The organism is Streptomyces sp. B6B3 (genome assembly GCF_039871525.1).
Lineage (GTDB): Bacteria > Actinomycetota > Actinomycetes > Streptomycetales > Streptomycetaceae > Streptomyces.
In genome coordinates, this window is the sequence record NZ_JBDPLU010000005.1 from 1 (window position 1) to 57,671 (window position 57,671).

The window sequence follows — 57,671 nt, forward strand, 5'->3', positions numbered from 1 at the left end:
CCGGGGTGCCGCGGGGGGGCCCGGGGCCCGCCGGCGGCGTGGGGGTCAGCTCCGCTTCCAGCGGGGTTTGTCGGTGCGGCGGTGCTCGTCGCGGTGGTCGTCGCGGCGGAAGCCGCCGTCGCTGCGGTTGTGGCCGAACGGGCGGCGGTCGCGGTCCCGATCACGGTCCCGGTCGCGGTCGCGGTCGTCGCGGCGGAAGCCGCCGCGACGGTCGTCCCGGCGGCCTCGGTCCCGGTCCCGGTCGTCCCGGCGGAAGCCGCCGTCCCTGCGGTTGTTGTGGAACGGGCGACGGTCGCCGCGCTCCCGGTCCCGGTCGTCCCGGCGGCCGCGCTGTTCGGCGCGGGCCGCGGCGGCCGCGGCACGGGCGGCCTCGCGGGCCTCACGCTCCGCCTCACGGGCGGCCTCGCGCTCGGCCTCGGCCGCCGCCTCGGCGGCGGCGCGGGCGATCGCCTCGGCCGGGTCGTCGCCGCGCTCCCTGGCGGCGCGCCCGATGAGCCGCTCGGCGTCGCCGCGCAGCTCGGTGGCGCGCTCCCTGGCCCGCTCCAGCTCCCGGGAGAGCCGCGCGACCTCGCGTTCGGCGTGCCGGGCGGAACGCGACGAGGACTCGGCCTGGACCTCGCTCAGCGACCGGGCGCCGATGATGTCGGCGAGGTCGTCGTGGAACAGGTCACCCCGGCCGATGACGTGCCGGGCGGCGTCCACGCCGGCGTCCTCCATCAGCCGGAAGATGGTGCGCCGCTGGTGCGGCAGGGCCAGCGAGACGACGGTGCCGGAGCGCCCGGCCCGCGCCGTGCGCCCGGAACGGTGCAGGTAGTCCTTGTGGTCGCCGGCCGGGTCGACGTTCAGCACGACGTCGATGCCCTCGACGTGGATGCCGCGGGCGGCGACGTCGGTGGCCACCAGCACCCCGATCCGGCCGTCCTTGAAGTCGGCGAGGGTGCGGGTGCGGGCGCCCTGCGTCATGCCGCCGTGCAGCGCGTCGGCGCGCACGCCGGCGTCCCGCAGCTGCTCCGCGACCCGGTCCGCGCCGAGCTGGGTGCGGACGAAGACGATGGTGCGGCCGTCGCGCCCCGCGATGGCGGCGGTGAGCGGCGCCTTGTCCTGCGGCTTGACCACCAGTACGTGGTGGCTCATGGTCGCGACCGCGCCCTGGGCGGCGTCGACCTGGTGGCTGACCGGGTCGACGAGGTAGCGCTTGACCAGGGTGTCGATCTCGCGCTCCAGGGTGGCGGAGAACAGCATCCGCTGTCCGCCCGGCGGCACCATGTCGAGCAGCTCGGTGACCTCGGGCAGGAAGCCGAGGTCGGCCATCTGGTCGGCCTCGTCGAGCACGGCGACCTGGACGTCGTCCAGCGAGCACGCGCCGCGCTTGATCACGTCGCGCAGCCGGCCCGGGGTGGCGACCAGGATGTCGACGCCGCGCTCCAGGGCGTAGATCTGGTTGCCCATGGAGGTGCCGCCGCAGACGACCTTCATCCGCAGGCCGAGCAGCTCGCCGTACGGCTCCAGGGCGGCGGAGACCTGCATGGCCAGCTCGCGGGTGGGCGTCAGGATGACGGCCCGCGGGTGTCCTGGGCGGGTGCGCTCGCCGGCCAGCCGGGTCAGCACCGGCAGACCGAAGCTGAGGGTCTTGCCGGAGCCGGTGCGGCCCCGGCCGAGGACGTCGCGCCCGGCCATGGCGTCGGGGATGGTGGCGGCCTGGATGGGGAACGGGGTGGTGACACCGTTCTCGGCGAGCTTCCGCACGATCTGCTGCGGCAGGCCGAGGTCGGCGAAGGTGACCGTCGGCTCGTCCAGGGGTAGGACGGCTTCAGGCGTGGTGACGGACATGCGAGATGAGAACCTTCCGGAGTCGGGTCGGCACGCGCCTTTGCTCCGTAGGTGCTCATGACCGCCTAGATGCGGTCAGCCACGGCTTAACGAGGAACGCGCCACACGGCGCGCTATGTGGGGCGCCGGGCAAGTGGGATCAAACGATCTACAAGCATACGCAGGGCGCCGTCTGCCATGCAAACGGGATTCACCCCTCGTGCATCAGTTCCCCCCGTCGCCGCCTCCGCCACCCCCGTTTCCCTGGGTGTCACCGTCGCCGCCGGTCGGCGTCGGCGTGGGGGTCGGGTCCGGCTCCTCGGACGTGGGGCTGGGCTCGTCGCTCGGCTCGGGGGAGGGCGTCGGATCCGAGGAGGGCGCGGGCTTCTTCGTGGGCTCCGGCGCGTGGGTGGTGGTGGGCGTCGGCGTGCGCGCCGGGTCGCGGGAGTCGGGGGCGTCGGACCCCGCGTTCCCCTGGTCGTCCGCCGACGGGTCCCGCTCGGTGGTGGACCCCGGATCCGCGTCGCCCGACGTGCTGGCCGCCGTGGTCGGCCCGGGGCCGTCGGTCGCGCCGGCGGCGGCTCCCCCGCCGTCCGCCTCCGGCCGGTCCGAGCGCTCGCCACGCGGTTCGACGCTCACCTCGACGGAGTGTCCCGGATCGGGCGACGCGTTCCCCATCTCGGCGGGATCGTTCTGGTGCGCGTCGTCCGAGCCGGCGCTCACGCACCCCGCGAGCGCCCCCACGGCGACGGCGATGAGGGACACGGCGGCGGCGGGAACGAGACGGCGGGCGGATCGGCGCACGGCGGACTACCTCCGAGGGCGGGGACGGCGGCTGGGCAACGGACGGTGGGGCTCGGCCTGTCCGCTGCTCAACTCCCGTGCCCGGCGGAGGACACGCCCCGCACGGGGGCACGTTTGCGCGGGTCCGGGCGGGCCGGACGCCCGCGCCACGTCCGGCCGACGTCCGACCCGCGCGTCCGGCTCTACGCGTCCGGCTCGTCGAGCGTGGCTCCGTGGGCGAACGCGGCGGCGAACGCCTCCTCCCCCAGCGCGGCGCGCGCGGCGGCGGCGATCCGGTCCACGTCGGCGCGTTCCGCCGCGGGCAACGGGGCCCGCGCGGACTCGCGGGCCGCCGCGGCGGCGCCGAGCAGCGTGGCGGCCCGGCGGTGCCGCCCGGCCCCGGCCGCCGCGCCGGCCAGGCCCTCCCAGGCCAGGGCCACGGCCCGCGGGTCGCCCAGCAGCCGGGCCTGGGCGAGTCCCTCCGCGTGCCGGGACCGCGCGGTCTCCGGATCGCCGCGCAGCTCCGCCACGAAGCCGAGCTCGGCGAGGACCACGCCCAGCCCGGGTCCGTAGTCGGTGGCCCGGAACCAGTCCAGCAGGCGCCGCAGCCGGGACTCCGCCGCGTCGAGGTCGCCCGCGCGGCGGGCCCCGAGGGCGAGGCCGAGTTCCGCGCTGGCCTGGCCCCGCCGGAGGTTCTGCTCGGTGGCCAGCGCCAGCGCCCGGCCGTGCAGGGCGTCGGCCCCGGCGTGGTCCCCGGTCAGCAGCGCGATCCGGCCGAGACCGCACAGCCGGTTGACGACCTCGGCCCACAGGCCCAGTTCCTCGGCCATGCCGAGCCCGGTCCGGTGGAGGGCCGCGGCCCGCGGGTAGTCGCCGGCGATCTCGGCGAGGGTGGCCAGCGGGAAGACCGTGTGCGCCTGCCCCCAGCGGTCGCCGAGCGCGCGGAAGACACGGTCCGCGCGCTCCCCGTGGTCCCGGGCCGCCGCCAGCGCGCCGCGCGCCAGGGCGTGCCGGGCCAGCACGCTGAGCGCCGCGGCCTCGCCCCAGCGGTCGCCGAGTTCCCGGAAGTCCGCGACGGCCTGCCGGCTCAGGCGCTCCCCGCCGGCCACGGCGGCCGTCCCCAGCTGGGCGAACGCCAGAAACCACCGCGCGACGGCCAGCCCCGCCCGGTCACCGGCGGCGGCCAACCCGTCCAGCACGGGCCGCGGATCTGCACTCTCCTCCCGGGACACCAACAACACGACCCCGGCCCGCCAGGCAGCGGCCCTGCCGGCCGCAACCGAGGCCGGACCCGAGCCCGGCACGACCGCCGCGCCGGGCACCCGAGCCGCCCGGTCCGCCCGGTCCGCGGCGGCGGGGACCGGATTCGCCGAGGCCGGGTCGGCGGTTGCCCGGTCGGCTGGCGCCACGACGGTCAGATCAGCGGCCACGGCGGCCGGCGTCGGGTCGCCCACGACCGGGGCGGTGGAGCTCGTGGCGGCCGGCGCCGCGACGGCGGGCCTCGGCTCGGCTGCGACCGTGGCCGCGCCGGCGGGCGCCGGCAAGGTCGTGGTTCGGGTGAGGGCTCTGTGGGCCTCGCTCAGGCGGCCGCGAAGGACCCAGTACCAGGTCAGGGCGTTGACCAGGCGCAGCGCCGCCTCGGCGGCGCCCCGGGTGGCGGCCAGGTCGATCGCCCGGCGCAGGTTGCCGCTCTCCGCGTCGAGCCGGGCCAGCCAGCGCCGTTGTTCCGGCCCGCGAAGCAACGGTTCCGCCTCTTCGGCGAGTTCGGCGTAGTAGTGGACGTGCCGGCGCTCCGCCTCGTGGAACTCTCCGGCCTCCCGCAGCCGTTCGGCGCAGTACTCGCGGACGGACTCCAGCAGCCGGTAGCGCGGGTCGCCCGGCCGGTCGTCGAGCACCACCAGGGACCGGTCGACGAGCCGGGCCAGCGCGTCCAGGACCTCCGCCGGCCGCACTCCGCCCCCGGCGCACAGCTGCTCCGCCGCCTCCAGGGTGCAGCCGTCCACCTGCACGGCCAGCCGGCGCAGCACCGTGCGTTCGCCGGCGGTCAGCAGTTCCCAGCTCCAGTCGAGCACCGCGCGCAGGGTGCGCTGCCGGGGCGGCGCGTCCCGGTAGCCGCTGGTCAGCACGGAGAACCGGTCGTCCAGGCGGGCGTGCAGGCCGTGCAGGCCGAGCGTCCTGACCCGCGAGGCGGCCAGCTCCAGGGCGACCGGCAGACCGTCGAGCCGCCGGCAGATCGCCGCCACGGCCTCGGCGTCGGCCGGGTCGAGCTCCGCGTCCGGCGGGCGGCCGGCCCGGGACAGGAAGAGCCGGGTGGCGTCGGCGGGCGCCAGCGGCGGGACCCGCCACACGGTCTCGCCGCCGAGGCCCAGCGGCTCCCGGCTGGTGGCCAGGATCCGCAGGTCGGGCACGGCCCGCAGCAGCGCCTCGGCGAACCCGGCCACCGGCTCGACGACGTGCTCGCAGTTGTCCAGCACGAGCAGCAGCGGACGCCGGCCGCGCAGCGCGGCGGCCAGCCAGTCGATGCCGGAGGCGGGTGCGGCGTCCGGCCGGACGGCCAGGGCCTGCAGGACGGACTCGGCCAGCGCGCACACCACCTCCTCGGCGGGCGCGTCGGCGGCGAGCCCGGCCAGTTCGACCAGCCAGGCGCCCTCGGGGTACGCGTCGAGCAGGCCGCGTGCCGTCTCCACCGCCAGCCGGGACTTGCCGACCCCGCCGGGGCCGGTGAGCGTCACCAGGCGGGCGGTGCGCAGCAGGCCGCGCAGGTCGGCGACGGCGCCGGACCTGCCGACCAGATCGGTGAGCGGCGCGGGCAGGTTGGTCCGCGGCCGGGCGACCGGCGCGGAGTCCGGCGCGCAGTACGGGGCACGATCCGGCGCGGGGTTCAGCGCGGGGTCCTGGCGGAGGATCGCCTGGTGCAGGGCGGTCAGCTCGGGGCCCGGGTCCAGGCCGAGTTCGTCGGCCAGCCGGCGGCGGAACGCCTCGTATCCGGCCAGCGCCTCGCCCTGCCGGCCCGCGCGGTACAGGGCGCGCAGCTGGGCGGCGCGGAGGCGTTCGCGCAGCGGGTGCCGGGCCACCAGGTCGGCGAGCTCGCCGAGCACCAGCGCGTGTTCGCCGAGCGCCAGGCGGGCCTCGGCGAGCTGCTCCAGCGCGCCGAGCCGGTCCTCGGTGAGCCGGTCGATCGCCGCGCGGGCGAACGGTTCGTCGGCGTGGTCCGCGAAGGCCGGGCCGCGCCACAGGTCCAGGGCCTCGACGAGCAGGCCGGCGCGCCGCGCCGGGTCCGCGGTGGCCCCGGCCCGGGCGGCGAGCTCGGCGAACCGGCCGGCGTCCACGTCCCCGGGCGGGACGTCCAGCCGGTACCCGGCGGGTCCGGAGACCACCAGCCGCCGGCCGCCGGGCTCGGCCTCGTCCAGGGCGCGGCGCAGGTGCGCGATCTTGCCCTGGAGGGCGCCGGCGGGGTTCCTGGGCGGTCGGGTGCCCCACAGCTGGTCGGCCAGCCGGTCGGCGGACACCGGATGTCCTGGGCGGACCAGCAGCCGCGCGAGCACCGCGCGGACCTTGCGCTCCGGAACGCGCACGGGAGCGCCGTTGGCCGCCCACACCGCCAGCGGGCCCAGCACTCCGAATCGCACACCGCAACGATAGGTCGGGCGCGGCGGAGCACGGCGAGCCGCGGCGAACCGCGGCGGAGCACGGCGAACCGGCGGCGAACCCACAGTGGACCGGCAGTGGACCGCAAGGGCGGGCACCCACCCTGGGGCCAGTCGTTCGCATCGTTCGCACGGAGGAAGCAGATGAACAGCGCACCCGAGAGCACGCCGCCCCGCACCCCGGTCAGCGTCATCGGCCTGGGCAACCTGGGCCGGGCGCTGGCCGCGGCGCTCGTCGAGCGCGGCCACCCCACCACCGTGTGGAACCGCACGGCCGGCCGGGCCGACGACCTGGTCGCCCGGGGTGCGCGGCGCGCGGACACGGTCGGCGAGGCGCTGGAGGCCGGCGAGCTGGTGATCGTCTGCCTGCTGGACCAGGACGCCGCCCGCGCGGTACTGGCCCAGGGCGCCGGCGCACTCGCCGGTCGGGCGGTGGTCAACATCACCTCGGGCACGCCGGAGCCGGTGCGGGAGCTGGCGGACTGGGCGGCCGGGCACGGCGCGGACTACCTCGCGGGCGCGGTCTACGCCGTCCCGCAGACGATCGGCACGCCCGAGGCGTTCGTGCTCTACAGCGGGTCGCGGGCCGTGTTCGAGGCCCACCGCGACACGCTGGACGCGGTGCTCGGCGGCGGCACCTTCACCGGCGCGGACCCGGCCCTGGCGTCGGTGCACGACATGGCGGTGCTCAGCGGGATGTACGGGATGTTCGCCGGGTTCTTCCACGGCGTGGCGCTGGCCGGCACGGAGGGCATCAGCGCCGCGGACATCACCCGGCACATGACGCGGTGGCTGACGGAGGCGGCCGCGGCGCTGCCCGGGTTCGCGGCCGAGATCGACGCGGGCGACTACACCACGGAGACGTCCACCCTCGACATCAACGCGTGGGGCCTCGGCGCGATCCTCACCGCCAGCCGCGCCCGCGGGATCGGCGACGCGCTGCTGGCGCCGTTGCAGGAGCTCTTCCGGCGGGAGGTCGACGCCGGCCACGGCGCGGCCAGCCTGGCCCGAACCGTCGAATCCCTGCCGTCCCACGGCCGCGCGCCCGCCTGGGGGCACCCCCGGCCGAAGGCTGGGGGACGGTGACCCGGGCCCGCCGTTCGCCGGCGGGCGCGGGAGAATGGACGGGTGCTGAAGATGACGCGCGAGGAGTTCGAGGAACTGGTCAGCGAGGGGCTGGACCGGATCCCGCCCGAGCTGACACGGCTGATGGACAACGTCGCCATCTTCGTCGAGGACGAGCCGCCGCCGGAGGATCCCGAGCTGCTCGGGCTGTACGAGGGCACGCCGCTGACGGAACGCGGCGAGTGGTACGCCGGGGCGCTGCCCGACCGCATCACCATCTACATGGGCCCCACGCTGCGGCTGTGCGAGACGCGCGAGGAGGTCGTGGAGGAGGCCGCCACCACCGTGGTGCACGAGGTGGCGCACCACTTCGGCATCGACGACGCCCGGCTCCACGACCTGGGCTGGGCCTGAGCCACGGCCGCGGCGTGGCCCGGCGCCGGGCGGGGATACCGTTTTGCTGATCAGTCGCGAGATCCCCTATGCTTCTGGCGTCTCCGACGGCATCTCCCAGGTGCCCAGGCGGCCTCTCCAGCCCCCGTCGTCTAGTGGCCCAGGACGCCGCCCTTTCAAGGCGGTAGCGCGGGTTCGAATCCCGTCGGGGGTACTTCTCTGACCAGCGACAACACGGGGCCCCGTCTGTGGGGGCCCCGTTGGTGTTCGCGCTGCCGGGTCCGCTGGGCTGGCGGTCGCCGGCGGGCGAGGGTGGCCGCGGCCGCGCGCCCCGCTCGGCACGTCCGCTGAGGGGAACCGAGGGGATCGGAGGCGCGGAAGTTGCCGGAGGTCTGAACGGCGCCGGTGTGGCCCGGCGATGTTCGGCGGTGGCCGCGCGTCAGCGCTGGTCTTCGCCGGTGAGGGCCTGCCGCTCCTGCTGCAGGATCTCCTGGATCGGGATGCCGTCGTAGTTGCTGAGGACGACGCCGACCCAGCCGGTGTCCAGGTAGATGTTCCAGTTGGCGGCGATGCCGCCCCCGCCCCCGCCGCGCCCGAACACCCACTGGCTGCCGTTGACGAGGTGGAGCGGACCCGCGTACGTCGCGAACGACGTGGGCGTGCCGCCGGGCGCCTTGGCCCCGGTGAGCAGGTCGGCGTAGGGCCCTCCCAGCACCGTGCCGTCGAGCAGCGCCTGCCCGAAGCGGACCAGGTCAGGTGCGGTGGCGAAGCCCTCGCCCGAGGAGTAGCCGATGAAGCTGCGGCCCGGGTTCCTGTCGGGCGCCTGCCCCAGGCTGCCCTTGTCCAGGTTGCGGACGGCGTCCACCCGGCTGCCGTCGGACTGGAGCATGTACGGGTGCGCGATGTGCTCGTCCTCGAGCCACTGCGTCCTGGTGAAGTACGCCGAGCCGGTCATGCCGGACCGCCCGAGGATGTGCTCGTGCACGTAGTCCCAGAAGGTCAGGCCGGTCACGGTCTCGACGATCTGCGCGGCCATGGCGAGGCCGGCGCCGCCGCCGGGGAGGTGGGCGTCGGCCCCCGCGCCGGGGACGCCCACCAGCGTTGCCTGCCGGGCCCACTGCAGGTTGTGCTCGTGCACCTCCTCCTTGCTGGTGAAGACGCGTTGCCAGTCCGGCATCGGGGCGTCGATCCCGGAGGTGCTGGTGAGCAGGTGATGGATGGTCACCTGTTCGGCGATGTCCGTGGCGATGCCGTCGAGGTGGGTGCCCACCGTGTCCGACAGCGTCAGCTCGCCCCGCTGCAGCAGTTGCAGGACGGCGACCGCGAGGAACGGCTGACTCGCCGAGGCGAGGTTGAACGCGACGCCCTCGTGGTTCTCGATTCCCCGCTCCTCGTCGGCCATCCCGTAGCTGCGGGACAGCACCGTCCGACCCTGGTGCGCCAACAGCACCACGCCGGAGAACCTGTCCTCGGCGGCCAGCCGCTCTATGTACTGGTCGTAGGCGCCGCCGGGCAGGGCGTCCGGCGGGATGTCGGCGTCGCTGAGGGCGGGAGCGGCGTGGCCGGTTCGGGCGCCCACCAGCGGTGTGCCGGTCGCCACCACGCCGGCGGCCACCGCGCCAGTCGCCATCATGCCGGCCGCCGTTAGTCCGCCCCGCCGGAGCAGCCGCCGCCGGTCGATGCCGCCCCGTACCGAACCCGAGTCCATGGTCACGGTCCTCTCCTGATCGACAACCCGACCACCGCGTGTCGGTCAGCGACCGCTGTCGGCGGCCGATCACCCCCTGCGTGGTCCTTTGACGCCATCGAAGATCGAGGACCGTTGCGGTGACGTATGTGCTTCTCGATACGCCCGCGATACACGGGACCCGGAAGTCCGGGGTTCCGTCTCAGGGACCCCCGTTGGTGGCCCCGCTGGGTGCCGGGGCGGGGCTCGTCGAACCCGGGTCAGTTCGCCGTCGTCTCGACGTGCGACGCCAGGTTGGCCAGTGAGGAGGCGATGCCGGCCTCGTGGTCCGCCTGGTCGATGCCGGGTGGCACGTCCGTGGCGGTGACGGTCACCTCGGTCCCGTCACCGACGGCGGCGAGGTCCCAGGTCATCGTCATGGTGCCCGCGAACGACGGGTCGTCGGCCTCGAACACCGCTCGCTGCACCACGCGTTCCCGTGGCACCAGGGCGGCGAACGAGACGTCGACGACGTCCGTCGCGTCGGACGTCTTGCCGGGGCTGTCGGCGGCGTCGAGGTAGGTGAGGGCCATCCGGAACCCGCCACCGGGCCGGGGATCCCACCGCTCGACCCGTCCCCGCATGCCGTCCGGCGGCAGCCACGCCTCCAGGGACTCCCGGTCCAGGAGGGCGGCGTAGACGGTCGTCGGGGACGCGGCGATCACCCTGCTGGCGCGGTCGGTCCTGCTCATGGCCCGATCCTAGGACCCGCGCGGTTCCGCCGGGCCGGGACGGCCGGGCGTCAGACTCCTGCGGCATGATCGTCGGTGTGACTGAGGAGCTGAGCCTCCGGCCGGTGGCCGAGGATGATCTGACCGTGTTGGAAGCGCTGACCCAGGATCCGGAGACGGCCGGCGAGTTCGCGCGGTTCGGGTGGTTCGATCCGGGTCGGTGGCGGCGCAGGTGGGCGGAGAACGGGCTGCTCGGCCAGGACGGCGGGGCGCTGATGGTGGTCCGCGGGGGCGAGCAGCTCGGCTTCGTGACCTGGAACCGCCGGCAGACGACGCCGGCGTCCTACTGCTGGTCCATGGGGATAGCGATGTTGCCGCGGGCGCGCGGCCACGGGTACGGCACCGAGGCGCACCGGCTGCTGACGCGCTACCTGTTCGCGCACACCACGGTCCACCGGATCGAGGCGGACACCGAGGTGGAGAACGTCGCCGAGCGACGGGCCCTGGAGAAGGCCGGGGTCCGCCAGGAGGGCGTGCTGCGGGGCTGCGCCTGGCGGGACGGCGCGTGGCGGGACGGCGTGGTCTACGGCCTGCTGCGCACCGACACGCCCGCCTGACCCGCCACCGGGTCGGTCGGGGTGCGGCTCAGCAGGGCGTTGAACTGGGCGCCGAAGAGCAGCGCGAGGTTGCTGAACCACAGCCAGACGAGGAAGACGACGACGCCGGCGAGCGATCCGTACAGCCGGCTGTAGGTGCCCTCGGCGTACGACGCGTACAGCGTGAAACCGGCGGAGGACAGCAGCCACAGCCCGCCCGCGAGGACGCCGCCGGCCGTGGCCCTGGCCTTGCTGCGTGACTGGGGCGGTCCCGAGTGGAAGAGCAGCGCCACCAGCAGCGTGGCCAGGCAGGCCAGGAACGGCCAGCGCAGCACGCTCCAGGCCACGGCCGCGGGCTCCCCCAGGCCGACGCCGCGGCCGAGCGTGCGGGCCAGCGGGTCGGTGACGACCAGCGCCACCGCGGCGGAGACCAGCAGGGTCAACAGCAGCAGCGCGGTCGCCACCAGCACCGGCGCCCGACGCCGCGCGGAACGGGTGTCGGTGGCCCGGTGCATCGCGTACAGGGCGCGGCGGAAGACCGCCAGATAGCTGCACGCGGACCAGACGGCGCTGGCCGCGCCCACGACGGTCAACACCCAGGCTGCGGAGCCCTCCCGGCTGACGTCGTGCAGCGCCTGGTTCAGGGCGGAGCCCGACTCGGCCGGGGCGAGCCCGGCGACGTAGCGGATCAACTCCTCGGTGTCCGCGGGGTCGGCGAGCCCGAGGAGGGTGATGGTCACGAAGAGGGTGGGCAGCACGGTGAGGATGGCGTAGTAGGTCAGCGCCGCCGCCGAGTCGGCGACGTCGTCACGCCACATGGTGGCCGGGGTCCTGCGCAGCGCGTTCCGGTAGCGCGCCCAGCGCCGCCCGCGGCTCGCGGGGGGCCGCGGGCGCGCCGGCGTGGGGCGTCCGTTCGACAGCAGCCGCGACATGGTGTGAGCCCTTCCCGTCCCGGGGTGTGCTCAGGGGCGCGTCACGCGCGGCTGGGGAAGTGCCGCGCCCGCTGGCGGGGCAGCCTGGGCGAGGTGCCCTGGTCAGGGCCCGCGCCGCCGCGGCGGCCAGGGCCGTACGGCCGCTCGCTCACCAGCTGCTCGAAGATGCCCTCGGCGCCGGACAGCACCCCGCTCAGCTCGACCGTCCTCGCGTCCCGCGAACGCACCCGCCGCGCCGCCGCGCACAGCCGGCGGAAGCCGCCGACCTGCCGGGCGTGCCGCACGGACAGGGCGTCGCTCGTCTGCTCCGCGTCGCCGCTCGGATAGCCGCGGTCCGCCGCGAGCCGGCCGACCAGCTCCTCGGCCGCGACCACGGCCTCGGCGGGGGCGGTCAGCCACCGCACCTGGATCTCGGCCCACTGCCTCCGGTACCGCTCGCGCGCGGCCGGCTCCAGCGGCCGGGGCTGGAGGTCGCCGTAGCGGTACAGGCGCTCGCTCAACTCCTTGCGAGCCGCCTTCACATCTCCGCCGTGCCGTTCGACGACCCGGGAGAACTCGGGGCCGAACCGGCGCCGCAGCGCGCGGCTGCTCTGCAACACGGTGGGGGCGCAGGCGAGCGCCACGATGGCGATGACGACGGCACTGAGAATGATCGCTGTCCCGGTGGACATGGCGTGTCCTTCCCGCGGTGGCTCCCTCTCACGAGGCTGGCGTTATGGTTCCGTTACCCAACTCCGCCGGACATAACCACGCTAGGTGACGTCCCGTGAGGTTCACCCGGATCCCACGCGCGCCCGAGGCGGTCCGCCGCGGGCGGCCACCACCAGCGGAAACGGGCGGAACGGCACCGCCGCCCGGCCGTTGACCCGGTCGCCCTCCACACGCACCGTCACCACCGCGCCGCACCGGCCGTTTCGGGCACCAGGCGGCGGGCACTCGGGTGCTCCTCAACGTACAAGGTGTCGGAGCGGGTGGGGAGTGAACGGGGATGAAGGACCGCATCGGGTCGCGCTACCCCCTCAGCGCCGGGCGGGCGCGGGAGATCACGCGGGGCTTCCTGTCGGTGATGACGCCGCCGGCCACACGGGAGACCGCCGAGATGGTGGCGTTGGTCGTGTCGGAGCTGGTGACCAACGCCGTCCGGCACGCGGGCGGGGTGACCGAGTTCCGGCTGCGCGTGGTGCCGCCGGACGGCGTGGAGATCCTGGTCGGCGATGCCAGCCCGCGTCGGCCGCGCCGGCAGACCCGCAGACCGGCCGCCGCCGGCGGGTTCGGCCTGGAGCTCGTGGACCAGCTGGCCCGTTCGGTCAGCGTGCGGGCCACGCCGGAGGGCGGGAAGACGGTCCGGGCGGTCGTCCCCGTGGGCGCGGTCGGCGCCGCCGCCGAGGGCTCGAACGAGGACCGATTCGGGCGGGTGAAGGACGTTCGGCGAGAAACCTTCACTTCTTCCGCGCAACCGGAGCGTTTCTCTTCTCGATCGGGTTGATGGCGGACATGACGCTCATGGTCCACATTCTGACCGTTTGATCCCCCGTAGTGGCGGTGTGATGGTCGGGGCCGTTGCCTGATTACGCGAAAAAGTTGGCGCTAGTTGGGAAAAGAAGCTGCACGCCGGTCACCGCAGCGCCGCCGAGTGCGCTGGCCAGGCTCAACGACGCTGGCCACGGCCCACGTTCGCGTGTTTGTATCCCGGCGCCAGGCGACCCGCTCTTCGGGCCACTGGGATGAGAAGTACGCCGACCACATGTGAAGGGACCCTCGCCTTGCGTAACGACCTTGAGACCCGCGAGATCGCCGACTCCGAGCTGGACGCCGTTGCCGGTGGTGTCGCCGCCGCCGCCACGGGCCTGGTCGGTGCCGTGACCACCGACCTGACCAACGCCGTCAACTCGCTTGAGACGGTTGGCTACGTGCAGGGCCTGGCCGGCCAGGCGACCAGCCAGGTGGCCGGCCTGACCGGCGTCAACGTCACCCTCGACGGGGTGACCGGCCTGGCCGGTCTGTGATCAGCACCGACCCTCAGCTGAGCACTACCTGAGCACATTTCCGCCCACGGGCCCGACATCCCGCGGCATCCACATCTGACGGGTGCGCGGTCGCGCCGGTGAGGTGCCCCATGAACCCCGGATGCTCCCCAGTTCCGGGGTTCATGAGCGCCCGCCGGGCGGCCGGCCCCCGGTGAGGGACCAGCTCGTGCAGTTCCGTACCAAGGCGCTGGCCAAGCTCCAGTCGCCGGAAGAACTCGACCTGCCCGTGCGCTTCGCCCGCCCACAGGGCCGGCTCGTGCTGGCCGTCACGATCCTGGTCATGGCCGCCGCGAGCTTCTGGGCGTTCACCGGCTCGGTGTCCTCCACACTCACCGCGCCGGGCATCCTCACCCAGGTCGAGGGCAGCTACGTGCTGCAGAGCCCGGTCGCCGGGCAGGTCACCAGGCTGCTCGCCGACGAGGGCGAACTGCTCCCCCCCGGCGCCCCGTTGATGACCGTGCGCACCGAGGCGGGCGAGCAGGACGTCGAGGCCGTGGCCGGGGGGCGGGTCACGGCGCTCGTCGCCCGGGCCGGCACGGTGGTCACGGCCGGCTCCGACGTGGCGACCCTGGAGCACGTCGACGATCCGGACGAACCGCTGGTCGCGATGCTCTACCTGCCGGCGGCGAGCGGATCCACGGTCCGCGAGGGCGCGTCGGTGAACGTGACCGTCCAGTCCGTGCCGCAGGAGCAGTTCGGCGTGCTGCGCGGCCGGGTCGAGTCGGTCGGCCGCGCGCCGCAGACCCAGGCGCAGCTCGGCGGCTTCCTCGGGGACGCGCAACTGGCCGCGCAGTTCGCCCAGCAGGGCAACCCCGTCGCGGTGGTGGTGCGGCTGGAACGGTCCGCCGACACCGAGTCCGGCTACCTGTGGTCCTCGACGGACGGCCCGCCCTACCCGATCGCCTCCCGAACGCTGGTCTCCGGCTCCGTGGAGCTGTCCACCCAACGCCCCGTCGACTGGCTCCTCCCGTGACCGGGCCCGCCCAGGACCAGGGCCAGACCTGGACCGACGGCCGGGCACAGGCGCGCCCACACGACCAGAACCAGGCCGACGGCCGAGCGCAGGCACAGGCCCGGGCCCAGGCACACGGCCAGAACCACAACCAGGCCGACGGCCGAGCGCAGGCGCAGGCGCAGGCACAGGCACAGGGCCACAACCAGGCCGACGGCCGAGCGCAGGCCCGGGCACAGGGCCAGACGCTGGTCGGCGGCAATGCGCAGGCTCCGGGCCGGGGGTCGGTTCAGGGGTCGGCCCCCGGCCCGGCTCGGACCGGGGGCCGCGCGGCGGCGCGGGCCCAGGCGCCGGTGCCGCGCGCGGCCGAGGCCGGGAAGACGGCCGCCGGTGGCCGCCGGCGGCGGACCGTGCCCCGGGGCGGGGGTCGCCGTCCCGGGGCACGACACGGCGGCCGGCGCCCGTCGCGCCTCCCGCGCGGCAAGCGCGTCCGCACGCCCACCGTGCTGCAGATGGAGGCCGTGGAGTGCGGCGCCGCCGCGCTGGCGATAGTGCTCGCCCACCACGGCCGGTTCGTCCCGCTGGAGGAGCTGCGCATCGCCTGCGGCGTGTCCCGCGACGGCTCCCGCGCCAGTAACCTCCTCAAGGCGGCCCGGAGTTACGGCCTGACCGCCAAGGGCATGCAGATGGACCTGGCCGCGCTGGCCGAGGTCTCCGCGCCCGCCGTGCTGTTCTGGGAGTTCAACCACTACGTCGTCTTCGACGGGCTGGGCCGCCGCCTCGGCCGCCGCGGCGTGTACGTCAACGACCCGGCCAAGGGCCGCCGTTTCGTGCCGATGGACGAGTTCGACACCAGCTTCACCGGCGTGGTGCTGGTGATGGAGCCCGGCGAGCGGTTCCGCCGGATCGGCCGGAAACCGGGCGTCACCCAGGCCATGCCGGCCCGGCTGCGCGGCACCTCGGGCACCATGTTCGCCGCCGTGCTCGCCAGCCTGCTGCTGGTCGTCGTCGGCGCCTCGGTGCCCGCGCTGAGCCGCACGTACATCGACACGTTTCTCATCGGCAACGACACCTCGCTGCTCAGCGTGCTCTTCCTGTCGATGGGCACCAGCCTGGCGCTCACCGCGACGCTGACCGCGTTGCAGCAGGCCAACCTGCTGCGCGGCCGGATCATCTCCTCGACCCTGGGCAGCGCGCGTTTCCTGCGGCATCTGCTGCGGCTGCCGGTCACCTTCTTCGCCCAGCGCGGCCCCGCCGACCTGGTGCAACGCCTGCAGTCCAACGACACGGTCGCCGAGACCCTGGCCCGCGATCTGGCCGCCGCCGGCGTGGACGCCGTGGTGGTGGTGCTCTACGCCGTGCTGTTGTGGACCTACGACCCGCAACTCACCGTCGTCGGCATCGGGATCGCGCTGCTGAACGTCGTCGCCATGCGGATCGTGATCGGGCTGCGGGCCACCGGCACCCAGAAGCTGCGCGCCGACAGCGCCCGGCTGACCAACACCGCGTACAGCGGTCTGACGCTCATCGAGACGATGAAGGCCACCGGCGGCGAGAACGGCTTCTTCCGCCGCTGGGCCGGGCAGCACGCCACCACCCTGGACACCCAGCAGCGGCTCGGCGTGCCGAGCGCCTGGCTGGCGATCGTCGCGCCGACGCTGGCCGCGCTCAACAGCGCGGTGATCCTCACGGTCGGCGGCACCCGGGCCGTGGAGGGGCACCTGTCCGTCGGCCTGCTCGTCGCCTTCCAGGCCCTGGTGACCAGCTTCACCGCGCCGATCACCCGCCTCAACGGCGTGGCCGGGCGGCTCCAGGACTTCGCCGCGGACGTGGCCCGGCTGCGGGACGTGGAGAACTTCCCCGTGGACCCGCTGTTCTCCCGGCGCGAGCCGGCCGCCAGCACCCGCCGTCTGACCGGCCATGTCGAACTCGACGACGTCACCTTCGGCTACAGCCCGCTGGACGCGCCGCTGTTGACCGACCTCACGCTGTCGGTGGGCCCGGGGCAGCAACTCGCCCTCGTCGGCGGCTCGGGCAGCGGCAAGTCCACCGTCTCCCGGCTGCTCGCCGGCCTCTACACGCCGTGGCAGGGCACCATCCGGATCGACGGGATGCCGCTCGCGGACATCCCGCGCGGCGCCATGGCCGCGTCGGTCGCCTTCGTGGACCAGGACGTGTTCCTCTTCGAGGGCAGCGTCCGCGACAACGTCGCGCTGTGGGACCCCTCCGTCACCGACGAGGCCGTGGTCGCCGCGCTGCGCGACGCCGCGGTCTACGGCGCGGTGGCGCGCCGCCCCGGCGGCATCCACAGCCGGGTCGAACAGGACGGCCGGAACTTCTCCGGCGGCCAGCGCCAGCGCCTCGAACTGGCCCGCGCGCTGGTGCGCCGGCCCAGCGTGCTGGTGCTCGACGAGGTGACCAGCGCCCTGGACGCGGTGACCGAGCAGCTCATCATGGACAACCTGCGGCGCCGCGGCTGCGCCTGCGTGGTCATCGCGCACCGGCTGAGCACGGTGCGGGACAGCGACGAGATCGTCGTGTTGGACCGGGGCACGGTGGTCGAACGCGGCCGGCACGAACACCTGATCGCGGCCGGCGGCCCGTACGCCAGGCTGGTCAATCCGGGCGGCGCGGGGGCGCCAGGATGACCGACGCCCCGCAGCAGGCCACGCTGCCCACCGATCCCGTCGTCGCGGCCCTGGGCGGACTGGGACAGGCGGTCGACTGCACCGGGCTGCGCAGCCTGTCCCTGGAGGGACCGGCCGTGCTGTGGCTGGTGGTGGACGGCGCGCTGGACGTCTTCGCGGTGAACGCGGGCGGGACGGGGCACTGGCACTTCCTCGGCCGGCTGGAGGGGGGCACGCTGCTGCTCGGTCCCGTGCAGGGGCCCGAGCACACGCTGGTGGCCCGGCCGCTGCCCGGGTGCCGGCTGCACCGGATCGAACTGGGGGAGCTGCCGGCGGCGGCGCCCGGCGGGTACGAGGGGTACGAGGGGTACGGGCAGTTCGAGGGCTACGGCTCGACCGGGGAGTACGCCGGGTACGGCCAGGGCCCGGCCGCGGAGCACGGGGCGTTCGGGGGCGGCCCGTTCGGGGGCCCCAGCGAATACGGGGACTACGGAGGGTACGGCGGATACGGCGACCACTCCGGATACGCCGGGTACGGCGGGTACGGACCCGCCGGCGGGCCCGGCCCGTACGACGCCGGCTGGGGCGGGGGCCACCCGCCGGTGAGCCCGTTGGAGGACGCCTTCGCGCGCGGCATCGGCCGCGGCCTGCGGGCGCTGTACCAGGCCCCGTTGGACGGCCGCGCCACCGTCGAGGAGGGCGCCGGGGCCGCCGACGACGACATCCTGTGGATGCATGTGCCGCCCGGCGGCGTGCGCTACGGCGCCGCGTACCAGGACGGCGCCGCCGGCACGCTGCTGGTGGACGCGGCGATGTGGCAGGGCATGGTGGACCAGCAGCGGCGGCTGCTGAGCGCCCTCGACCGCTGGATCGACCAGCTGGAACGGGCCCACGAGGACCGCACCGCGGCCGGCATCAAGGCTGGCGAGACGGCCAGGTCCCAGGCCGACCGGACGCTGCTCGACGCCATCGGCAGCACCGGCCGCGACCGCGCGGCGAGAACCCCGGCGGCCGACGCCGACGCCACCCTCGCCGCGTGCCGGCTGGTCGCCGGCGAGGACGGCATCACCCTGACCGAACCACGCGGCTCCGGCCTCGCCGCCGGGGCCGACGACGACCGCACCGACCCCGTGGAACGCGTCGCGCTCGCCTCCCGGATCAGGACCCGCGAGATCCGGCTCGCCGGGCGCTGGTGGGCGGAGCCCAGCGGCCCGTTGGTGGGCCGGCGCGCGGGGGACGGGGCGCCGGTGGCCCTGCTCTGGCGGCGCGGCGGCTACCTGGCCGTCGACCCGGTCGCCGGCACCCGCGAGCGCGTCGGTCCCCGGAACGCGGACGAGTTCGAGCCCAGCGGCGTGATGTTCTACCGCCCGCTGCCCGACCGGCCGCTCGGACTGCCGCAGCTCGTGCGGTTCAGCGTGCGCGGCACCGGCGCGGAGGTGCGCCGCCTGGTGCTGGGCGGGCTCGTCGCGGTCGGCCTCGGCGCGCTGGTCCCCATCGCCACCGGGCGGGTGCTCGGCGAGTACGTGCCGCGCGCCCAGCACGACCTCATCGTGCAGGCCGGCGTGGCGATCGTCGCGACCAGCGTGGTCGCCGCCGCGTTCATGCTGCTGCAGAACGTCGCCATCCTCCGGATGGAGGGCCGGATCGAGGCCACCCTGCAACCCGCGGTGTGGGATCGGCTGCTGCGGCTGCCGACCCGGTTCTTCGCCGGCCGCTCCACCGGCGAGCTGGCCAGCGCCGCGATGGGCATCAGCGCCATCCGCCGGGTGCTGTCGGGCGTCGGCTCGGTGTGCGTGCAGGCCGGCAGCGTCGGCACCATGAACCTCGTCCTGCTGCTGGTCTACAGCGTGCCGCTGGCGCTGGTCGCCCTGGCCATGCTGCTGGTCATCGCGACCGTCTTCCTCTCCCTCGGGCTGTGGCAACTGCGCTACCAGCGGCAGTTGATCAAGCTGAGCAACGAGCTCAACAACCGCGCCTACCAGACCCTGCGCGGCCTGCCGAAGCTGCGGCTCGCCGCCGCCGAGAGCTTCGCCTACGCGTCCTGGGCCCGGGAGTTCGCCCGCACCCGGGAGCTGCAACAGCGCATCGGCCGGATCAAGAACACCGTCACCGTGCTCAACGCCGTCTGCCTGCCGCTGTGCACGCTGGTGATGTTCATGCTGCTGGCCGGGCCGGCCCGCGGATCGATGTCCGCGGCCTCGTTCCTCACCTTCAGCACCGCCGTGACGATGATGCTGTCCTCGGTCACCCAGCTGACCGGCGCGCTGCTCTCGGCCGCCGCCGTGCTGCCGATGTTCGAGCAGGTCAGGCCCATCTTCCAGGAGACGCCCGAGGGCGTCCCCGCGACCGGGAAGCGGGAGGGGGAACGGGACGGCGCGCCGGCGGCCGGCAGCCCGCCCGGCGAGCTGCGCGGCCGCGTCGAGGTCAGGAACCTGTCCTACCGCTACGCGGAGAGCGGCCCGCTGGTGCTCGACGAGGTCTCCCTCGACGCCCGGGAGGGCGAGTTCCTCGCCGTCGTCGGGCCGAGCGGCTGCGGCAAGTCGACGCTGCTGCGGCTGCTCATCGGCTTCGACCAGCCGCTGTCCGGCAGCGTGCTCTACGACGGCCAGGACCTGGCGGCGCTCGACCAGGCGGCGGTGCGCCGGCAGTGCGGGGTGGTGCTGCAGAACGCGCAGCCGCTGGCCGGCTCGATCCTGGACTGCATCCGCGGCGCCGGCACGTACTCGCTCGACGAGGTGTGGGCGGCCGCCGCGATGGCCGGCCTGGCCGACGACATCAAGGCGATGCCGATGGGCCTGCACACCATCCTGTCCGCCGGGGGCGGCGCCGTGTCGGGCGGCCAGCGGCAGCGTCTGATGGTCGCCGCGGCGCTGATCCGCCGGCCGCGTGTGCTCTTCTTCGACGAGGCCACCAGCGCGCTGGACAACGAGGCGCAGCGCGTCGTCATCGAGTCCACCCGGGCGCTGCGCGCGACCCGGGTCGTGATCGCGCACCGGCTCTCCACGATCATGGACGCCGACCGGGTGGTCGTGATGGCGGACGGGCGGGTCGTCCAGGAGGGGCCGCCGGCGGCGCTGCTCGCCGAGACCGGCGGCCTCTTCCACGAGCTGGCGCGGCGGCAGCTGCGGTGACGGACGACGGGCCGCGGGCGGCGGCGGACCCCGACAGATGGCGGCGGGGAACCAGGAGTAGAGCCGCGAGACCTGAGCAGACGAACACCACGCGCAACGCGTGCGGCAGGAGCCCCAGGCACCACCCGGCTCACACCGGGATGACGTGCGGGGGCAGCGGCGGCACGCGCGACGGAGCACGACGAGGGGACGCGGTCACGTGACGGTTCAACAGGCTCACCACCGGGCCGACCACCGGGTGGACCATCGGAACGCCCCCGACACCGTGTTGCTGGCGTGCGCCCGCGAGGGCGACGACGACGCCTTCGCGGAGCTCTACCGGCGGCACGCGCGGACCGTGCGGCGGCAGGCGCGGGGCGACGGCCTGGACGCGCACACGGCCGAGGACCTGACGGACGAGGCGTTCACCAGGACGCTGGGCGCGGTGCGCCGGGGCGGCGGACCGACGGCGTCGGTGCGGGACCACCTGGTGGTCTCGGTGCGGCGGTTGGCGGCGGGGCGGTCGGCGGACGAGCGGCACGAGCGCACGCTGGCCGACGTCCCGGCCCCGGACCGCCCGGCCCGGCAGCCCTCCTCCGCCCTGCCCACCGATGACGGCACTACCCCGGACGGCACCGCCCTGGACGGCAGCGCCCTGGACGGCACGGCCGGGGAGTCGACCCCTGCCTTCCGCACGGTGTGGCCCCCCGCCGCGTCGGCCGAGGCGGAGGCGCTGGACCAGGCCGACCGGGCGCTGCTGGTGCGGGCGTTCCGGAGCCTGCCGCGGCGCTGGCGGGAGGTGCTGTGGCGCACCGCGGTCGAACAGCAGTCGCTCAGCGAGGTGTCCGACGCGCTGGGGCTGACCTCGAACGCCGCCGCCGTGCTGGCCCACCGCGCCCGCGAGGGACTCCGCCAGGCGTACCTCCAGGCCCACGTCAACGACGCGCTCACCGACCGGAAGGACTGCCGCAGGTACGCCAGGAGGCTGGCCGCGCTGGTCCGCGGCTCGTCCTGCTCCCGGCGGCTGCGCCACCACCTGGACGACTGCGACCGCTGCCGCGCGGCCTACCTGGAGTTGGTCGACGTCAACGCCACGCTGCGCGGTCTGGTGCCGTTCGCCGTGGCCGGCTGGTGGGCCACGGCCGCGGCGCCGCCCGCGTCGTCCGTGGCCTGGGCGTCGGGCGTCGCGGGCGGGGTGGCGACCGGCACGACCGCCACCGGGCTCGGTGGCGTCGGCAGCGTGCTGGGCCAGGTCGCCGTCGCCGCGGCCGCCACCCTGGCGCTGACGGCCGGTTCGCCGGCCCCCACCGCCGCCGAGGCCGCTGCCCGCGCCACCGAGGCCCGGCCGGCCACCACCGCCGCGGCCCACCACGACGCCGCCGCGTCGTCCGAGCGCTCCCGGCCCTCGGCCGGCGCCGAGGACGCCGGCCCCGCCGAACACCGGGACCAGGCCCCGCCGGACGACGCCGACGCCGACCGCGCGAACCCCGCCGGCCTGCTCTGCCTCTCGGACCCGGAAGGACAGGCCGCCCTCACCCTCGTCGTCCTCGACCTCGGCTGCCCCGTCGAGACCGCGCCCCCGCTGCTCCCGGTTCTCACCGGCCCCGACGATCAGCTCACCCCCGAGACGGACGGCGTGATCGACGCGGTCGGCGATCCGGCACGGGAGACGGCCCGGGAGCGGGGACGTGAGGCGGCGGACGAGGTCGCGGACCAGACGGAACCGCTGGTGTCCGACGACCCGGCCCCGCTGTCCGAGGAACCGGAGGCGGCCGAACCCGACCCGGCCCTGCGGCTGGACCTCACCGAGCTCACCGACTCCCTCCTCGGCGACGACGAGCCCGCACCAGCCCCCGACGCCGACACGGACACCGACACCGACTCCGACACCGAAGACCTGCTGCCCACCGCGGAGTAGCGCGGCCAAGCCGACCGGTCACCCACGCGGGGTGGCGAGGACCCCCCGCCCCCGCTCCCGCGTGATCAACTCGGCGAGCACCCGGACCCGCCAGCCGTGCCTCGGCGGCGGCGAGGTCCGATTCGGGCGCGGGATCCGCTGCCTCATCCCCACCCCCTCGTCACAGCGTCACCGGACGGTGACGCTGTGACGATCTCAGCACACGGGTCTGACAACGGAGCCGCCTACGGCGTGGCGGGCACCTTGTTGCCGTACGGGAGGTCGGAGACGGTGTCGCCGTCGGCGTTCTGCAGCAGGGCCGTGTCGCCCTGGTTGTTCCAGATCGGGCGGTTGATGCCGTAGGAGTGGCCGCCCCACTCCGGGTGGGACTCGTTCGTGTACACGCGGATCCGCTCGCCCGGCTGGAGCACCGTGCCCTGCGGGAAGACGTAGTCCTGGCCGGCGTCGTCCGCGCCGAGCCGCCAGCCGGAGATGTCGGCGGGCTCGGAGCCGCGGTTCATGATTTCGACGTACTCGTCCGCCTGTTGGGTCGCCTGGCCGCGGTAGTGGACGTTGGTCAGCACCACGTCCGGCTCGCCGGCGCGGGCGAACAGCGCGACCACGTCGGCGCTGTTGGCGCCGCCCTCCGCGCTGACGAACTGCCGGACGATCTGCCCGTTCTGCTTGAAGCCGCTGATGACGACCTGGTACTTCTGGCCGTCGACGGTGACCTCCTCCGGCGAGACGAACGTCGGCAGGTCGACCAGGTCCTCCGGGGCCGGGCCCTCGTTGGGCGTCTCGTTGTGGTGGAAGCGGAAGCTGAAGTCGCTCGTCGTGCCGTCCTCGAACTCGACCCGCACCGTGAGGTCCACGTCGAACTGCGGCGTCGGCAGCGCGGGGATCGGGAAGTTCTCGTGGGTGAAGGTGCCGAGCGTGAACTCGGTCCCGTCCAGCTGGACCTCGACGGTCCCGCCGCGGAAGACGTAGCCGCTCTTGGCGCCGTCCGCGACGTTCCCCCACCTGACGTGGTCGGTGCCCAGACCGGTGAACGTGGACGTGTCGGCCGTGGCGGACGGCCAGGAACCTGATGTGACAGCGGTGCTCATGCGTGTCTCCTCGGTCGGCGGATCATGATCGACTCCGGCGTACCCGCGTCCGCTCCGGATCCAGCCGACAGACACATCATCACCATCCCAACGTGTTAACGCCGTCGCCCTGAGTTGCCGCGCTGACCTGTTCTGACACTCCGTCGACACCTGATCGACAACCAGTCGCCGCAAGTTCGTCGCCTCCGACCTCTGGCTTACGCGCGTAGATCTGGGGCATCATCCTGCTTGCACCGCCTGCACGACTCGCTCTCCCCACAGCATTTCCCCCACATCCTCTGCAGGAGGTTCTCGATGCGCGTTCGTTCCGTCCTCGCCACGCTCGCTCTCGCCGCCGGCGGGTTCCTCGCCGCGCCGGCGACCGGCCTGGCCCCGGCGACCGCGGCGGAGGTCACCGACGTCACGCCGCTGGTCACGAAGCTGACCCACTCGCAGGCGACGTCGCGGTTCCAGTCCTCCGGGATCACCTGGTCCTCCTCCGGCGGCTGCTCGGACCGCAACAACCCGACCTGCACGTCCTTCGAGCAGCTCAACCTGATGTCGGCGCAGGGCGCCCAGACGCTGAAGTCGGCCAGCGGCTGCGCGTTGAACATCACCGGCGGCACCGAGACGGGCCACGCGAGCGGCACCTACAGCCACTGGAACGGCTACAAGCTCGACTACGCGCTGAGCAGCTGCATCAACAACTACATCACCGGCAGCTTCACCTACATCGGCGAGCGCAGCGACGGGGCGGCCCTGTACGAGTCGGGCTCCGGCAACATCTACGCCCTGGAGGGCAACCACTGGGACGTCACGTACTACAACTGCGGCGGCTGCTGACCGACTCGGCCGACCGAACCGCCCCACCCCCACAGTCCCCCGCGGGCTCCGAGCCGCCCCATCCGGCCCGGCGCCCGCGGGGTTCCATTGTCTCGGCGCCGATACGGGCGTCGAGTAACCGCTTTCGGGCGGCATGACCTACGTCACATGAACGCGTCAACGGCGGCGACGCGGCGAGAGCCGAGGCCGGCGGGCGTGGGAGCGACGCGCCGGATCGGGCAGGAGCCGGGTGGCAATCGCGGGGGGAAGGGTGGAAAAGAGCCGAATTACTGAGTGTCGGAATTTATAGCCAAGGCTTGGTGAATAAGGATTCCATAAGCGCCCGGAAATTGCTCTTCCTATTCTCACACTAATGTTTCATTCGTTTGCCGCTTTTGATGCCAGGAAAAGGCTCTGATTGGCTTTGACTCCCGCACGAGAATTGGAGAACCCATGTTACGTGCATTCGCCAGGCTGATCGGCGCCCTGGCCGCAGCGATCGCCATCATGAGCTTCGCGCTCCCCGCCACGAACGCGTCCGCCCAGCAGCAGCCGACGGAGCCGGACTGCCCGGCTCCCCTGTGCTTCTACTCGCAGCCCGACTTCCGCGGCCAGCCGTTCTACAGCGACCTCGAGGACATTCCGGTGCTGCCGTTCCCGGCGCCCAGCGCCGTGAACACCAGCGATGTCCCGGTCTGCCTCTACTCCGAGCCCGGCTTCCGGGGGAAGCAGACCCAGCTCCCGCCGCAGAGCCGGCTGTCCACGATCGACCCTCCGGCCCAGTCGGTGGCGGTCGGCCCCTGCCCCGGTGACGGCGGCGGCGGTGGCGGCGAAGGCGGCGGCCAGGGCGGCGGCGAAGGTGGCGGCCAGGGTAGCGGTGCCACGCCGGCCGACGACCCCGGTGAGGACATCCGGCCGGTCGACGACCCCGGCGAGGACATCCGGCCCATGGACGACCCCGGCGAGGACGGCATCATTCGCTGACCCCGGCTGATCCCGGAATTCACACTCCGGACAAAGGATGCCACCGGCAATGTGCCGGTGGCATCCACATGTCGTCCACACGGTTGGCTCGCGCTTATCCGGAGCTTATTTCCGCACGGCCCGCGCATTCTCCGAAACCGTCGCCCGGAAACGGCGGAGCCGGAGGCTGTTGGTGACCACGAAGACCGAGCTGAACGCCATCGCCGCGCCCGCCAGCATCGGGTTCAGCAGGCCCGCCGCGGCGAGCGGCAGACCGGCCACGTTATAGGCGAAGGCCCAGAAGAGATTGCCCTTGATGACGGCAAGGGTGCGCCGGGAGAGCCGGATCGCGTCGGCGGCGGCGCGCAGGTCGCCGCGCACCAGGGTGAGGTCGGAGGCCTCGATCGCGACGTCGGTGCCCGTGCCCATCGCCAGGCCCAGGTCGGCCGTGGCCAGCGCGGCGGCGTCGTTGACCCCGTCGCCGACCATGGCGACCACCCGGCCCTCCTCCTTCAGCCGCGCCACCGCCGCCACCTTGCCCTCCGGGAGCACGCCGGCGATGACGTCCGTCTCGGCGATGCCGACCTGCCGGGCGACCGCGGCGGCCGCAGCCGCGTTGTCGCCGGTCAGCAGCATCGGGGTGAGCCCGAGGTCGCGGAAGCGGCGGATCGCCTCCGCCGAGGTGGGCTTGACGGTGTCGGAGACGACGAGCACCCCGCGGGGCCTGCCGTCCCAGGAGACCGCGACGGCGGTGTGGCCCTCGGACTCGGCGTCGGCCAGCACCCGTTCGAGCTCGGCGGGCAGCGGCTGCGCCCAGTCCGCCAGGAGCTGGGGACGGCCGACGAGCACCGCGTGGCCGTCCACGACGCCCTGCACGCCCAGGCCCGCGGTGGTGCCGAAGTCGCTCACCTTCGGCAGCGCTTCCGGGAGGCTCCCCCAGGCCGAGGGCGTGGGAGGTGCCCCCATGGCCGCGGCCTCGGCGACGGCCCGGGCGATCGGGTGCTCGGAGGCGTGCTCCAGCGCGCCCGCCAGCCGCAGCACCTCGGCCTCGTCCTCCCCCTCGGCCGGGTGCACGGCGACCAGCGCCATCCGGCCCGTGGTGACGGTGCCGGTCTTGTCCAGCACGATGGTGTCGATGCGCCGGGTGTTCTCCAGGACCTCGGGTCCCTTGATGAGGATGCCGAGTTGCGCGCCGCGGCCGGTGCCGACCAGCAACGCGGTCGGCGTGGCCAGGCCCAGCGCGCACGGGCAGGCGATGATCAGCACCGCGACGGCGGCGGTGAACGCGGCGGCCGTCTCCTCGCCGGCGCCCCACCAGAAGCCCAGGGTGGCGACGGCGAGGGCGATGACCAGGGGCACGAAGACGCCGGAGATCCGGTCGGCCAGCCGCTGCACCTGGGCCTTGCCGTGCTGCGCCTCCGTCACCAGACGCGCCATCTGCGCGAGCTGGGTGTCGGCGCCGATGCGGGTGGCGCGCACCACGAGCCGCCCGCCGGCGTTGACCGTGGCGCCCACCACGGCGTCGCCGGGGCCGACCTCGACGGGCACGGACTCGCCGGTCAGCATCGAGGCGTCCACGGCCGAGGTGCCGTCCTCGACGACGCCGTCGGTGGCGATCGTCTCGCCGGGCCGGACCACGAAGACGTCGCCGACGGCGAGGCGTTCCACGGGGACCCGTTCCTCGCGTCCGTCGGCCCGCAGCACGGCGACGTCGCGGGCGCCCAGCTGGAGCAGGGCGCGCAGCGCGGCGCCCGAGCGGCGCTTGGCGCGCGCCTCGAAGTACCGGCCGGCGAGCAGGAACGTGGTGACCCCGGCGGCGGCCTCCAGGTAGAGGCTGCCGCTGCCGTCGGTGCGTTCGATGGTGATCCGGAACGGGTGGGTCATGCCCGGCTCGCCCGCCATGCCCCAGAACAGGGCGTAGACCGACCAGCCGAGCGCGGCGAGCGAGCCCATCGAGATCAGGGTGTCCATCGTCGCGGTGCCGTGCCGGAGGTTGGTCCAGGCGGCGCGGTGGAACGGCCAGCCGCCGTAGACCACGACGGGCCAGGCGAGCGCGAGGGAGAGCCACTGCCAGTTGGTGAACTGCCAGGCGGACACCATGGCGAGCACGATCACCGGCACGGTGAGCGCGACCGAGACCAGCAGCCGGTCGCGCAGCGCCCGCAGCCGGGTGTCGTCCTCGGTCGCCGGCGCGCCGGCCGCGGAGCCGGCGTCGGCGGCGGTCGGGTCGGCGCCGGCCACGGCGGGGGGCGCCGGCGGCGGGGGCGGTTCGGCGGTGTAGCCGGCCGCCTCCACCTGGGCCACCAGGTCCGCGACGGTGACGCCGGCCGCGTGGCTGACCCGCGCCCGCTCGGTGGCGTAGTTGACCGAGGCGGTGACGCCGTCCAGCTTGTTCAGCCGGCGCTCGATGCGGTTGGCGCAGGAAGCGCAGGTCATCCCGCCGATGGCGAGCTCGACGTGGGCTGTCTCGGGATCGATGTCGGTGTCGGTGCTCATCGCTTCTCCTACGATACACCCGGGGGGTATGTGCGGCACGCACGGGTGCCCGGGCGGGGAGGGACGTGGGGCCGGTCGGTGCTAGTGGTCGTGTCCGGCGGTGACGGTGAACTCGGCGGTGTGCACCGCGCCGTCGTGCCGGAAGTCCAGGTAGAGGCGGTAGCTGCCGTCACTGGGCGCCTCGGTGTGGAAGGTGATGCCGGGCCCGGACGGCGTCTCGCCGTCGCCCGGCTCGCCCTCGGGGTGGACGTGCAGATAGGCCAGGTCGCCGGCGCGCAGCACCACCAGGTGGCCGTAGGCGCCCAGGTACGGCTGGAGGTCGGTGACCGGCCGGCCGTCGCGGCTGACGGACAGCGTCAACTCGCTGTCCCCGCCGGCGGTGAGCTCGCCGTCGAGGGTGACCGTGTAGCCGTCCACGGTCGCCGTCGCCGCGTGCTCCGGCTGCGGGGCCGGCTGGTATGGGCCCTCGACCGCCACGTCCACGCCCAGGGTCAGCTGTCCTTCGGGGTCGCCGGCCGGGGTGAAGTCGGCGAAAACGCGGTGGTCGCCGCCGCTGGCGAAGGTCAGCGGCACGGTCCAGAGGCCGTCGGCGCCGAGGGTGGGGTGGACGTGCTGGTAGCCGCTCTGGTCCCGGCGCACCACGATCAGGTGCAGGTCCTTCTCGTGGTTCTCCTGGTAGCCGGTGACGGGCTGGCCGTCCGGGCCGAGGATGTGGAAGGCGAAGTCGGTCTCCTCGCCGGCCACGGGCGTCTCCGTCAGCATCGGGTGCAGCGTGTAGCCACGCTCCGTGACCTGGAGCCCGGCGGGCGCCGCCCCGGACGACTCGGCGCCGCCACCGCCGCCACCGCCGTGTCCGCCGTGCCCACCGCCACCGCCGTCGCCGGCGGCGCCGTCGTCCTGGGCGGCGTGACTGTCGTGCGGAGCCGCCTCGGGCTCCGCGTCCACGGGCCCGACGGCGTTCCCCACGCCGTAGGCCGCACCGAGAGTGAGCGCGAGGCAGGCACCGAAGGCGCCGACCTTGTGAAGAGTTCTCATGCTCTGCATTACATACCCCTAGGGGGTATAAGTCAAGCGGCCGAGAACGGGAACGCTGAGGGCATGAGCGGAAACCAGGGGACGACTCCGCCGTCGTTCCCGACGTGGTGGGGCTGACCGTCGCCGAGGGCCGTCGCGTCGCGGAGGCGGCGGGGGTGGCAGTGGCCCAGCCGGACCCCGACGGCCTGACCGCGTCGAGGGCCCGCCCCGAGGCCGACGAAGGGAAGCCCGTGCCCCGCTGACGCACACGCGGTCGATCCCGTCAGGCGACGTCGTGAACGCTGTGCTCGCCCAGGTCCTGGGCGTGCCGGGCGACGGTGCGGTAGTCGGCGTCGTCGTGCAGGACCACCAGGCCGTGATGCGCGGCGGTGGCGGCGATCATCAGGTCCACGGGCGAGGCGCCGCGATGCTCACCGGCCTGGGCCATACGGTGCTGTACCGCCCCCACCCAACGCCCCGCGCCCTTCGGCACCGCGACGTCGGGGTAGAGGTCGGCGAACATCTCCGCGATCTCGTCGTACTCTCGGCCGGTCCGCGCGCTGTACAGGAACTCCGCGCGCTGCGGGTAGCACGACGCGATGGCGCCCGCGTTGATCGCGTCGTACCAGGCCGACTGCAACTTCGGCTCGCGCAACAGCCGGACGAGGCCCGACGTGTCGAGCAGGTACATCACTGGACGCGCTTCTCCGCCTGATGCAGCGCCTCGGCGTCCTCGACGGCACCCCAGGCACGCGCCCTCTCGAAGTGGCGCGTGATGCGGGCGGCGCGCTCCTGCTGCTCCGCGTAGAAGTTGAGGGCGAGGTTGACCGCTTCCTTCTTGGTCCTCACCTTGGACAGGGCCATGGCTCGCTGCAGAGCGTCGTCGTCGATATCGATCTGCGTGACAGACATACCGAGCCTCCCGTCATGTTGGCGACATACATAAAAATATACGCGACCAACATCGTACGCCTTCTCCGCAGCTCAGGCAGGTTCGACGGGGAGGGCGTCCCGCCGCCCGAGGGGCGGCGGCGTGTGCCAGAGGAAGATCTCGGTGGCGGGTTGGCGGGCGGAGAAGCGGGCCGTGGGGGAGGCTTCGTGCAGCAGGTGGCGCAGGTCCGCCTCGAACTTCTCGCGGCGTGGGCCGAAGAGGTGCGGGGCCGAGAACGACATCGAGTACACGCCCGCGACGACGTCGTCGACGTCGCGTTCCAGCGCCTGGCCGCCGGGCACGACGAGGCGCTCGGGGCCCAGGTAGCCGGCCCGGGCGAGGATCGTCGCCTCGCCGTCGGGCGTGCCCCGGCTCAGCACGCCGCGGCCGGCTCGCCGCACCGGGCCCAGGTAGTCCCTCACCAGATCGTCGATGGCCGCCTGGGGCGCCGGGGGATGCGGCAGGTCGTCGACACCGCGGGGTTCGGTCCTCAGGTCCGAGACGTGCACCAGCGCGCCGCCGGGCCGCAGCAGGTCCCGGACGGTCGCGGCCACCAGGTCGCGGTCCATCCAGTGGAAGGACTGGCCGAAGGTCGCCACCGTGAACGAGCCGAGATCCGCGGAAAGTTCCTCGGCGCGCGCCCGGACCCACCGGGTCTTCCCAGCCACTCCGGCCGCCGCGGCCTGGCGCCCGGCCTCGGCGATCATCCCGGCGTCCGGATCCACGCCGACGACCTCGTGGAAGAGATGCGCCAGGTCCAGGGCGAGGATGCCGGGGCCGCAGCCCACGTCGAGCAGCCGTCCGCGCCCGTCGAGCCGCAGCGCCCCGGCCAGCGTCTCCGCGAGCCCCGGCGCGTACGGCAGCCGCCCCCGGCGGTAGTACCCGGCAGAGCCGGCGAACAGGGTGTCGTCCCACTCCCAGCCCTCAACCACCGCCGGCACCCGCCTCTCATTCGCCACGTCTCGAATCCGGAGGCCCGAGGATGCCACGACGTGATCAGGCGTGCCGCATGGATTTCTCCGAGGTCGCGCGGGCGCGCTACGCCTCGCGCAGGGTTCTCATGCGGTCGAGCGACTCGTTGAGGCGGGTGCGCAGGAGGCGGGAGACCGGCCGTTCGATCAGGCGGTGGATCAGCCACGCCCCGGTGAGTCCGGCCGCGAACAGGGCGAGCACCAGCAGCCGCGGGTCCACGTCGTCGTGCAGCAGCTGGATGGCGGTCAGCCCGATCGCGTAGTGGATCAGGTAGAAGGGGTAGGTCAACGAGCCGGCGAACACCAGCCACCTGCCCCGCGACCCGCGCTCCTTCCGTCCCGAGGCGCCGGCCTCTGGGCTCCGGGTGGCGCGGCCGTTCAGCCGGCCCAGCGCGATCGCCACCATCAGCGCGAGGAACGCGGTGAAGAGCAGCGTGGCGCCCTTCCAGGAGGAGACGCTCTCGTACGCGACCCGGTCGATGAGCTGGTACTGGCCGAGTAGCCAGGTCATGCCGAGCATGCCCCACAGCATCAGGTCGGGCCCGAAGCGGTGCATCAGGTAGAGGACCAGGCCGGCGATGAAGAACGGCGCGCCCGACGGGTTGGCGACCAGGGTCAGCAGTTCGGAGTCCGCCTCGGCCGCGACCGCGGCGGCGAGGCCCCAGCCGCAGCAGAAGAGGACGACCTTGCGGTAGGTCAGCCCGGTGGCCATCAGCAGCAGGAAGAGCAGGTAGAAGCGGAGTTCGGACCAGAGGGTCCAGTAGACGCCGTCCACGCCGCGCACGCCGAAGCCCTCGTTGAGCATCGAGAGGTTGAGCAGCATCTCGCCGTGCCGCAGCGGGGGCCGCACCATCGGCCAGATCGTGAGGACGGCCGTGGTGAGCAGCACCGCGAACCAGTAGGCGGGGTAGAGGCGGACCACCCGGGAGACGAAGAAGTCCCGCGGGCGCTTGCCCCAGCAGGACATGCAGATGACGAAGCCGCTGATGACGAAGAAGAACTCGACGCCGATCCACCCGTAGGCGGCGACCGGGAAGACGTTGGGGAAGATCTCCTCGACCGGGCGGCCCCATGGCGAGGTGTTCGGCTTGTTGACCCGGTACGTGCCGACGTAGTGGTGGGCGGCGACCATCAGGGCCGCGACCAGCCGGAGCCCGTCGAGCACGTACAGCCGGGGCCGGCGCCGTGCCCCCTGCTCGCCCGCGCCGGTGGACCCCGGCTCGCGATCCGGGCGCCGGTCGGGTTTCGCGAGGACCGCCGACACGCCCGGCGCCGGGGTGCCGGCCGGCGCCGGACGCGCGGACCTGCGGTGCTGGGGTGCGCCCGCGGGGCGGGAACCCCTCGGACCTCGGGTGGTGCTCGCCATGTTCCGTCCCCTTGCTAGCCCATCGCGAAATCCCTAGCTTATCGATAGGAAAACTAGGGTACAGGTGAGATAGAAGAGGTACGAACGGGGGGGAGAGGGTATCCGCACGGCGTGGCGGATAATGGTCACATGCGTGTCTCGGCTAGAGCAGATTACGCCGTGCGTGCCGCACTCGAACTGGCGGCCGCACGGGACGGCGACCCGGTCAAGGCCGAGGCGATCGCCGAGGCCCAAGGCATCCCACACAAGTTCCTTGAGTCCATCCTCAACGACATGCGGCGCGGCCGCATCGTCGTCAGCCAGCGCGGTGGCAACGGCGGATACCGGCTGGCCGCGCCGCCGGAGAAGATCAGCATCGCCGACGTGATCCGGGCCGTGGACGGCCCGCTCGTCTCGGTGCGCGGCGAGCGGCCGCCCGAGCTGTCCTACACGGGCCCTGCCGAATCGTTGCAGCCGATGTGGATCGCCGTGCGGGCCAACGTCCGGCGGATCCTCGGCGAGGTGACGCTCGCCGACGTGGCCGCGGCCAAGCTGCCCAGCGTGGTGGCCAACCTGGTCGAACCACCGGAAGCCTGGACGAACCCGTAGGGGGACACGCCGGGCCGGCGCCGAACGGGTGACCGAGCCCACGCAGATTTCGCGCCGCCCCCCGGTGACGCCCGGCCTATTTTCCTATAAATTCGCTGGGAAACGTCGGGAAGACAGTCATCGGCTCCACAGGTGGTGCACATGAGAACGCTCATCCTGCTTGCCCTCGCCGGCCTGGGCGCCCAGCTGGTCGACGGCAGCCTGGGCATGGCATACGGGGTCACCTCGACGACCCTGCTGCTCGCCGTGGGCACCAACCCGGCGGCGGCCTCGGCAACGGTCCACCTCGCGGAGATAGGCACCACGCTGGTCTCCGGCGCCTCGCACTGGCGGTTCGGCAACGTCGACTGGCGGGTGGTGGCCAAGATCGGCGTGCCCGGCGCGGTCGGCGCGTTCATCGGCGCGAGCGTGCTGTCCAACCTCTCCACCGAGGCGGCCGAGCCGCTGATGGCCCTGATCCTGCTCAGCCTCGGCATCTACGTCTTCACCCGCTTCACGCTCGCCGGACTGCCGACGACGAACCTCGGCAAGCCGCTGCGGAAGCGTTTCCTCACCCCGCTCGGCCTGGTGGCGGGCTTCGTGGACGCCACCGGCGGCGGCGGCTGGGGGCCGGTCGGCACGCCGGCGATCCTGGCCAGCGGCCGGATGGAGCCGCGCCGGGTGATCGGCTCGGTCGACACCAGCGAGTTCCTGGTGGCGGTCGCCGCCAGCCTCGGCTTCCTGTGGGGCCTGAGCGACGAGGGCATCAAGGCCAGCTGGGTCGTCGCGCTGCTCATCGGTGGCATGATCGCCGCGCCCATCGCGGCCTGGCTGGTGCGCCACGTGCCGCCCCGCGTGCTGGGCTCGGCGGTGGGCGGGATCATCATCATCACCAACGCGCGGACGCTGCTGCGCGGCGACTGGATCGACGCGAGCGACACCACCTGCTGGATCGTCTACGTGCTGCTGTACCTGCTGTGGGGCGCCGCGCTCGCCTACAGCATCCGCGAGCACCTGCGGCTCACCCGGGCGGCGCAGGCGGAACCGGTGGCGGAGGAGCTCGCCGCCACGGGCGCCGCGAAGGGTGCCGGGTCCGGCTCCGTGGCCGTCGCCGGAAACGACGACGACGAGGGCGAACGGCACCGCGAGACCGCTCCCACGGCGTAACCAGGGGAGCGACGCCGCGGGAGGGGACACCCCCCGGGCCCGAGGGGCCCGGGGGCCGGCGGGACAGCACCACATGCCTCGCCGGCGGCGGGCCGGCCGCAGGGGGCCCGACCGTCACGGCGCCGAGCGGGGCGCGGTGACGCGGAAAGGCCCGCCGGTCTCCCATCCCACGGCGTCGCCGGGAGAACGCCGGTGGCGAGCGAGCCGACGGGTCGGTGCGGTAAGGCGGAGCGCACCGGCCCGTCGGCCTGTCACGGGCCCGCGGTCCCCCGCTCCGTCACGGACTCGGTCAACGCCGACCGGGCGGCGGGTCGTCCGCGCTGCCCTGCCGGGAGCGGTCGCCCATGCGCTCCCAGAAGCCGGCGAGCCGCTCCGCGTCGATGTCACGCTGCCAGGGCGCCTGCCGCTTCCGCCGGAACCTGCCCGTCGGGCGCAGCAGGCTCATCTGCCGGCGACAGAACATCTCGCTGAAGTCCGCCCGGACGCTGGTCCGGGTCCGCGGCGGGTACGGGCACAGCTCGAAGGGACAGCCGCAGCTGGCGCTCCCGCCGGCGGCCCGGGCGTCGTCGGCCCCGGTCAGCTCCGGGCGCAGCGGGGACCGGTCCTCGGTGAAGCAGGGCGGCAGGTAGGGCGACCGCGGCCGGTCGGTGCGCCCGAGGTGCTGCACCCGGTCGGCGACGTGGCCGCTCTGCTCCGCGAGGTTCAGCAGCAGCAGGACGTCGGCGATCAGTTGCTGCGCGGCGGGCACCAGCGCGCTCCAGCCGATCGAGTACGGGATCCACTGGTTGTGCTTGCGCGGCTCGCCCTGCGCGGTGTCCCGGGAGCCGATCTGCGCGACCACCAGGCTCTCGTCGGTCCACAGATACCGTTCGGGCCGCCGGGTGCGCAGCGCCTCGGCGGCCAGCCGGGCGCCGGCGAGCAGGAAGGGGTGCCGCTCCGGCTCGCCGCCTGGCGAGGTCAACCACTGCCGGACGAGTTCGTCCGGATCGCCGGCGGCCGAGGTGGACGGCCGGGAGACGTCGTCGGGCAGCTCCCACAGCGTGCGGGCGTGCAGCAGCGTCAGCCGGCTGTACCAGAACCGGGTTCGGCGCATCATCTCCCACGCGTGGTCGGCCAGCGCCGTGCGCGGCCCCCGGGCGCACGGATGCCGGTGCCGCCGGTTGGCGGCCAGTTTGAAGCCCTGGGCCAGCGCCATCTCCACGGGCAGGCTCAGCGGCGCCGTGTCCGGCGGCCGCTCCTCGCCGACGGCCGTCAGCCAGTGGTGCAGGCAGCCCAGCGGGGACTCGCCGCCGTCCCGGCCGGTGGCGGAGCCGGCCAGCAGCGGCAGCAGCCACGCGCACAGCGTCCGCTCCCGCCAGACCCGCTCCGCGTCGGCCTCGCCATCCGTGCCGTACGAGCCGGCGGTGTCGTTCGCCGGCGGGGACGTCGGATCGGCGAGGCGCTTGCGCAGCGCCGCGAAGGCGGCGTCCCCGCCGATGCCGATCTGCAGCGCCAACGCGAGCCTGACCTCGTACGACGGCTCCTCGACGGCCATCCGGAAAAGCGCCCGGTAGACCCGTTCCAGCGTCCGGATCCCGCAGCTGGGGGCGGCGAGCCGCCGGCCCTGGTCGCGGCCCAGGTCGTTCCTCCGGGCCAGCTCCCTGACGGCGGCGCCCAGCGTTCGCACCAGCGAGATCTTCGCCTCGTCCAGCGCCTCCGGGTCACGGTCGCGCAGGTGTCCCCACAGGTCCGCGAGGTTCCCGGCCATCCGGTCCAGCGCCACCTCCCGCGCGGCCGCGTCCACCTCGATGGCCGCCGCGTAGAGGTCGAGCACCTCCGCGCCGGCCCGGGGCAACGCCAGGGCCCGCGCCTCCGCGTCCTTGAACGTGGGCCGGCGGTTCCTGGCGGCGGGCGGCGGGCCGTGCGCGGAATCGTCCACGGCCGCCAGCAACAGGTCCCGCGAGAGCCGCACCGGACACCAGGACTCCGCGTCGCCCGTCCCGGTGTGGGTACATCGGCCGGCGCGCGACCGGGAGTACAGCACCAGGGCCGAGAGCATCTCCCGGCCCGGCTCACGCAGCGCCGCGGCGAGGAAGCCCGCACCGTCCCCGTCCTCGGTCAGAACGGTGGGCAGCAGGCGGGAGCCCAGGTAGGACTGCATCAGACTGTGCCGGAAGCGCACCCGGTCGCCGTACGCCTCGACGATGCCGAGCTGCTGCCCCCAGGTGGCCGCCATGTACCCGTCGCAGTAGGCGCTGCGCCGGTACAGCGCCATCCGCCGGGCCAGCTCCTCGACGACCTCCGGGTGCGGCGGGGCGCCGCCGTCCGGCGTGCCCAGCAGGTCGGTGAAGGCCACCTCGACGGAGTTGCAGCCCAGGCCCACCAGCGCCAGCGCCGACAGGTAGTCGAGGGTGGCGCCCCGTTCCGCCGCGCCCAGCGAGACCCACGGGTAGAGGTGGCCGTTGACGAGGCTCTCCGCCCACGTGTCGAAGAGGTGCAGCCGCAGCCCGGCCCGGTCCAGGCCGCGGACGTCGGGCAACTCCCCCGCCTGCTGCGCCGAGGAGTGCTCCAGCAGCTCGGCGCCGTGCAACTGCCGGGCGAGCTGGAGGTACAGCGGAGCCTCGGGGAAGTCGGCGGTCTGCACGATCCAGTCGACGGTGCCCTTGTTGGCGCTCCATCCGCCGCCGCTGGACACGTACCGGAGCGCCGCCTCCTCGCTGAGCGGCTCCAGCTCGCTGACGGTGGCCTCCATCCCGCGCAGCGGATCGTGCGGGCGGGACGCGATGACCAGCGGCAGATCCTGCTGGTTGGCGGTGCGGATGGCGCGCCGGATGAGATTGTCCCGCTCCGAGGCGCGGTCCTCGCCCAGCAGCGCCTCCTCCAGACCGTCGGCGAGGATCACCACCCGACGCTCCTGGAGCAGCCGGCGCCACACCTTCTCCGCCTCCACCCGGGAGGCGACGGAGGCACTGACCTCCTCCAGGAAACGCTCGAAGCCCAGCTCGCAGAAGTCCAGCCGGTCCCGGGCGTCGCGCAGCCGCACCGGCACGGGCACCGCGTGCAGCTCGGCCAGCCGCTGGGTCATCAGCACCAGCAACGCGGTCTTGCCCGACCCCATGCGGCCCACCACCACATGCGTGCGGCTGGCGCACCCCACCACGTCCAGGTCCCGGATCAGCGCCTCGCACAGCTCGTCGCGCCCCACGACCTCACCGCTGACACTGCCGGCGGTGGCGACCAGGTCGCGGGGCGCGCGCTGGGCGGCGGCGCGGTACGGGCCCCAGACCCGGTGGTAGCGCCAGAGCAGGAACAGGCCGGCCACCACCGCGAGGGTGAGCGGCCACATCAGGACGCTCCGCACGGTGTCTCCGGCCCCGCCGCCGTAGTCGAACAACCACCGGACGTCGGAGTCCAGCAGACCGACCACGGCGACGACGAAGATGGCGAGGTAGAGCGCGCAGCCGGCGACCACCAGCGCGAGCTGCCGGTGGGAATGCGGCCGGCCCCGCCACCAGCCCCGGGAACTCACCCCGCTCGCCGGATCGGTCGCGGGCGCTGGTCCGCGCCGGAACGGGCTCCGGCGCGGCAGCCGGGGTGGGCGCGGCCTGCTCATCTGCGCGTCGCCTCCTCCGCCTCCTCGCCGGTGCTCTCGGGTGTGGAGCCTCACCGGGAGTGTGCGGCCGGGGGCACGACGCGGCACTCGGGCGGCCGCCGTTCGGGTGAGGCCCGGACTCGCTCCGGAGCCGACGTGCCCGACGTGCCCGACGTGCCCGACGTGCCCGACGTGCCCGCCAAGCTAGGCCGGGTGGCTCTCGTCCTCCTCGGCCGCGACCTGGCGCAGGGTGCGGCCGGTGCGGGCGGACCGGGCGCGGTTCGGGTCGGGGGTGCCGGCGCCCTCGTGGGAGGCGCCGGCGTCGGAGCGCTTCACCAGCAGCCACGCCTCCTCCTCGCCCGGCGAGTCGCCGCGGAACCGGGTCAGCGCGAAGCCGCCGCGCAGCTTCCTCCCTCTCAGCCGGAACGAGAGGTGCCCGCGGCGCAACGACTCCGCCACCGGCCGGTCGCGCTCCGGCCGCCACGTGCCCTCGTCCCAGATGATCACCGGGCCCGCGCCGTACTCGCCCGGCGCGATGACGCCCTCGAACTCCCGGTACTCCAACGGGTGGTCCTCGGTCGGCATGGCGAGCCGCTTGTCGTTCGGATCCGTGGACGGGCCCCTGGGCACGGCCCACGACTTCAGCACCCCGTCCGCCTCCAGCCGGAAGTCGAAGTGCATCCGGGTGGCGTCGTGGATCTGCACCACGAACCGCGGTTCCGGCCCGCGGTCACCGGCGCTGCCGCGGGGCTCCGCCGTCCGGGAGAAGTCGCGCCTGCGGTGGTACTCCGCCAGCGTCCGGTCCCGGTCGTCGCGGTCGCCGTCCTGGTCACGCTTGGCGTTCATCGTTCCAGCGTGACAGCGGAGGGCGGGCGCGACCACCCGTGGGCGCGGCGCGCGCCGCCGCTCAGCCCCGGCAAACCGTGAACTCGGCCCGGTCGGCGCGGATCGTGGTGCGGCCGTCGGACGTGGCGAGGCGTGTCCGCACAGCGGGCCGGTCCCTCCACGACGACCACGGACTCGGCGCCGCCGCCCGGCACGCCGGGAACGGCGGGCAGCGCCCGGAACGTCACCTCGCCGTCGCCGACGGCGGCGATCTCCGCCGTCGCGTAGGCCACGGTGAGGCCGCCGACGGTCAGGCCATGGTGGTACCTCCCGGGCCCCGAGGCCCGGGGGAGGCAGCGTCGCGGCGCCGCGGACCGGCAGCCGCAGCGTCTCGCCGCCGAACAGCGGCCGGCCGTTCTCCCGCACGGTGGCCGACTCGGGGTAGTGGGTGACGTTGAACGCGTGCAGCAGCCGGAACGAGACGGGGAGCGCGGGGGACGCGATCGGACGCGAAGTCATGCGCGATGATCCGTTTCGGCGGTGGGGGACGCGGTGGGGGAACGCGACTCGACACGGGTGTCTACGGCGTGCGGCCCGGCGCTCGCGGTCGGGAGCTCAGTGAGCGGCTCGGCGGTGTACACGTGCATCGTGGGCACCGGGCCGTCGGATCGGGGTCAGGCAACGCCGAAGTCCTCCCGGGCGATCAGCGGGCGGAGGGTACGGGCGAAGCCGCCCTCGCGGAACGGGCGTTGCAGCAGCCCGGGACGGAGCACCTGGGCCAGCGCGGCGGCCACCATGCCCTGGTCGAGGGCGAGCATCCGGTCGCTGACGTGCCCGGTGCGGACGTTGACGGAGTCGTAGAAGCCCATGCCGTCCTCGTACGCGTCGAAGTCGCGGGCGATCCGGCGCAGGTTCTCGACGGCGATGCCGGGCGTGTGCGGCAGCGCGAGGAACGAGGCGTGCGGGGTGACCACGCCGTTGGTGTACGCGGACGGGTCGGGCATCGGCGCGCCGTGCGGGACGTAGGTGCGGTCGGTGTTGGAGCAGTACCCGGTGGCGGAGATGCCGAGCCACTGCACGCCGTACTCCTGGTAGCCGCCCTCGGGGATGTTGCACGGCGAGAAGCCCCAGTAGCCGTACTCCGCGTCCAGCAGCCCGTGGTCGCGGTGGGAGAGCGGGAAGCGCCGGTGGTTGACCCGCCAGGAGCGGGGCGACCAGTCGGCCTCGGGCACGAAGAGCGGCGGCAGCAACGCCTCGAACATCGAGCCACCCCAACTCGGCACGATCCGCCGGTCGCGGTACACGTAGTGGCCGCGGAACATCCGCACCCCGTCCACCGTGACCCATTCGCCGCCGGGCGGCATCTCCTGCTCGACACCGGGCGGTTGGGTGCGCAGCATGTGCCAGTAGTGCTCGGGCGGCACGGTGCCGTCGCCGATGCCGAGGTAACTGGCGATGCGTGTCTCGGAGTTCAGCGCGCCGTAGAAGAACGGGGTGAGGGCGCCGTCCGCCACCAGGTAGCCGCCGTGCATCTGGCCCGGGTGCGCCTGCGGATCGGCCGGGTCGAACGGCTCGTAGAAGAAGGACCAGTCCATGTCGGCGCGCAGCCGGCGGACCCGGTCGGCCAGCAGCGGGTCGGCGTGCTCGGCGATCCGCAGCCCGACGTCCAGCCAGCCGTTGTCCACGGTGGACAGCAGGTGCTCGATCGGGTCGCCGCTGTCCGGCCACTCGTCGAGCACGGCGCCGGTGACCGGGTCGTACCAGTTGAACCAGAAGCCGTGGATCCGTTCCATCCGTTCGACCATGGTCAGCGCGGCGTCCAGCCGGCGGTGCAGCTCGCGCTCGGTGATCACGCCGAGGCCGGCGGCGGCGACCGTGGACCACAGCCAGCAACCGATGTTGGTGGTCGAGGTGTTGGCCGACCGGACCGGCGGCCCGTCGCCGGTCAGCGCGATGGTGTCGGCCGGCAGGCCGCTCTCGGTGACCATGGCGGTCAACGAGCGGTAGGTGTCGGCGAACCAGCGCCTCAACAGGCCCTCGTCGGCGGCGCCGAGGGCGGCGCACGCGGTGTCCGGGAGGCCGCCCAGCGCGGCGGCGCCGGCGGCGCCGGTCGAGGCGGCGAGCAGGGTACGGCGTTTGATCGGTCTCATCGGTGCGACTCAGCTCCTCTGTTCTGACGTGCTGCTCGGCACCCGGCCGAGGCGCAGCGAGCGGACGCCCGGCATCGGCAGGTCGAAGGTCACCGTGGCGGTGCCGTCCGGGTCCGCGGTCACCCGGGGCAGCGGCTCCGCGGGCAACTGGTCGGCGGCGCGCAGCTTCTCCCACTGCCGCTCGTCCGGCCAGTCCTGGTCCGCCCCGCCCAGCCCGTGCCAGACGGCCCTGATGTCGCCGTGGCCGCGGTCCACCCGGCGCGAGGTGACGGCGTAGCCGGCGCCCGGCGCCAGTCCCGACACGGTGACCTCGACGGTGCGGTCCAGCGCCGGGTCGCCGTCGGTCTTCGTCTGGTCGAGCGTGCCGTTCCAGGCCAGCAGTTCCACCGTTCCGCCGTCCGCGGCGCGGGTGGCCAGCGCCTGCACCAGCCCGCCGGCGCCGTCGCCGGTCACCTGGGCCGGCACCCGGGGGCCGGTCGCGGCGAGGCGGGTGAGCAGGTGGAACGCCCAGAACGCCGGTTTGCGCAGGTTCCCGACGGTCAGCAGGCCGAAACCGCCGTGGCACAGCCGGGGCGGCCAGCCCAGCTCCTCGAAGTAGTCGCTGGCCACCCAGTACGCCAGCGCGTCCGCCGAGTCGAGCGCCGCCGTCACGCCGCGCAGCACGAACGGCGCGGCGAACGCCGTGTCGGGCACGCCGCGCGGGTGGAAGTGGGTCGGGGTGGTGCCCCATTCGGTCCACAGGACCTCGGGCTCGGGACGCCCGGTGGCCTCGGCGAAGGCGCGGGTGAGCGGGCGGAAGTCGAGGGGCGCGTTGCCGTAGGTGTGGGTGGACACGAAGTCCACGGGCACGTCGTGCGCGCGGCAGTGGTCGAGCAGCGGGCCGACCCAGGCGGCCGCGGCCGAGGAGGGGCCGCCGACCCGGATCCGCGGGTCCACGTCCTTCACGGCGCGGGCGGCGACCTCGTAGAGCCGGTGGTAGTCGTGCTGGCTGCCGGTCCAGAAGACCTCCAGGTTGGCCTCGTTCCACACCTCGAACTCCCAGGTGGCGACCTCGTCGACGCCGTACCGGTCGCGGAGGTGGACGGTGAGGGCCCGGCACAGCTCGCCCCAGCGGTCCCAGTCGGCGGGCGGCGAGATGCCGGCCAGGAACTGGAAGACCGTGGCGTCGGGGTCGGCGGCCAGCTCCCGCGGCATGAAGGAGAGTTCGACCACCGGCCGGAGCCCGGTGGCCAGCAGCCGGTCGTAGACGTCGTCGAGGCCGGCGAAGTCGAACCCGCCGTCGGGGCGCACGGTGACGTTCTCCGGCAGGAACGTGCCGTGCGCGCGGACCGTGCGCACGCCGATCTCCTCGCGGACGATGCGCAACGCGCGGTCGTAGTCCGCGGCCACGTCGTGTCCCGGCACCGGCTGCCGGGCCGGGTCGAACGTCAGCAGCGAGAGGTGCTCGGCGCCGATCATCCGCCGCCACACGCCGGGCAGTCGGGCCGGTTCGCCGGCCGCGTCCACGGCGATCCGCACCCCGGCGGGCGCGGCGCCGGCCCGCCGGGCCAGAGGCACGCCGTCCACCGGGGCCGCCGGGCCGAGCGGCCCCGGGCCCGCGTCGTCGACCGAGGCCACCCGGTACCAGTGGCGGCGGCCGGGCTCGGCGAGCGTGTCGGCGTACGGCGGGTGGGGCACCGCGAGCACGTCCTCGCCGCGGTGGTCCAGCGGCTCGAACGGGCCCTCGGGGGCGTCGGCGCGGTGCACCAGGTAGCCCAACGCGCCCGCGACCGGCTCCCAGTCGAGCAGCACGTGCCCCGTGCCGTCCGCGGCCCGCAGCCCGGCCGGCGCCGGCAGCCCGCCGCCGGCCCCGGAGAGCGCGTCGCTGGGCCGCCCGACGCGCTCCTCCCAGTCGCGGCGTGCGGAGTTGTCCTCGGTCGTGGTCATGGGGGGACCTCTCAGTGGATGCGCTTACATAAGGGGCGGACGGGTGCGGTGGGGTCGGTGTTCGGACGGCTCGGGTGGCTCGGGTGGCTCGGGTGGCTCGCGTGGCTCGCGTGGACTCGGATGCGGACGGGGCTACTTGAGCCCGGTGGTGGCGATGCCCTGGGTGAAGTAGCGCTGCAGCGCGACGAACACCACCAGCACCGGCAGCACGGCCACGAACGCGCCGGCCATCAGCATCCCGTTGGAGCTGGACGACGCCGTCGGATCGATGGCGAACGTCGCGATGGCCACCGGCAGCGTGTACTTGTCGGGGTCGTTGGTGATCACCAGCGGCCACAGGAAGTTGTTCCAGGAGCCGAGGAACGTGAAGATCGCCAGGGTGGCGAGCGCCGGCTTGACCAGCGGCATGACGACGCGCCAGAAGATGTACCACTCGCCCGCGCCGTCGATCCTGGCCGCCTCCAGCAGCTCGTCGGGGATGGTGACCATGAACTGCCGCATCAGGAACACCCCGAACGCCCCCGCCAGGAACGGCAGCGTCAGGCCGGCGTAGGAGTTGAGCATGCCCAGCTCGCTGACCAGCACGAACTGCGGCAGCAACAGCAGGTTGCCCGGCACCATCAGGGCGGTCAGCACCACCGCGAAGACCGGGCGGCGGCCGAGGTAGTTGAGCTTCGCCAGGGCGTAGCCGCACATCGAGCAGAACACCAGGTTCCCGGCGGTGACCAGGGTGGCGACCACCGTGGAGTTGAGGAAGTAGCGCGGCAGGTCGAGGGTGTCGAAGAGCCGGCGGAAGTGCTCGAACGTCCAGTCGGCCGGCAGCCACGCCGGCGGGCTGGCGCTCAGGCCCTCGGTGGTCTTGAACGCGGACAGCGCCATCCAGACGAAGGGCGCGACCATCACCAGCAGGCCGGCGGACAGCAGCAGGTACGTCACCAGGCGGCGCGGGCCGGAACGCGGTGGCCGGGGTGCGGCGACGGTCCGTTTCGTCGGTGGCGGGGCGGGCCGCGCGGGAGTCGTCGAGGTCATCGGGTCCGGTCCTGAAGCAGTCGGAGCTGGAGCAGCGTGACGGCCATGATCACCAGCAGCAGGACATACGCCATCGCGCTGGCGTAGCCCATGTGGAAGAAGTTGAAGCCCTCCTGGTAGATCAGCAGCGACACGGTGAGGGTGCTGTCGTCGGGACCGCCGTCGGTCATCACGAACGGCTCCTCGAAGACGTTGAGATAGCCGATGGTGGTGATCACGGCGACGTAGAGGAGGGTGGGGAACAGCAGCGGCACGGTGATCCGGCGGAACTCCTGGAACGGGCCGGCGCCGTCGATCCTGGCCGCCTCCCGCACGTCGTTCGGGATCGACTGGAGGCCGGCCAGGAACAGCACCATGCCCATGCCGAGGTTGCGCCAGATCGCCATCGCGATCAGCGAGGGCAGCGCCCACGCCTCGGAGCCGAGCCAGTCCGGCGAGGTCACGCCGACCTCGGCGAACAGTCCCGCGACCAGCCCGTCGAACGGGTCGAGCACGAACCGCCAGACCACCGCCGCGGCGACGATCGTGGTCACCACGGGGGCGTAGTAGCCGACCCGGAACACGGTGCGCAGCCGGCCGACGCCGCGGTCCAGCAGCACGGCGGCGACCAGGCCGGCCAGGATGGTGAGCGGGACGCCGAGGCCGACGAAGTAGAGGGTGTTGGCCAGCGCGGTGCGGAACTTCTCGTCGCCGAACAGCTCGGTGTAGTTGTCCAGGCCGACGAAGTTCGCGGACATCGGGTCGGTGACGTTGCGCAGCCCGAAGTCCGTGAAGCTCATCAGCAGCGTGGCCACCACGGGCATCGCCATGAAGACGCCGAAGACGACCAGGAAGGGGGAGGAGAACAGCCAGCCGGCCAGGTGCTGGGTGCCGAGCCGGGCCCGGCGGCGTGGGCTGCGGGGGCGTGAGCTTTGGCGCGGCCCGGCGCGGCAGGCGTTGGCGTTGGCGCTGGCGCTGACGACGGGCTTCGCCACCCCGGCCGCGGCGCGGGCGGCGCCGAGGGCGCGGGGGGCGCGCGAGCCGGACCGCCCCGACGCCTCGCTCCCAGCCGAGGCGCCGGGGCGGTCCGGGTGGTCGGAGGAGGCCTTCGTCGCGTCGGTCACGCCGGCCTCACCTGACGATGCCCTCGGCCTCCGACTGGAGCGATTCGGCGGCCTCCTCCGGGCTGGTGTTGCCGGTGGTGACGCCCTCCATCGCGGTGGAGATCGCGTCGGCCAGCTCCTCCCATTCGGGGATCACCGGCACCGCCGCCGCGGTCGCCAGCTGCTCCTCCATCACCTGCAGCTCCGGGCTGTCGGCAAGCTCGCCGCCCTCCCAGGCCGCCTCCACCGCGGGCAGCCCGCCCACCGCCTCGTACCAGGCGCGTTGCTGTTCGGGCTCGGCGAAGTGGGCGATCAGCTCCTGGGCCGCGGCCTTGTGCTCGCTGTCCGCCGAGATCACCAGGTTGGAGCCGCCGATGAAGGAGATGGACGACTCGTCCGCGGGCAGCAGCGCCACGTCCCAGGCGTCGGCGCCCAGGTCCGGCAGCTGGTCGCGGATGTTGGCGACCATCCAGGGACCGGAGACGAACATCGGGGCCACGCCCTCGCCGAAGTCCGGGATCACGTCGTACCCGATCTGGCTGCGGTCGCTGGCCAGCCCCTCCTCGAAGTACGCCTGGTACTCGGTCAACGCCCTGACCATCTCCGGGGTGTCCATCGTGGGGTTGCCCTCGGCGTCGGTGAACTGGCCGCCGGCGGAGAAGACGAACGGGGCGAGGGTCTGCCAGGCGCCGGTGCCGCCGGGCTGGAGCGAGACGCCCCAGCGGGAGCCGTTGTCCTGCAGGGCGGTGGCCAGTTCCCGCATGTCCTGCCAGGTGGCCGGCGGCTCGTCGACGCCGGCCTGCTCGGCCAGGTCGGTGCGGTAGTACAGCACCCGGGTGTCCACGTACCAGGGCACGCCGTAGGCCTGCTCGTCCACCACGCCGGTGTCCCAGGCGGCCGGGAAGAAGTCGTCCTCGGCGAAGACCGAGGTGTCCACCGGCTCCAGCACGCCGAGCTCGACGAACTCGCCCATGTAGGAGGTGCCCATCTGCATCACGTCGGGCAGCTCGCCGGCGGCGGCCGCGGAGACCAGCTTCTGGTGGGCGTTCTCCCAGCTCACGGGTGTGACCTCGATGCTGAGGTGGTCGCGCTCCGCCGCGTAGGCGTCGGTGAACTCCGTCAGCCGCTGCCCCTCCTCGCCCATGGCCCAGACGGTCAGGGTCTGCTCCTCGTCGGCGCCGACCTGGGCACCGGCGTCACTGCCGCAGGCCGGCAACGTCAGGGCCCCGGCGAGCACGGCGGCGAGCACGCCGGCGCGTCGGGCACGCGATCCGGCGGGGGGTCTGCGGCTGGGCTTCATGAGCGCCTCCTCAGCGTCATGGATGCGCTCCTCGTCTTTGTAAGCGCATACATCAGCCTGCGGCAGAGGGCTTGCCGCCCTCAAGAGGCGCGAAGATAACCCTTTGATAACGGCGGCGGCGCGTTCGGCGCCCCGGCGCCCCGCGGCCGCCGGGCGGAGCGTGCCGCGGCCTGATCAGGACACGGGGTCGCAGCCGCAGCTGGCGCGGCGGGTGAGGGTGGTGGGGAGCACCCGGGCCTCCGGCGGGCGGTCCCGGTCGGCGAGCCGGGCCACCAGCAGCTCGACGGCCTGCTCGCCGAGCCGCCCCATCGGCTGCCGCACGGTGGTCAGCGTGGGGCGCACCAGCCGGCCGAGCGGGATGCCGTCGAACCCGGTGACCACCATCTCCTCGGGGACCCGCAGCCCCAGTTCCGCCAGGGCGTGCAGGCCGCCCACCGCCATCTGGTCGTTGGCGAAGACCAGCGCCTCGGGACGGTCGGCGCCGCGCCCGAGCAGCTCGGCGACGGCGGCCCGGCCGCCCGCCTGGGTCAGGTCGGCCCGGATGTCGGGGTGCGCCGGCAGCGGCAGTCCCGTGGCCAGGTGGGCGGCCTGGTAGCCGCGCAGCCTGGCCTCGCCGTCCGGGGAGTCGGAGGGCCCGCCGACGAACGCCAGCCGGCGCAGGCCGTGCTCCACGATCAGATGCCGGGTGAGCGCCAGCTGGCCGTCGAAGTTCGCCACCTCGACATGGTCGTTCCGCCCGTCGCGCGGGGCGGCCAGCAGCACCACGGGCAGCCGCCGGGAGACGACGTCCAGGTCCTCCTCCGGCACGTCCTGCGCGAGCAGCGCCAGGCCGTCCACCCGGCCGGCGATCTCGGCCACGACCTGGGTGACGGGCGGCGCGGTGGAGTCCGGCGGCGCCGGCTCCCGCGGGCGGTCGGGCCGTGCGGCGTCTCCGCCGGACGCGGCGATGAGCAGCGCGTACCCGTGGCGCCTGGCGGCACGCTCCATGCCGCGGATGACCTCGTCGGCGTACAGCATCAGCTCGGCGTCGTCGGCGTCCGGGGCGTCCTCGGCCTCGTCGTCGTGGAAGTCGGGGAAGCACAGGCCGAGCACGCCGGTCATCCGGCTGGCCAGGCCGCGGGCGCTGCCGCTGGGCACGTAGCCGAGCTCCCGGGCCGCGGACAGCACCCGCTCCCGGGTGCCGGCCCGCACCGAGTCGGGGCTGCGGTAGACCCGGGAGACGGTGGCGATGGAGACGCCGGCCCGCTGCGCGACGTCGTACACCGTCGGAGTGCTCATCCGGGACCCCCTCCCCCGCACCGTCTCTGAAAGCGCATTCATGCTACAGCCTCCCGCCCCCCGCGCCCGGCCGCGCCTCCCCCTGCCGGCCCGCTCCCGGACTCCGCTCCGACCGTTCCCTTGCCGCGCTCCGGCCGCTCGCCGGCCGCGCTCCGGCCGCCCTCTGGCGGGCCCGAAGGGCGCGCGGTCGGACCCCTGGCCCGTGATAGGCTGCTTGAGCGACTTCGGCGCTGTCAGCTGCCGTTATGGTCGGCTCAGAGCGGGGCCAGAATCCCGTTGGGGGCATGCAAGATCCTGTGCGAGACTAGGTTTCGCACACACGCCAGGTCCTGTGGAGCAGTTAGGAGTGCTCGCCACCCTGTCAAGGTGGAGGCCGCGGGTTCAAATCCCGTCAGGACCGCTCCGGCTGGGTAGCTCAGTTGGTACGAGCGTCCGCCTGAAAAGCGGAAGGTCGCCGGTTCGACCCCGGCCCCAGCCACCTTCTTGACCAGCGAAAAGCCCCTGCCGGAATCGTCCGGTAGGGGCTTCTTCAGCGACGTGGCATCTTCCGCTGACCGCAGTGGCTCGGAGGGCTTCAACCGACGTTCGACGGCATGACGAAGTCGTCATCACCGCGCCGGCCACCTGCTACCAGTGGATCAGGTAGAAGCCCCCCGCGGCCCTCGGCTCGCACCGGTAGCCGGTCAGCTTCCCCTGCTGCGCGAGCGTGTTTCCCGCTGTCATGCAGCTCCTCAAGGTCGAGTAGACCCTCCATCCCGTCGGCGATTCCATGGTGCTCGCCGTAGTCTCTCCCCGCGGGATGCCGACGACGGCGTTCTCAGAGACACCCTGGCGTCCCGTTTCTGCCGCGGCGACGGACCCCGTCGCGGCAACCGAGACACCAGCCAGCACGGCCACACTGGCCGCGGTCACCGCGATCCTGGTCGTGATCCTGCTCATCTTCGTTCCTCTCGCTTGTTTGCCGGAGTTCGAACTCGCGTGACGCGGTCGTTCGCCATCGGAGCGGCAAGACAGCGGTGCGGCCACGCGCCGGCGCGGTCCTCCTACCGGCCGTCGTCGGCCGGGCGAAGGCGCCAGCAGGACCATTACGAAGCGTGCCCTCGGGGCAGACTCAAGGCTCACGCGTCTGAACCGGATCACGTCCGGCGGGAGTTGAGTGTGCCCCAGCGGCAGGGTGTCGGCTGCCGACCGGGTGATCCGGGCCCTGATCCGGCCCGTGCTCGGGGACTCACGAGTGATGGTCGTTCCCCCTCGCTCAGCCAGACCTCGCGGCTGGGGCCGGCCACGGAGGCCGACACGTTGGCTCAGGCGGTCCGGGGCGTTTCCGCTGCGGCGGCGCGTGGGCGCGCATCCGCGTGGTGACCTCGTGGTCGCCGTGCGTGGAGATCTTCATCATGGTGTGAGAGTCACCCCACGGTCACGCAGAGGGATATCGTGGCGGTACCGTAGATCTTGGAACGGGTGAACCGCTTCCGAACGGGAGTCCAAGGCCGCAGGGGGAGGTGGCCCACGTCGTGCTTTCCGGTGACCGGAGAGAGCTGGCGCAGCACGTGACTCGGTTGGGGCGGTGGTGACCGTGGGCGTCGTTTCCGTCATCACCTCGGTGCACGCGCCCGCCGCGCACCACCTGGCCGACGCCTACCGGTCGTTACGCGCACAGGTGCTGCCCACCGGGTGGGACTGGCAGTGGGTGATCCAGGAGGACGGCGAGTCGGCGGCCGTCGCCGGGGCGGTTCCGGACGATCCGCGGGTGAGCTTCGGGCAGGGCCGGAGGGGCGGCGCCGGTGTCACCCGGACGCTCTCCCTCGCCCGGGCGGAGGGTGCGTACGTCAAGGTCCTCGACGCCGACGACATGCTCACACCGGGCACGCTCGCGCGCGACATCGAGGTCCTGGAACGGAACGCCGACATCGGCTGGACCACGTGCCGGGTCCTCGATCTCCTGCCGGACGGCTCGCTGGTCGGCTTCGACCGTGACCCGCCGGACGGTCCCCTCCAACCCGGCGCGGTGCTTCGGCACTGGCGGGCGCACAACTACCGCGCGCCCGTCGTGCCGGGAACGCTCTGTGCGCGCCGCGAACTGGTGCTCGCGGCCGGGGGATGGATGGCCCTGCCGGCCTCCGAGGACACGGGGTTGCTCATCGCGCTGGACGCCGTCAGCCGAGGCTGGTTCACGGCCGAGGTGGGACTGCACTACCGGAAGTGGCAGGGGCAGAGCACGCAGCTGCCCGCCCACACGCTGCCCGTCGAGTGGGACGCGCGCATGGCCGTCATCGAGGCGCGCGCCCGCGCACTCGCCGCCACGGGGTGGCGCTACGGCCCCGGGGGCAGCGCGCCATGACACCGGGGTGACGCGACCGGCGTCGGAGACACGCCGCGACCGGACCGGGCTCGGCACGTCCGGCGCGGCGTTCGCGCCCGGCCCACCGGTCACGGTCCGGGGCTGGCGAGGAACGACGAGATCGTGCGCGTGGTGTCCCGGAGAACGGGACACCACGCACACGTGGGCGTTCATGACCCCGTTCGACGGCGGGGTCGTAGGGTGCCGGTGTGGACTGGCAGGGGTGGCATGACCACTACGACGCTCCCGGGTCGCAGCTGGCCCGGCGGCTGCGGGTGGTGCAGGAGCGGATCGGGGCGGTGCTGGACGAGGCTCCTCCCGGGCCGCTGCGGGTGATCAGCCTGTGCGCCGGGCAGGGCCGGGACCTGCTGGAGGTGCTGGACGGCCACCGGCGCCGGGGCGAGATCCGGGCGCTGCTGGTGGAGCGGGATCCGCGGAACGCCGCGCTGGCGCGTGAGGCCGTCGCGGCGGCCGGGTTGGAGGGCGTCGAGGTGGTGACCGGCGACGCGGCGCTCACCGACCACTACCGCGGCCTGGCGCCTGCCGATCTGGTGCTGGTGTGCGGGCTCTTCGGCAACATCGTCGACGAGGACATCCGCCGCACGGTCGGCGCGCTGAACCAGTTGTGCGCGAGCGGCGGCGCCGTGATCTGGACCCGGCACCGAGGCGCTCCCGACCGGGTGCCGGTGATCTGCGACTGGTTCGAGGAGTTGGGCTTCGAACGCCGGTGGCTGTCCGCGCCGGAGGCCGGCTTCGGCGTCGGCGTGCACCGCTTCCGCGACGAGCCGCGGCCGTTGCGGGAGGGCGTGCGCCTGTTCTCCTTCGCCGGCTACGACGTCCTCAGGAACGCGATCGACATCGTGCCCCTGCGTCCCGGGGACCGGGCCGGGTGGGAGGTGCTGGCGCGTGGGTACAAGGCGTTCTACGAGACGCCGCTGGCCGACGAGGTGTACGAGGAGACCTGGCGGCGGCTGCTGAGCGGCGAGGAGTTGCACGGGCTGGGCGCCTGGTTGGACGGGCGGCTGGTCGGCATCGCGCACCATCTCTTCCACGCCACCTTCTGGATGGCCGAGTCCTGCTACCTGCAGGACCTCTTCGTCTCCGAGGCGGCGCGCGGCCACGGCGTGGCACGGGCGCTGATCGAGCGGGTGGCCCAGGAGGCGCGGAGCCGTGGCGCGGCCCGCCTGTACTGGACGACCAGGGAGGACAACGCCCCCGCCCGCGCCCTGTACGACAAGGTGGCCCGCTTCAACGGCTTCGTCCGCTACGACCATCCCCTGGCGGGAACCAGCTAGCCGCCCCGGCTGGCCCGGCCGGGGCGCGGTGGAGACCGTGCGCGTGGTGTCCCGAGAAACGGGACGTCCCGCGCACGAAGTCCGGCGGGCGGCCGTGGTCGTCCGGGACGGTCGGGCCGCCGTTGGGGTGGGTGAGGGGCCGGCGGGCATACGATGTGGCGCATGGCTGAGGAGCTGAGGGACGGCGGGGTGGGGACGTCCCGGCGGGTGCGTACCAGCAGCCAGGTGCAGCGGGAGGTCACCCAGCTCATCCTCGACCGGGGCCTGCGGCCCGGTGCGGCGATGCCCACGGAGACCAGCCTGATGGAGCAGCTGGGCGTCAGCCGCAACTCCGTGCGCGAGGCGCTCAAGGCCCTCCAGGCACTGGACATCGTGGAGATCAGGCACGGCTACGGCACCTATGTCGGCCGGGCCTCCCTCACTCCGCTCGTGGACGGTCTCACCTTCCGCACGCTGGCCCAGCAGGAGGACGACGTTCGGGCGCTGGCCGAGATCCTGCAGGTCAGGAGGGTACTGGAGGAGGGCCTGATGGTGCAGGTGGCCGCCGCGGTCACCGACGAGGAGCTCGACGCGCTGGACGAGATCATCGCCCGGATGGAGGAGTCCGGACGAGCGGGCCAGGGCTTCCCCGGACCTGACCGGATCTTCCACGAGACGCTCTACCGGTCGCTGGACAACGCGCTCGTGACCCAGCTCCTCGGGGTCTTCTGGGACGTGTGCCACCGGGTCGCCGACGCGCGCGGGTGGATCGACGGCGCCTCGCCCGCGGTCACCGCCCACCGGCACCGGGACATCGTCACGGCCCTGCGTGCCCGCGACCCGGAGGCGGCCAGGCAGGCCATGGCGGACCACTTCCAGGGCGTCGATGCCTGGGCGGCACAGATGCGCGCCCCGCGCTGAGCCGCCCGGCGCTGAGCCGCCCGCGAGGTGAGCCGCCCGGCGCGGTGAGGCTGTCGCGGCAGAGCGGCCCGCCTGGGGAGAGGGTGCGGAGGCCGCGTTCCTGGGCTGTGGCGCGCGCGACGGGCGGGGGTCCTTAAGAGGACCTAGGGTGGGGATATGGCCAGGGCATATGAGCAGATCGCCGCGGAGTTGCGGGGGCGGATGCGGTCGGGGGAGTTGAAGCCGGGAGATCGGCTGCCCTCGGAGGAGGAGCTGAAGCGCGCGTACGGGAAGGGCGGGCCGACCATCCGGCAGGCGCTCGACGTGTTGCTGGCCGAGGGGCTGATCGACAAGCGGCACGGGCGCGGTTCGTTCGTCCGCGTCCCGCGGCGGCGGGCGAACCGGTCGAACGAGCGGCACCAGTGGGAGAAGAGCCGGGCGCGGCAGCCGCTGGGCGTGCGGGCGGGGACCGGCGCGACCGAGCACGACACCGGGCTGGAGATGAACGACCTGGTGTTCAGCTCGGAGTACGGCGAACTGGCCGCCGACGAGGACCTGGCGGAGGCGTTCGGGGTGCCGGTCGGCACGGCGTTGCTGGAGCGGGTGTACCGGACGAGGTACGCGAAGGAGAGCGCGCCGTTCAACGTCTCCAGGTCCCGACTGGTGTGCGAGCATCTGGCCGGCCACCCCGAGCTGTTCGATCCGGAGAACGAGCCGTGGCCCGGCGGCACGCACAGCCAGCTGCTGGTGGCGGGCATCGAGATCGACCGGGTGGAGGAGCGGATCACCGCGGCGCGGCCGCCCAGTCTGGAGGAGGCGGAGGCGCTGGGCATGTCGCGCGGCATGGCGGTGTTGCTGCTGCGGAAGACGTCCATCGACACGACGGGGCGGGTGGTGGAGGTGGCGGACGTGTTGCTGCCGGGGGATCGGACGGAGTTGACGTTCGTGACGCCCCTGGACCGGTGGCCCGGCAGGTGACCGGGATCATCTCCGTCGTCACGGCGGTGCACGCGCCGGGCACGCGGTTCCTGCCCGACGCCTACGAGTCGTTGTGCGGGCAGGAGTTGCCGGACGGCTGGACGTGGCAGTGGCTGATCCAGGAGGACGGCGAGACCGACGCCGTGGCGGGGCTGGTGCCGGACGATCCGCGGGTCGGCTTCGGGCAGGGGCGCGCCGGCGGGCCCGGCGTGGCGCGGACGCTGGCGCTGGCCAGGGCCGAGGGCCGGGTGGTGCGGGTGCTGGACGCGGACGACCTGTTGACGCCCGGCGCGCTGGCCCGGGACCTGCGGGTGTTCGCGGAGCAGCCGGGGATCGGCTGGACCACGTCGCGCGCGCTCGACCTGCGCGAGGACGGTTCGACGGTCGGCTTCGACAGCGACCCGCCGGGCGGGCGGCTGGAGCGCGGGACGGTGCTGGAGTACTGGCGGGCGCACGACTTCCGGGCGCAGGTGCATCCGGCGACGCTGGCCGTGCGGCGCGACGTGCTGCTGGCGCTGGGCGGGTGGATGGCGCTGCCGGCGTCGGAGGACACCGGGCTGCTGCTGGCGCTGGACGCGGTGAGCCCGGGGTGGTTCACGCCCGAGGTGGGCCTGATGTACCGGAAGTGGCCGGGGCAGGCGACGTCGCAGCCGGCGCACGCGCACGAGGGTGAGCGGGAGGCGCGCATGGCGGTGGTGGAGGCGCGGGCGCGCACGCTGGCGTCCTTCGGCGGCTGGCGCGCACCGGCCCTTCGGGCGGAGCAGGGGGAGCGGGCGGACGGCGGCTGAGCGTCGGGGGACGTGCGGGCTGCTGCGGCAAGCTGGGATGAAGAGACAGGGGACGAAGAGACGTGGGGGGACATCGGGCGCGGCAGCGGCGGATGCGGGGAGAGCGGGACGCGGGAAGGCACCGGGATGTGCGGGACGTGGCAACGGGGGGCGTGCGGGAGGTGAGGCACGTGCCGGAGGTGAAGGGCCTGCGGGAGGTCTGGGACGCGCCGGAGGTCGGGGAAGTGCGGGAGGCGGGGGACGTGCCGGACGTGCCGGAGGCGGGGGACGTGCCGGACGTGCGGCACGTGCCGGAGGTGAAGGGCCTGCGGGAGGCGCGGGACGTGCCGGATGTGGAGCGGGAGCTCGTGGGGGTGCGGGAGGCGATCGCTCGGGGGGTGGCGCATGACGGGCGGTACGGGTCCGGGGCGGTCGTCGCGGAGGCCGTGCGGGTGTGGCGGGCCGGCGAGCGGCGGCTGGCGGCGGTGCCGGCCCGGGCGCGGCGCGAGTACGGGGCGGTCGTGGCGGAGGCGGCCGAGGTGGCGGGGTGGCTGCTGTTCGACGCGGACCGGCAGGCGGCCTCGCGCCGGGCCTCGCTGGCGTCGCTGGCGCTGGCCAGGGCGGTGGGCGACCGCCCGATGGAGTGGTTCGCGCTGACCAACCTGGCGCTGCAGGACGTGGAGTTGGGCCGTCCCCAGGAGGCGCTGCGGATCGCCGACGAGGTGCTGACCGGGCTCCGGGTGCCGCCGCGCGTCGCGCTGCTGGCGCGGGCCCGGCGGGGTCGGGCGCTGGCGCTGGCCGGGGAGGCGGGCCGGGCGCTCGTGGACCTGCGGGCCGCGCGGTCCGCCACCGGCGAGTCGCTGACCGCCCGCGATCCCGCGTGGACGTGGTGGGTGCGCGCGCCGGAGCTGCGCGGCCAGGAGGGGGACGCGCTGCTGGCGCTGGGCCGGCCCGAGGCCGCGGCGGACGCGGCCCGGGCGGCGCTGGCCGAGGTGTCGGGGCGGAACGTCCTCTACTACGAGGTGGCGCTGCTGGCCGCCCACGTCCGGGTCGGGGCGTGGCGCGACGCCGAGGCGGTGCTGCACCGCGTCGCCCCGCTGCTCCGCGACGTACCCTCGCGCCGTAACCACCGGCGCCTGCGCCGGACCTGCGCCGCGCTGGTCCGCGACCCCCGGGCCCCGCGCTGGCTCGCCGCGCTCGCGCGGGACGTCCACGGCCTGGCCCGCTGATCCGGCCCTTCTGACGGCTCTGACGGCTCTGACGGCCCCGCCACGATCCGGTCGGGAGGCCCGTTCAGTCGCCGCCCGGGTGGCGGTGGCGCCAGGTGAAGAAGACGGCGCAGGAGACCAGGGCCCAGGTGGCGAGGATCAGGTAGGGCTGGGGATGTTGGTCGCCGCGGAAGTAGATGGCGGTGTGCTGGGCGTTGACCGAGGCGCCGGGCGGCAGGTAGCGGCCGACGACGCCGAACGGGGAGGGCAGCAGCGGCCAGGAGACCGCGCCGCCGGACGAGGGGCTGCCGATCATCACCATCAGGGTCCAGGTCGGCAGGATCGCCCACCGGCCGATCAGGGTGTTGAACATCGTGAAGACCATCCCGGCCGTGAACATCGTCAGCGTGAGGATGCCCCAGGAGGTGAGGAACGGCAGCGGCACCGCGTCCAGCCACGTCTCGCCCACCACCAGCACGATGGCGAGGCCGCCGAGCACCGAGTAGCCGGCGATGACGGCCGCCCGTTCCGCGGGGCGCAGCGCCCTGGCGTGGATGCTGAGCTGCACCGCGCCGAGGAATCCGATGATCACCGCGGCGAGCGAGATGTAGAAGATCGCGAGGCCGCGCGGGTCGCCGGTGCTGAGCGGCTTGAGGTCGTGGACGCGGAGCTCGACCCCGGCCGACTTCGCGGCCTTCGGCGCCTGCTGGGTGAGCAGTTCGGCGACCGAGGCGCCGGCGGCGCTGGCGATGTCGAGACGGACGGCGCCGCGCTCGGTGCGCACCACCGCGAACACGTGCTGCGCCTCGATGCCGTCCACAGCCTGTGGATAGGAGGCGTACCGCTCGGGCTCCAGCGAGGTGTCGAGCAGATGCTCGAGCCTGGCCAGGAAGGCGCGGCTCCGATCGTTCTCCGCCCCGGCCACGACCGCCACCGGCAGCCGGTGTGGTGTCGGGTCCGCGATGGCGTAGGTGTAGGAGCCGGCGAAGAGCGCGGCCGAGGCGGCGAGGATCAGCGACATCACGGCGGCTGGGAAGAACCGCGACGCGCGAAACGCCCGCCAGCGGTGGTGCGGGGTCGCGTCGGGCACGCCGACACCCTAAGCGGAACCGGCCGGCGAATCGGATGAAATCGCAGGAAAACCGCGAAACGCCCCCTGCCTCGGGTAATCGCTCGCGGCCCGTCACGGCTAGGTGAGACGCTTGGGCGCGTATGTCTAGCGACCCCTCCCCCCAGCTTTCCGCCGAGCCCACGCTGTCCGCGCTCGCCGAGCGACTGCCCGGACTGATGCTGCGCGACCAGCGGCGGCTCGGCCGACGCCTCGAAGGCGTGCGGCGCATCCGCAAGGAGTCCGCGCGCCGTCCGGTGCTGGCCGAGATCGCCGACGCGATGGCCACCGCCGAACGCCGGGTGGAGCACCGCCGGGCGGCCGTTCCGGCGATCAGCTATCCGGAGGAGCTGCCGGTCAGCCAGCGCAGGGACGCGATCCTGGAGGCGATCCGCGACCACCAGGTGGTGATCGTGGCCGGCGAGACCGGTTCGGGGAAGACCACCCAGATCCCGAAGATCTGCCTGGAGCTCGGCCGCGGCGTGCGCGGGCTCATCGGCCACACCCAGCCGCGCCGGATCGCCGCCCGCACGGTGGCGCAGCGGGTCGCCGACGAGCTGCGGACACCGCTCGGCGAGGCGGTCGGGTACAAGGTGCGCTTCACCGACCAGGCCAGCGACGGAACGTTGGTCAAGCTGATGACGGACGGCATCCTGCTGGCCGAGATCCAGCACGACCGCGAGCTGTCCCAGTACGACACGATCATCATCGACGAGGCGCACGAGCGCAGCCTGAACATCGACTTCCTGCTGGGCTACCTGGCCCAGCTGCTGCCCAGGCGCCCGGACCTGAAGGTGGTCATCACCTCGGCGACGATCGACCCGGAGCGCTTCGCCCGGCACTTCGCGCCGTCCGAGGAGCGCCATGCGCCGGTGATCGAGGTCTCCGGACGCACGTATCCGGTCGAGGTGCGCTACCGGCCTCCCGAGGATTACGCGGCCGAGAGCGGCGACGGCGACGTCGACCAGGTGACCGCGATCTGCGAGGCGGTGGCCGAACTGGAGGCGGAGGGCCCGGGCGACGTGCTGGTCTTCCTCTCCGGCGAGCGGGAGATCAGGGACACCGCGGACGCCCTGGAGCGGATCGAGAAGGGGAAACGACACGGCGCCGCCGAGGTGCTGCCGCTGTACGCCCGGCTGTCGCACGCCGAGCAGCAGCGGGTCTTCCAGCGGCACACGGGCCGGCGGATCGTGCTGGCCACCAACGTGGCCGAGACCTCGCTGACCGTGCCCGGCATCAAGTACGTCGTCGATCCGGGCACCGCCCGCATCTCGCGCTACAGCCACCGCACCAAGGTGCAGCGGCTGCCCATCGAGCCCATCTCGCAGGCCAGCGCGAACCAGCGCAAGGGCCGCTGCGGCCGGACCAGCGACGGCATCTGCATCCGGCTGTACTCGGAGGAGGACTTCCTCTCCCGCCCCGAGTTCACCGACGCGGAGATCCTCCGCACCAACCTCGCCTCCGTCATCCTGCAGATGCACGCGGCGCGGCTCGGCGAGGTGGAGAAGTTCCCGTTCATCGACCCGCCGGACCGGCGCAGCATCAAGGCCGGCGTGCAGCTGCTGGAGGAGCTGGGCGCGCTGGACGGCGCCCGGCTGACGGAGTCCGGCCGGCGGCTCGCCCAGCTGCCGGTGGACCCGCGGCTGGCCCGGATGGTGCTGGAGGCCAACCGCAACGGCTGCGCGCACGAGGTGATGGTCATCGTCGCGGGCCTGTCCATCCAGGACCCGCGCGAACGGCCCGCCGACAAGCAGCAGCAGGCGGACGAGAGGCACCGCAGGTTCCGCCAGGGGCCTGGCGAGCACTCCGACTTCCTGGCCTACCTCGCGCTGTGGGAGTACGTCAGGGAACGGCAACGGGAGCTGTCCTCCTCGGCGTTCCGCCGGATGTGCCGGGCGGAGTTCCTCAACTACCTGCGGATACGCGAGTGGCAGGACATCCACGCGCAGCTGCGCACCGTGGCCAGACAGGTCGGCGTCGAGGCGGCGCGCCCCTCCGCGCCCGCCGCGCGGGAGGCCGACGAGATCCTGGGCACGCCCCCGCCCGGAGGCTGGGACAGCGTGCACCAGTCGCTGCTGGCCGGGCTGCTGTCGCACGTCGGTCTGAAGGACACCGACAAGCACGAGTACCTGGGCGCGCGCGGCGCGAAGTTCGCGGTGTTCCCCGGCTCCGCGCTGTTCAAGAAGCCGCCACGCTGGGTGATGTCGGCCGAACTGGTCGAGACCTCGCGGCTGTGGGCCCGGATCAACGCGCGGATCGAGCCGGAGTGGATCGAGCCGCTCGCCGGCCACCTGGTGAAGCGCAACTACAGCGAGCC

The 57,671-nt window shown here is 73.9% G+C and carries 46 protein-coding genes and 3 tRNA genes (1 of these 49 running past the window's edge); 24 read left to right on the plus strand and 25 right to left on the minus strand.

What is annotated here, in order from left to right; genetic code table 11:
- Positions 1-45: 45 nt before the first annotated feature.
- The 3 genes from ABGB06_RS12545 to ABGB06_RS12555 form a co-directional block, all read right to left on the minus strand.
- The gene (locus ABGB06_RS12545) at positions 46-1,830 is read right to left on the minus strand and encodes a DEAD/DEAH box helicase (protein WP_347588421.1); all 1,785 of its coding nucleotides are present in this window, start codon (positions 1,828-1,830) and stop codon (positions 46-48) included.
- A 204-nt stretch (positions 1,831-2,034) separates the two neighbouring features.
- Positions 2,035-2,613, minus strand: a complete 579-nt coding sequence (locus ABGB06_RS12550) for a hypothetical protein (RefSeq protein ID WP_347588423.1) — start codon at positions 2,611-2,613, stop codon at positions 2,035-2,037.
- Between the two features lie 182 nt (positions 2,614-2,795).
- Entirely contained in the window at positions 2,796-6,221 is a 3,426-nt protein-coding gene (locus ABGB06_RS12555) for a BTAD domain-containing putative transcriptional regulator (protein WP_347588425.1), read from the minus strand.
- Positions 6,222-6,383: 162 nt separating this feature from the next.
- Here ABGB06_RS12555 and ABGB06_RS12560 point away from each other — a divergent pair, with 162 nt between their 5' ends.
- From ABGB06_RS12560 to ABGB06_RS12570, 3 genes are all read left to right on the plus strand, one after another.
- Positions 6,384-7,325, plus strand: coding sequence for an NAD(P)-binding domain-containing protein (locus ABGB06_RS12560; RefSeq protein ID WP_347588427.1), 942 nt, complete (start codon positions 6,384-6,386; stop codon positions 7,323-7,325).
- A 42-nt stretch (positions 7,326-7,367) separates the two neighbouring features.
- Complete coding sequence (locus tag ABGB06_RS12565) at positions 7,368-7,718, plus strand: metallopeptidase family protein (protein ID WP_347588429.1); 351 nt, start codon at positions 7,368-7,370, stop codon at positions 7,716-7,718.
- A gap of 120 nt (positions 7,719-7,838) precedes the next feature.
- Positions 7,839-7,911: transfer RNA gene (locus ABGB06_RS12570), tRNA-Glu, on the plus strand.
- A gap of 225 nt (positions 7,912-8,136) precedes the next feature.
- Here the strand turns inward: ABGB06_RS12570 and ABGB06_RS12575 are convergent.
- Together ABGB06_RS12575 and ABGB06_RS12580 are read right to left on the minus strand one after the other, a co-directional pair.
- Positions 8,137-9,405 carry a serine hydrolase domain-containing protein gene (locus tag ABGB06_RS12575; RefSeq protein WP_347589142.1) on the minus strand — a complete coding sequence of 423 codons (1,269 nt, stop codon included), beginning with the start codon at positions 9,403-9,405 and terminating at the stop codon, positions 8,137-8,139.
- Positions 9,406-9,644: 239 nt separating this feature from the next.
- Positions 9,645-10,115 (minus strand): SRPBCC family protein, encoded by a 471-nt coding sequence (locus ABGB06_RS12580; protein WP_347588431.1) that lies wholly within the window; start codon positions 10,113-10,115, stop codon positions 9,645-9,647.
- 77 nt (positions 10,116-10,192) lie between these two features.
- Here ABGB06_RS12580 and ABGB06_RS12585 point away from each other — a divergent pair, with 77 nt between their 5' ends.
- Positions 10,193-10,711 carry a GNAT family protein gene (locus ABGB06_RS12585; protein WP_347588433.1) on the plus strand — a complete coding sequence of 173 codons (519 nt, stop codon included), beginning with the start codon at positions 10,193-10,195 and terminating at the stop codon, positions 10,709-10,711.
- On the opposite strand, the gene ABGB06_RS12590 is transcribed toward ABGB06_RS12585, so the two are convergent.
- Both ABGB06_RS12590 and ABGB06_RS12595 read right to left on the minus strand, forming a co-directional pair.
- Positions 10,678-11,622, minus strand: coding sequence for a YihY/virulence factor BrkB family protein (locus tag ABGB06_RS12590; protein ID WP_347588435.1), 945 nt, complete (start codon positions 11,620-11,622; stop codon positions 10,678-10,680). The genes ABGB06_RS12585 and ABGB06_RS12590 overlap by 34 nt on opposite strands.
- Before the next feature lie 41 nt (positions 11,623-11,663).
- On the minus strand, positions 11,664-12,293 hold the full coding sequence (locus ABGB06_RS12595) for a hypothetical protein (protein WP_347588437.1): 630 nt from the start codon (positions 12,291-12,293) through the stop codon (positions 11,664-11,666).
- A 317-nt stretch (positions 12,294-12,610) separates the two neighbouring features.
- On the opposite strand from ABGB06_RS12595, the gene ABGB06_RS12600 reads away from it, so the two are divergent.
- The 6 genes from ABGB06_RS12600 (at position 12,611) to ABGB06_RS12625 (ending at position 22,256) form a co-directional block, all read left to right on the plus strand.
- Positions 12,611-13,108 (plus strand): ATP-binding protein, encoded by a 498-nt coding sequence (locus ABGB06_RS12600; RefSeq protein WP_347588439.1) that lies wholly within the window; start codon positions 12,611-12,613, stop codon positions 13,106-13,108.
- Between the two features lie 277 nt (positions 13,109-13,385).
- A complete protein-coding gene (locus ABGB06_RS12605; protein WP_347588440.1) occupies positions 13,386-13,628 on the plus strand; it encodes a hypothetical protein in 243 nt (80 codons plus the stop codon).
- 187 nt (positions 13,629-13,815) lie between these two features.
- Positions 13,816-14,622, plus strand: a complete 807-nt coding sequence (locus ABGB06_RS12610) for an HlyD family efflux transporter periplasmic adaptor subunit (RefSeq protein ID WP_347588442.1) — start codon at positions 13,816-13,818, stop codon at positions 14,620-14,622.
- A gap of 482 nt (positions 14,623-15,104) precedes the next feature.
- Complete coding sequence (locus tag ABGB06_RS12615; RefSeq protein ID WP_347589144.1) at positions 15,105-17,249, plus strand: NHLP family bacteriocin export ABC transporter peptidase/permease/ATPase subunit; 2,145 nt, start codon at positions 15,105-15,107, stop codon at positions 17,247-17,249.
- Complete coding sequence (locus tag ABGB06_RS12620) at positions 17,246-20,359, plus strand: NHLP bacteriocin export ABC transporter permease/ATPase subunit (RefSeq protein WP_347588444.1); 3,114 nt, start codon at positions 17,246-17,248, stop codon at positions 20,357-20,359. Before ABGB06_RS12615 ends, ABGB06_RS12620 begins: the two co-directional genes overlap by 4 nt.
- A gap of 199 nt (positions 20,360-20,558) precedes the next feature.
- Positions 20,559-22,256, plus strand: coding sequence for a sigma-70 family RNA polymerase sigma factor (locus ABGB06_RS12625; protein WP_347588446.1), 1,698 nt, complete (start codon positions 20,559-20,561; stop codon positions 22,254-22,256).
- Between the two features lie 224 nt (positions 22,257-22,480).
- Here the strand turns inward: ABGB06_RS12625 and ABGB06_RS12630 are convergent, their stop codons facing one another.
- Positions 22,481-23,341, minus strand: a complete 861-nt coding sequence (locus ABGB06_RS12630) for a lamin tail domain-containing protein (RefSeq protein ID WP_347588448.1) — start codon at positions 23,339-23,341, stop codon at positions 22,481-22,483.
- A gap of 294 nt (positions 23,342-23,635) precedes the next feature.
- Here ABGB06_RS12630 and ABGB06_RS12635 point away from each other — a divergent pair, with 294 nt between their 5' ends.
- Positions 23,636-24,163: a hypothetical protein gene (locus tag ABGB06_RS12635; protein WP_347588450.1), complete on the plus strand. Its 528-nt coding sequence runs from the start codon at positions 23,636-23,638 to the stop codon at positions 24,161-24,163.
- Between the two features lie 432 nt (positions 24,164-24,595).
- Positions 24,596-25,126, plus strand: a complete 531-nt coding sequence (locus ABGB06_RS12640; protein WP_347588452.1) for a peptidase inhibitor family I36 protein — start codon at positions 24,596-24,598, stop codon at positions 25,124-25,126.
- 105 nt (positions 25,127-25,231) lie between these two features.
- Here the strand turns inward: ABGB06_RS12640 and ABGB06_RS12645 are convergent, their stop codons facing one another.
- Both ABGB06_RS12645 and ABGB06_RS12650 read right to left on the minus strand, forming a co-directional pair.
- Positions 25,232-27,601, minus strand: a complete 2,370-nt coding sequence (locus tag ABGB06_RS12645; protein WP_347588454.1) for a heavy metal translocating P-type ATPase — start codon at positions 27,599-27,601, stop codon at positions 25,232-25,234.
- A gap of 81 nt (positions 27,602-27,682) precedes the next feature.
- Positions 27,683-28,636: a hypothetical protein gene (locus ABGB06_RS12650; RefSeq protein WP_347588456.1), complete on the minus strand. Its 954-nt coding sequence runs from the start codon at positions 28,634-28,636 to the stop codon at positions 27,683-27,685.
- A gap of 104 nt (positions 28,637-28,740) precedes the next feature.
- Here ABGB06_RS12650 and ABGB06_RS12655 point away from each other — a divergent pair, with 104 nt between their 5' ends.
- Positions 28,741-28,878: a hypothetical protein gene (locus ABGB06_RS12655; protein WP_347588458.1), complete on the plus strand. Its 138-nt coding sequence runs from the start codon at positions 28,741-28,743 to the stop codon at positions 28,876-28,878.
- A 20-nt stretch (positions 28,879-28,898) separates the two neighbouring features.
- Here ABGB06_RS12655 and ABGB06_RS12660 read toward each other — a convergent pair whose 3' ends face one another.
- The 4 genes from ABGB06_RS12660 to ABGB06_RS12675 all read right to left on the minus strand — a co-directional run bounded on the left by ABGB06_RS12660 (position 28,899) and on the right by ABGB06_RS12675 (position 31,883).
- Positions 28,899-29,309 carry a PIN domain-containing protein gene (locus ABGB06_RS12660; RefSeq protein WP_347588460.1) on the minus strand — a complete coding sequence of 137 codons (411 nt, stop codon included), beginning with the start codon at positions 29,307-29,309 and terminating at the stop codon, positions 28,899-28,901.
- Complete coding sequence (locus tag ABGB06_RS12665; RefSeq protein ID WP_347588462.1) at positions 29,306-29,527, minus strand: type II toxin-antitoxin system VapB family antitoxin; 222 nt, start codon at positions 29,525-29,527, stop codon at positions 29,306-29,308. The genes ABGB06_RS12660 and ABGB06_RS12665 overlap by 4 nt, the downstream gene beginning before the upstream one ends.
- Before the next feature lie 72 nt (positions 29,528-29,599).
- Positions 29,600-30,478: a class I SAM-dependent methyltransferase gene (locus ABGB06_RS12670; RefSeq protein ID WP_347589146.1), complete on the minus strand. Its 879-nt coding sequence runs from the start codon at positions 30,476-30,478 to the stop codon at positions 29,600-29,602.
- Positions 30,479-30,584: 106 nt separating this feature from the next.
- Positions 30,585-31,883, minus strand: coding sequence for an acyltransferase family protein (locus tag ABGB06_RS12675; protein WP_347588464.1), 1,299 nt, complete (start codon positions 31,881-31,883; stop codon positions 30,585-30,587).
- 129 nt (positions 31,884-32,012) lie between these two features.
- Between ABGB06_RS12675 and ABGB06_RS12680 the strand changes: the two genes are divergently transcribed.
- The gene (locus ABGB06_RS12680; protein ID WP_347588466.1) at positions 32,013-32,471 is read left to right on the plus strand and encodes an Rrf2 family transcriptional regulator; all 459 of its coding nucleotides are present in this window, start codon (positions 32,013-32,015) and stop codon (positions 32,469-32,471) included.
- A gap of 141 nt (positions 32,472-32,612) precedes the next feature.
- On the plus strand, positions 32,613-33,617 hold the full coding sequence (locus tag ABGB06_RS12685; RefSeq protein WP_347588468.1) for a sulfite exporter TauE/SafE family protein: 1,005 nt from the start codon (positions 32,613-32,615) through the stop codon (positions 33,615-33,617).
- A gap of 289 nt (positions 33,618-33,906) precedes the next feature.
- Here ABGB06_RS12685 and ABGB06_RS12690 read toward each other — a convergent pair whose 3' ends face one another.
- The 9 genes from ABGB06_RS12690 to ABGB06_RS12730 all read right to left on the minus strand — a co-directional run bounded on the left by ABGB06_RS12690 (position 33,907) and on the right by ABGB06_RS12730 (position 46,778).
- A complete protein-coding gene (locus ABGB06_RS12690; RefSeq protein WP_347588470.1) occupies positions 33,907-37,209 on the minus strand; it encodes an NACHT domain-containing protein in 3,303 nt (1,100 codons plus the stop codon).
- A gap of 183 nt (positions 37,210-37,392) precedes the next feature.
- A complete protein-coding gene (locus ABGB06_RS12695) occupies positions 37,393-38,034 on the minus strand; it encodes a DNA polymerase ligase N-terminal domain-containing protein (protein WP_347588472.1) in 642 nt (213 codons plus the stop codon).
- Entirely contained in the window at positions 38,031-38,306 is a 276-nt protein-coding gene (locus tag ABGB06_RS12700; protein ID WP_347588474.1) for a hypothetical protein, read from the minus strand. Before ABGB06_RS12700 ends, ABGB06_RS12695 begins: the two co-directional genes overlap by 4 nt.
- A 381-nt stretch (positions 38,307-38,687) precedes the next feature.
- Positions 38,688-40,154, minus strand: a complete 1,467-nt coding sequence (locus ABGB06_RS12705) for a glucoamylase family protein (RefSeq protein ID WP_347589148.1) — start codon at positions 40,152-40,154, stop codon at positions 38,688-38,690.
- An 18-nt stretch (positions 40,155-40,172) separates the two neighbouring features.
- A complete protein-coding gene (locus ABGB06_RS12710; RefSeq protein WP_347588476.1) occupies positions 40,173-42,089 on the minus strand; it encodes a glycoside hydrolase in 1,917 nt (638 codons plus the stop codon).
- A 132-nt stretch (positions 42,090-42,221) separates the two neighbouring features.
- Complete coding sequence (locus ABGB06_RS12715) at positions 42,222-43,118, minus strand: carbohydrate ABC transporter permease (protein ID WP_347588477.1); 897 nt, start codon at positions 43,116-43,118, stop codon at positions 42,222-42,224.
- Positions 43,115-44,221 carry a sugar ABC transporter permease gene (locus ABGB06_RS12720; protein WP_347588478.1) on the minus strand — a complete coding sequence of 369 codons (1,107 nt, stop codon included), beginning with the start codon at positions 44,219-44,221 and terminating at the stop codon, positions 43,115-43,117. The genes ABGB06_RS12715 and ABGB06_RS12720 overlap by 4 nt, the downstream gene beginning before the upstream one ends.
- A gap of 7 nt (positions 44,222-44,228) precedes the next feature.
- The gene (locus ABGB06_RS12725; protein WP_347588479.1) at positions 44,229-45,500 is read right to left on the minus strand and encodes a sugar ABC transporter substrate-binding protein; all 1,272 of its coding nucleotides are present in this window, start codon (positions 45,498-45,500) and stop codon (positions 44,229-44,231) included.
- Between the two features lie 174 nt (positions 45,501-45,674).
- A complete protein-coding gene (locus tag ABGB06_RS12730) occupies positions 45,675-46,778 on the minus strand; it encodes a LacI family DNA-binding transcriptional regulator (protein ID WP_347588480.1) in 1,104 nt (367 codons plus the stop codon).
- Between the two features lie 325 nt (positions 46,779-47,103).
- Between ABGB06_RS12730 and ABGB06_RS12735 the strand changes: the two genes are divergently transcribed.
- Both ABGB06_RS12735 and ABGB06_RS12740 read left to right on the plus strand, forming a co-directional pair.
- Positions 47,104-47,178 (plus strand) — tRNA-Asp (locus ABGB06_RS12735).
- Between the two features lie 4 nt (positions 47,179-47,182).
- Positions 47,183-47,256: transfer RNA gene (locus ABGB06_RS12740), tRNA-Phe, on the plus strand.
- 149 nt (positions 47,257-47,405) lie between these two features.
- Here ABGB06_RS12740 and ABGB06_RS12745 read toward each other — a convergent pair.
- Complete coding sequence (locus tag ABGB06_RS12745) at positions 47,406-47,717, minus strand: hypothetical protein (RefSeq protein ID WP_347588481.1); 312 nt, start codon at positions 47,715-47,717, stop codon at positions 47,406-47,408.
- 637 nt (positions 47,718-48,354) lie between these two features.
- Here ABGB06_RS12745 and ABGB06_RS12750 point away from each other — a divergent pair.
- From ABGB06_RS12750 to ABGB06_RS12775, 6 genes are all read left to right on the plus strand, one after another.
- Positions 48,355-49,119 (plus strand): glycosyltransferase, encoded by a 765-nt coding sequence (locus ABGB06_RS12750; RefSeq protein WP_347588483.1) that lies wholly within the window; start codon positions 48,355-48,357, stop codon positions 49,117-49,119.
- A gap of 209 nt (positions 49,120-49,328) precedes the next feature.
- Entirely contained in the window at positions 49,329-50,414 is a 1,086-nt protein-coding gene (locus tag ABGB06_RS12755; protein WP_347588485.1) for a bifunctional class I SAM-dependent methyltransferase/GNAT family N-acetyltransferase, read from the plus strand.
- A gap of 162 nt (positions 50,415-50,576) precedes the next feature.
- A complete protein-coding gene (locus ABGB06_RS12760) occupies positions 50,577-51,314 on the plus strand; it encodes a FadR/GntR family transcriptional regulator (protein WP_347588487.1) in 738 nt (245 codons plus the stop codon).
- Between the two features lie 156 nt (positions 51,315-51,470).
- Positions 51,471-52,271 (plus strand): GntR family transcriptional regulator, encoded by an 801-nt coding sequence (locus ABGB06_RS12765; RefSeq protein ID WP_347588489.1) that lies wholly within the window; start codon positions 51,471-51,473, stop codon positions 52,269-52,271.
- Positions 52,268-53,059 carry a glycosyltransferase gene (locus ABGB06_RS12770; RefSeq protein ID WP_347588491.1) on the plus strand — a complete coding sequence of 264 codons (792 nt, stop codon included), beginning with the start codon at positions 52,268-52,270 and terminating at the stop codon, positions 53,057-53,059. Before ABGB06_RS12765 ends, ABGB06_RS12770 begins: the two co-directional genes overlap by 4 nt.
- Positions 53,060-53,229: 170 nt before the next feature.
- Entirely contained in the window at positions 53,230-54,267 is a 1,038-nt protein-coding gene (locus ABGB06_RS12775; protein ID WP_347588493.1) for a hypothetical protein, read from the plus strand.
- A gap of 64 nt (positions 54,268-54,331) precedes the next feature.
- On the opposite strand, the gene ABGB06_RS12780 is transcribed toward ABGB06_RS12775, so the two are convergent.
- Positions 54,332-55,336 (minus strand): ABC transporter permease, encoded by a 1,005-nt coding sequence (locus ABGB06_RS12780; protein WP_347588495.1) that lies wholly within the window; start codon positions 55,334-55,336, stop codon positions 54,332-54,334.
- A 122-nt stretch (positions 55,337-55,458) separates the two neighbouring features.
- Here ABGB06_RS12780 and hrpA point away from each other — a divergent pair, with 122 nt between their 5' ends.
- Positions 55,459-57,671, plus strand: the 5' portion of a protein-coding gene (hrpA, locus tag ABGB06_RS12785) for an ATP-dependent RNA helicase HrpA (protein WP_347588497.1). 1,927 nt of this gene lie beyond the right edge of the window; the window shows 2,213 of its 4,140 coding nt (coding positions 1-2,213); its start codon is at positions 55,459-55,461; the stop codon falls past the right edge of the window.

What these genes read in the sequence shown, in the direction of transcription:
- ABGB06_RS12545 (WP_347588421.1), bottom strand. Translation starts at nt 1,830, where the DNA reads ATGTCCGTCACCACGCCTGAAGCCGTCCTACCCCTGGACGAGCCGACG.
- ABGB06_RS12560 (WP_347588427.1), top strand. Translation starts at nt 6,384, where the DNA reads ATGAACAGCGCACCCGAGAGCACGCCGCCCCGCACCCCGGTCAGCGTC.
- ABGB06_RS12575 (WP_347589142.1), bottom strand. Translation starts at nt 9,405, where the DNA reads ATGGACTCGGGTTCGGTACGGGGCGGCATCGACCGGCGGCGGCTGCTC.
- ABGB06_RS12580 (WP_347588431.1), bottom strand. Translation starts at nt 10,115, where the DNA reads ATGAGCAGGACCGACCGCGCCAGCAGGGTGATCGCCGCGTCCCCGACG.
- ABGB06_RS12590 (WP_347588435.1), bottom strand. Translation starts at nt 11,622, where the DNA reads ATGTCGCGGCTGCTGTCGAACGGACGCCCCACGCCGGCGCGCCCGCGG.
- ABGB06_RS12595 (WP_347588437.1), bottom strand. Translation starts at nt 12,293, where the DNA reads ATGTCCACCGGGACAGCGATCATTCTCAGTGCCGTCGTCATCGCCATC.
- ABGB06_RS12600 (WP_347588439.1), top strand. Translation starts at nt 12,611, where the DNA reads ATGAAGGACCGCATCGGGTCGCGCTACCCCCTCAGCGCCGGGCGGGCG.
- ABGB06_RS12620 (WP_347588444.1), top strand. Translation starts at nt 17,246, where the DNA reads ATGACCGACGCCCCGCAGCAGGCCACGCTGCCCACCGATCCCGTCGTC.
- ABGB06_RS12630 (WP_347588448.1), bottom strand. Translation starts at nt 23,341, where the DNA reads ATGAGCACCGCTGTCACATCAGGTTCCTGGCCGTCCGCCACGGCCGAC.
- ABGB06_RS12635 (WP_347588450.1), top strand. Translation starts at nt 23,636, where the DNA reads ATGCGCGTTCGTTCCGTCCTCGCCACGCTCGCTCTCGCCGCCGGCGGG.
- ABGB06_RS12640 (WP_347588452.1), top strand. Translation starts at nt 24,596, where the DNA reads ATGTTACGTGCATTCGCCAGGCTGATCGGCGCCCTGGCCGCAGCGATC.
- ABGB06_RS12645 (WP_347588454.1), bottom strand. Translation starts at nt 27,601, where the DNA reads ATGAGCACCGACACCGACATCGATCCCGAGACAGCCCACGTCGAGCTC.
- ABGB06_RS12650 (WP_347588456.1), bottom strand. Translation starts at nt 28,636, where the DNA reads ATGAGAACTCTTCACAAGGTCGGCGCCTTCGGTGCCTGCCTCGCGCTC.
- ABGB06_RS12665 (WP_347588462.1), bottom strand. Translation starts at nt 29,527, where the DNA reads ATGTCTGTCACGCAGATCGATATCGACGACGACGCTCTGCAGCGAGCC.
- ABGB06_RS12675 (WP_347588464.1), bottom strand. Translation starts at nt 31,883, where the DNA reads ATGGCGAGCACCACCCGAGGTCCGAGGGGTTCCCGCCCCGCGGGCGCA.
- ABGB06_RS12680 (WP_347588466.1), top strand. Translation starts at nt 32,013, where the DNA reads ATGCGTGTCTCGGCTAGAGCAGATTACGCCGTGCGTGCCGCACTCGAA.
- ABGB06_RS12685 (WP_347588468.1), top strand. Translation starts at nt 32,613, where the DNA reads ATGAGAACGCTCATCCTGCTTGCCCTCGCCGGCCTGGGCGCCCAGCTG.
- ABGB06_RS12690 (WP_347588470.1), bottom strand. Translation starts at nt 37,209, where the DNA reads ATGAGCAGGCCGCGCCCACCCCGGCTGCCGCGCCGGAGCCCGTTCCGG.
- ABGB06_RS12695 (WP_347588472.1), bottom strand. Translation starts at nt 38,034, where the DNA reads ATGAACGCCAAGCGTGACCAGGACGGCGACCGCGACGACCGGGACCGG.
- ABGB06_RS12710 (WP_347588476.1), bottom strand. Translation starts at nt 42,089, where the DNA reads ATGACCACGACCGAGGACAACTCCGCACGCCGCGACTGGGAGGAGCGC.
- ABGB06_RS12715 (WP_347588477.1), bottom strand. Translation starts at nt 43,118, where the DNA reads ATGACCTCGACGACTCCCGCGCGGCCCGCCCCGCCACCGACGAAACGG.
- ABGB06_RS12725 (WP_347588479.1), bottom strand. Translation starts at nt 45,500, where the DNA reads ATGAAGCCCAGCCGCAGACCCCCCGCCGGATCGCGTGCCCGACGCGCC.
- ABGB06_RS12730 (WP_347588480.1), bottom strand. Translation starts at nt 46,778, where the DNA reads ATGAGCACTCCGACGGTGTACGACGTCGCGCAGCGGGCCGGCGTCTCC.
- ABGB06_RS12745 (WP_347588481.1), bottom strand. Translation starts at nt 47,717, where the DNA reads ATGAGCAGGATCACGACCAGGATCGCGGTGACCGCGGCCAGTGTGGCC.
- ABGB06_RS12760 (WP_347588487.1), top strand. Translation starts at nt 50,577, where the DNA reads ATGGCTGAGGAGCTGAGGGACGGCGGGGTGGGGACGTCCCGGCGGGTG.
- ABGB06_RS12765 (WP_347588489.1), top strand. Translation starts at nt 51,471, where the DNA reads ATGGCCAGGGCATATGAGCAGATCGCCGCGGAGTTGCGGGGGCGGATG.